The organism is Streptomyces sp. NPDC047841, assembly GCF_040704085.1.
GTDB lineage: Bacteria > Actinomycetota > Actinomycetes > Streptomycetales > Streptomycetaceae > Streptomyces > Streptomyces argyrophylli.
In genome coordinates, this window is sequence record NZ_JBEYRP010000011.1 from 295550 (window position 1) to 339446 (window position 43897).

General features: G+C 73.3%; 44 protein-coding genes and 1 pseudogene (1 of these 45 only partly in view). 21 read left to right on the plus strand and 24 right to left on the minus strand.

Annotated elements, in window-relative coordinates:
• The 3 genes from AB0947_RS20545 to AB0947_RS20555 form a co-directional block, all read left to right on the plus strand.
• Positions 1-190: the 3' end of a helix-turn-helix domain-containing protein gene (locus AB0947_RS20545; protein WP_171158398.1), read on the plus strand. The gene continues 281 nt to the left of window position 1, outside the view; the window shows 190 of its 471 coding nt (coding positions 282-471); the start codon falls outside the window, past its left edge; it ends in the stop codon at positions 188-190.
• Between the two features lie 183 nt (positions 191-373).
• Positions 374-1249 (plus strand): undecaprenyl-diphosphate phosphatase, encoded by an 876-nt coding sequence (locus AB0947_RS20550; protein WP_366751761.1) that lies wholly within the window; start codon positions 374-376, stop codon positions 1247-1249.
• A gap of 196 nt (positions 1250-1445) precedes the next feature.
• Entirely contained in the window at positions 1446-1625 is a 180-nt protein-coding gene (locus AB0947_RS20555; RefSeq protein WP_366751762.1) for a hypothetical protein, read from the plus strand.
• Between the two features lie 53 nt (positions 1626-1678).
• Here AB0947_RS20555 and AB0947_RS20560 read toward each other — a convergent pair whose 3' ends face one another.
• Entirely contained in the window at positions 1679-2299 is a 621-nt protein-coding gene (locus tag AB0947_RS20560) for a DUF4291 domain-containing protein (protein ID WP_366751763.1), read from the minus strand.
• Positions 2300-2394: 95 nt separating this feature from the next.
• Between AB0947_RS20560 and AB0947_RS20565 the strand changes: the two genes are divergently transcribed.
• Positions 2395-2859, plus strand: a complete 465-nt coding sequence (locus AB0947_RS20565; RefSeq protein ID WP_366751764.1) for a nuclear transport factor 2 family protein — start codon at positions 2395-2397, stop codon at positions 2857-2859.
• A gap of 125 nt (positions 2860-2984) precedes the next feature.
• Positions 2985-4559 (plus strand): apolipoprotein N-acyltransferase, encoded by a 1575-nt coding sequence (gene lnt / locus AB0947_RS20570; protein WP_366751765.1) that lies wholly within the window; start codon positions 2985-2987, stop codon positions 4557-4559.
• On the opposite strand, the gene AB0947_RS20575 is transcribed toward lnt, so the two are convergent.
• Positions 4477-5388: a Gfo/Idh/MocA family oxidoreductase gene (locus AB0947_RS20575; RefSeq protein ID WP_366751766.1), complete on the minus strand. Its 912-nt coding sequence runs from the start codon at positions 5386-5388 to the stop codon at positions 4477-4479. The two genes, lnt and AB0947_RS20575, sit on opposite strands and share 83 nt — an antisense overlap.
• Positions 5389-5632: 244 nt before the next feature.
• On the opposite strand from AB0947_RS20575, the gene AB0947_RS20580 reads away from it, so the two are divergent.
• Together AB0947_RS20580 and AB0947_RS20585 are read left to right on the plus strand one after the other, a co-directional pair.
• Positions 5633-6112, plus strand: coding sequence for a hypothetical protein (locus tag AB0947_RS20580; RefSeq protein WP_366751767.1), 480 nt, complete (start codon positions 5633-5635; stop codon positions 6110-6112).
• Between the two features lie 85 nt (positions 6113-6197).
• Positions 6198-7091: an IS982 family transposase gene (locus AB0947_RS20585; protein WP_366751768.1), complete on the plus strand. Its 894-nt coding sequence runs from the start codon at positions 6198-6200 to the stop codon at positions 7089-7091.
• A gap of 19 nt (positions 7092-7110) precedes the next feature.
• On the opposite strand, the gene AB0947_RS20590 is transcribed toward AB0947_RS20585, so the two are convergent.
• From AB0947_RS20590 to AB0947_RS20635, 10 genes and pseudogenes are all read right to left on the minus strand, one after another.
• Positions 7111-7623 carry a hypothetical protein gene (locus AB0947_RS20590; protein WP_366751769.1) on the minus strand — a complete coding sequence of 171 codons (513 nt, stop codon included), beginning with the start codon at positions 7621-7623 and terminating at the stop codon, positions 7111-7113.
• A 141-nt stretch (positions 7624-7764) separates the two neighbouring features.
• On the minus strand, positions 7765-8448 hold the full coding sequence (gene ung, locus AB0947_RS20595) for a uracil-DNA glycosylase (RefSeq protein WP_366751770.1): 684 nt from the start codon (positions 8446-8448) through the stop codon (positions 7765-7767).
• Positions 8449-8567: 119 nt separating this feature from the next.
• A complete protein-coding gene (locus AB0947_RS20600) occupies positions 8568-10145 on the minus strand; it encodes an ABC transporter substrate-binding protein (protein WP_366751771.1) in 1578 nt (525 codons plus the stop codon).
• A gap of 193 nt (positions 10146-10338) precedes the next feature.
• Entirely contained in the window at positions 10339-11100 is a 762-nt protein-coding gene (locus AB0947_RS20605) for an SDR family oxidoreductase (protein WP_366751772.1), read from the minus strand.
• A 21-nt stretch (positions 11101-11121) separates the two neighbouring features.
• The gene (gene fabG, locus AB0947_RS20610) at positions 11122-11883 is read right to left on the minus strand and encodes a 3-oxoacyl-ACP reductase FabG (RefSeq protein ID WP_225810971.1); all 762 of its coding nucleotides are present in this window, start codon (positions 11881-11883) and stop codon (positions 11122-11124) included.
• 148 nt (positions 11884-12031) lie between these two features.
• On the minus strand, positions 12032-12481 hold the full coding sequence (locus AB0947_RS20615) for a DUF3037 domain-containing protein (protein WP_366751773.1): 450 nt from the start codon (positions 12479-12481) through the stop codon (positions 12032-12034).
• A complete protein-coding gene (locus AB0947_RS20620; protein ID WP_366751806.1) occupies positions 12478-13266 on the minus strand; it encodes a HipA family kinase in 789 nt (262 codons plus the stop codon). The genes AB0947_RS20615 and AB0947_RS20620 overlap by 4 nt, the downstream gene beginning before the upstream one ends.
• A 133-nt stretch (positions 13267-13399) precedes the next feature.
• Positions 13400-14374: a CorA family divalent cation transporter gene (locus AB0947_RS20625; protein WP_366751775.1), complete on the minus strand. Its 975-nt coding sequence runs from the start codon at positions 14372-14374 to the stop codon at positions 13400-13402.
• Positions 14375-14418: 44 nt separating this feature from the next.
• Complete coding sequence (locus AB0947_RS20630) at positions 14419-14844, minus strand: hypothetical protein (protein WP_366751776.1); 426 nt, start codon at positions 14842-14844, stop codon at positions 14419-14421.
• A 229-nt stretch (positions 14845-15073) separates the two neighbouring features.
• A pseudogene (locus AB0947_RS20635) lies at positions 15074-16170 on the minus strand (hypothetical protein).
• Between the two features lie 600 nt (positions 16171-16770).
• On the opposite strand from AB0947_RS20635, the gene AB0947_RS20640 reads away from it, so the two are divergent.
• Positions 16771-17268, plus strand: a complete 498-nt coding sequence (locus tag AB0947_RS20640; RefSeq protein WP_366751807.1) for an ion channel — start codon at positions 16771-16773, stop codon at positions 17266-17268.
• Positions 17269-17282: 14 nt separating this feature from the next.
• On the opposite strand, the gene AB0947_RS20645 is transcribed toward AB0947_RS20640, so the two are convergent.
• The 3 genes from AB0947_RS20645 to AB0947_RS20655 all read right to left on the minus strand — a co-directional run bounded on the left by AB0947_RS20645 (position 17283) and on the right by AB0947_RS20655 (position 21018).
• Positions 17283-17480: a hypothetical protein gene (locus AB0947_RS20645; protein ID WP_366751777.1), complete on the minus strand. Its 198-nt coding sequence runs from the start codon at positions 17478-17480 to the stop codon at positions 17283-17285.
• Positions 17481-17640: 160 nt separating this feature from the next.
• Positions 17641-20316 (minus strand): LuxR C-terminal-related transcriptional regulator, encoded by a 2676-nt coding sequence (locus AB0947_RS20650; protein ID WP_366751778.1) that lies wholly within the window; start codon positions 20314-20316, stop codon positions 17641-17643.
• 138 nt (positions 20317-20454) lie between these two features.
• Positions 20455-21018, minus strand: a complete 564-nt coding sequence (locus AB0947_RS20655; protein WP_366751779.1) for a hypothetical protein — start codon at positions 21016-21018, stop codon at positions 20455-20457.
• Between the two features lie 364 nt (positions 21019-21382).
• On the opposite strand from AB0947_RS20655, the gene AB0947_RS20660 reads away from it, so the two are divergent.
• From AB0947_RS20660 to AB0947_RS20670, 3 genes are all read left to right on the plus strand, one after another.
• Positions 21383-21961 carry a fasciclin domain-containing protein gene (locus AB0947_RS20660; protein ID WP_366751780.1) on the plus strand — a complete coding sequence of 193 codons (579 nt, stop codon included), beginning with the start codon at positions 21383-21385 and terminating at the stop codon, positions 21959-21961.
• A 187-nt stretch (positions 21962-22148) separates the two neighbouring features.
• Complete coding sequence (locus tag AB0947_RS20665) at positions 22149-22619, plus strand: Rieske (2Fe-2S) protein (protein ID WP_366751781.1); 471 nt, start codon at positions 22149-22151, stop codon at positions 22617-22619.
• Between the two features lie 170 nt (positions 22620-22789).
• Positions 22790-23260, plus strand: a complete 471-nt coding sequence (locus AB0947_RS20670; protein ID WP_366751782.1) for a pyridoxamine 5'-phosphate oxidase family protein — start codon at positions 22790-22792, stop codon at positions 23258-23260.
• Between the two features lie 15 nt (positions 23261-23275).
• Here AB0947_RS20670 and AB0947_RS20675 read toward each other — a convergent pair whose 3' ends face one another.
• Positions 23276-24178, minus strand: a complete 903-nt coding sequence (locus tag AB0947_RS20675; protein WP_366751783.1) for a LysR family transcriptional regulator — start codon at positions 24176-24178, stop codon at positions 23276-23278.
• Positions 24179-24252: 74 nt separating this feature from the next.
• Here AB0947_RS20675 and AB0947_RS20680 point away from each other — a divergent pair, with 74 nt between their 5' ends.
• Complete coding sequence (locus AB0947_RS20680) at positions 24253-25194, plus strand: DMT family transporter (protein WP_366751784.1); 942 nt, start codon at positions 24253-24255, stop codon at positions 25192-25194.
• A 553-nt stretch (positions 25195-25747) separates the two neighbouring features.
• Here AB0947_RS20680 and AB0947_RS20685 read toward each other — a convergent pair.
• Positions 25748-27079 carry an aminotransferase class I/II-fold pyridoxal phosphate-dependent enzyme gene (locus tag AB0947_RS20685; RefSeq protein ID WP_366751785.1) on the minus strand — a complete coding sequence of 444 codons (1332 nt, stop codon included), beginning with the start codon at positions 27077-27079 and terminating at the stop codon, positions 25748-25750.
• Between the two features lie 49 nt (positions 27080-27128).
• Between AB0947_RS20685 and AB0947_RS20690 the strand changes: the two genes are divergently transcribed.
• Positions 27129-27809 (plus strand): pyridoxamine 5'-phosphate oxidase family protein, encoded by a 681-nt coding sequence (locus tag AB0947_RS20690; protein WP_366751786.1) that lies wholly within the window; start codon positions 27129-27131, stop codon positions 27807-27809.
• A 25-nt stretch (positions 27810-27834) separates the two neighbouring features.
• Here AB0947_RS20690 and AB0947_RS20695 read toward each other — a convergent pair whose 3' ends face one another.
• The 4 genes from AB0947_RS20695 to AB0947_RS20710 form a co-directional block, all read right to left on the minus strand.
• A complete protein-coding gene (locus AB0947_RS20695) occupies positions 27835-28782 on the minus strand; it encodes an EamA family transporter (protein ID WP_366751808.1) in 948 nt (315 codons plus the stop codon).
• Positions 28783-28982: 200 nt separating this feature from the next.
• On the minus strand, positions 28983-29987 hold the full coding sequence (locus AB0947_RS20700; RefSeq protein WP_366751787.1) for an EamA family transporter: 1005 nt from the start codon (positions 29985-29987) through the stop codon (positions 28983-28985).
• An 83-nt stretch (positions 29988-30070) separates the two neighbouring features.
• Positions 30071-30688: a Clp protease N-terminal domain-containing protein gene (locus tag AB0947_RS20705; protein ID WP_366751788.1), complete on the minus strand. Its 618-nt coding sequence runs from the start codon at positions 30686-30688 to the stop codon at positions 30071-30073.
• Positions 30689-31091: 403 nt separating this feature from the next.
• On the minus strand, positions 31092-31718 hold the full coding sequence (locus tag AB0947_RS20710) for a PadR family transcriptional regulator (protein ID WP_366751789.1): 627 nt from the start codon (positions 31716-31718) through the stop codon (positions 31092-31094).
• 199 nt (positions 31719-31917) lie between these two features.
• Between AB0947_RS20710 and AB0947_RS20715 the strand changes: the two genes are divergently transcribed.
• Positions 31918-32730: a PhzF family phenazine biosynthesis protein gene (locus AB0947_RS20715; RefSeq protein WP_366751790.1), complete on the plus strand. Its 813-nt coding sequence runs from the start codon at positions 31918-31920 to the stop codon at positions 32728-32730.
• An 8-nt stretch (positions 32731-32738) separates the two neighbouring features.
• On the opposite strand, the gene AB0947_RS20720 is transcribed toward AB0947_RS20715, so the two are convergent.
• Together AB0947_RS20720 and AB0947_RS20725 are read right to left on the minus strand one after the other, a co-directional pair.
• The gene (locus AB0947_RS20720; RefSeq protein ID WP_366751809.1) at positions 32739-33539 is read right to left on the minus strand and encodes a type II CAAX endopeptidase family protein; all 801 of its coding nucleotides are present in this window, start codon (positions 33537-33539) and stop codon (positions 32739-32741) included.
• A gap of 243 nt (positions 33540-33782) precedes the next feature.
• Positions 33783-35300, minus strand: coding sequence for a glutamate--cysteine ligase (locus AB0947_RS20725; protein WP_366751791.1), 1518 nt, complete (start codon positions 35298-35300; stop codon positions 33783-33785).
• Between the two features lie 569 nt (positions 35301-35869).
• Here AB0947_RS20725 and AB0947_RS20730 point away from each other — a divergent pair.
• Both AB0947_RS20730 and AB0947_RS20735 read left to right on the plus strand, forming a co-directional pair.
• Complete coding sequence (locus tag AB0947_RS20730; RefSeq protein ID WP_366751792.1) at positions 35870-36454, plus strand: hypothetical protein; 585 nt, start codon at positions 35870-35872, stop codon at positions 36452-36454.
• A gap of 286 nt (positions 36455-36740) precedes the next feature.
• On the plus strand, positions 36741-36947 hold the full coding sequence (locus AB0947_RS20735; protein WP_041665012.1) for a DUF5999 family protein: 207 nt from the start codon (positions 36741-36743) through the stop codon (positions 36945-36947).
• 63 nt (positions 36948-37010) lie between these two features.
• On the opposite strand, the gene AB0947_RS20740 is transcribed toward AB0947_RS20735, so the two are convergent.
• Positions 37011-38486: a glycoside hydrolase family 43 protein gene (locus tag AB0947_RS20740; protein WP_366751793.1), complete on the minus strand. Its 1476-nt coding sequence runs from the start codon at positions 38484-38486 to the stop codon at positions 37011-37013.
• A gap of 222 nt (positions 38487-38708) precedes the next feature.
• On the opposite strand from AB0947_RS20740, the gene AB0947_RS20745 reads away from it, so the two are divergent.
• From AB0947_RS20745 to modA, 5 genes are all read left to right on the plus strand, one after another.
• Positions 38709-39239, plus strand: a complete 531-nt coding sequence (locus AB0947_RS20745; protein ID WP_366751794.1) for a universal stress protein — start codon at positions 38709-38711, stop codon at positions 39237-39239.
• A 139-nt stretch (positions 39240-39378) separates the two neighbouring features.
• Positions 39379-39936, plus strand: a complete 558-nt coding sequence (locus tag AB0947_RS20750; RefSeq protein ID WP_366751795.1) for a hypothetical protein — start codon at positions 39379-39381, stop codon at positions 39934-39936.
• Positions 39937-40174: 238 nt separating this feature from the next.
• Positions 40175-42133: an amino acid transporter gene (locus AB0947_RS20755; RefSeq protein ID WP_366751796.1), complete on the plus strand. Its 1959-nt coding sequence runs from the start codon at positions 40175-40177 to the stop codon at positions 42131-42133.
• A gap of 191 nt (positions 42134-42324) precedes the next feature.
• A complete protein-coding gene (locus AB0947_RS20760) occupies positions 42325-42720 on the plus strand; it encodes a molybdopterin-binding protein (protein ID WP_171158339.1) in 396 nt (131 codons plus the stop codon).
• 192 nt (positions 42721-42912) lie between these two features.
• Positions 42913-43743 (plus strand): molybdate ABC transporter substrate-binding protein, encoded by an 831-nt coding sequence (modA, locus tag AB0947_RS20765; RefSeq protein WP_366751797.1) that lies wholly within the window; start codon positions 42913-42915, stop codon positions 43741-43743.
• Positions 43744-43897 lie beyond the last annotated feature (154 nt).

The window sequence follows — 43897 nt, forward strand, 5'->3', positions numbered from 1 at the left end:
CCTCAAGGAGTGGGGCGACCGGCACCTGCGCAAGGGCGTCGACCTGCCCATGGTCGTCGAGCACAGCTGCGGCGAGGAACTGGTGCCGGTGGTCACCTGCCGGGCCTGCGGCGACCCCGTGCGACACGAGGACCTGACGGCCCGTCCGCAGACCCCCGGCTGGACCGTCACCGGGCCGTCGGCCGCCTAGGGCCTGTCTGACAATTCGCGTCGTCGCCCGGAGGGCGGACGACGGGAGTTTGACGACAGGCCCTAGCGCCCGCCCGGCAGCCTCCAGGAGGGACCTCGCCGTCGCGCTGCCGGCGGGGCCCGCTACGCTTCCTCCGTCACATGATCACCTCTTCACCCCTCAGCGCTTGGACGCCATACCTTCATGTCTTGGTTTGAATCCCTCGTCCTCGGACTCGTCCAGGGGCTGACCGAGTTCCTGCCCGTCTCCTCCAGCGCGCACCTGCGGCTGACCGCGGCGTTCTCGGGCTGGAAGGACCCGGGGGCGGCCTTCACGGCCATCACGCAGATCGGCACGGAGGCCGCGGTCCTCATCTACTTCCGCAAGGACATCGGCCGGATCGTCTCGTCCTGGTTCCGTTCGCTGTTCGACAAGGCGATGCGGCGCGACCACGACGCGCAGATGGGCTGGCTGGTGATCGTCGGCTCCATCCCGATCGGGCTGCTGGGCGTGACGCTGAAGGACCAGATCGAGGGGCCGTTCCGTGATCTGCGGATCACCGCCACCATGCTCATCGTCGTCGGCGTGGTCATCGGCATCGCCGACCGGCTGGCGGCCCGCGACGAGACCGGCGGCCGGCACCGGGCGCCCAAGCAGCGCAAGACGCTGGAGAACCTCGGCGTCAAGGACGGCCTGATCTTCGGCCTCTGCCAGGCCTGCGCCCTCATCCCCGGCGTCTCCCGCTCCGGCGCGACCATCAGCGGCGGCCTGTTCATGGGCTACCGGCGCGAGGCCGCGGCCCGCTACTCCTTCCTGCTCGCCATCCCGGCCGTCCTCGCCTCCGGCGCCTTCGAGGTGAAGGACTCGCTGGGCGAGGGCCATGTGGACTGGCCGCCCACCCTGTTCGCGACGGTGATCGCGTTTGCCTCGGGCTACGCCGTCATCGCATGGTTCATGAAGTGGATCTCCAACAAGAGCTTCATGCCGTTCGTCTGGTATCGCATCGCCCTCGGCGTGGTGATCATCGCCCTGGTCGGCGTCGGCGCGCTGAGCCCGCACGCGGCGGAGTCGGCCGACTGACCCGACCGCCCCACCCTCTCTGTTTCGGACATCTTCGCGCCCGCGGCGGCCCGCCCACGACCTGGGCAACGCCCCGCGGGCGCCGCCCTGTTCGCCGCCACGGACGGATGACCGGCCGCGACCGGTGACCAAGCCCATACCTTCTCCGTAGCCACCCGGTAGCGCACGGTCAGCCCTTGCCCCTAGGCTGGTCGCCATGTCCCCCGAATCCCCGTCCCCTGGTTCCGTGCGCTCCGCTGCCGAGGTGAACGAGCAGATCCGGGCGCTGTGGCTGCGTGCGGCCGGCACCCTGTCGGCCCAGGAGCGCGCGGAGTACGAGCTGCTGGTGATCGAGTGGGCCGAGGCGATCCGCGCCGAGGTCTTCGAGGCGGCCTGACCCGGCCCCGCGCGCCCTGGCCGGCACCCGCGTCCCCGCGGGCCTCCCGCCCCCTACGCCCGCAGATGGGCCAGTACCTCGTCGGCCACCGGATACGGCCGCTCCTGCGGCAGCAGCTCCTTCGCCCGCTCCAGCTCCCCCGCCCGCACCAGCCCGTGGATCTCCGTGGCCAGCGGCGTGACGTCCTCGATGCCGACGATCCACTCGTCGGCGTACCGGGCCGCCGCCTCCCCGGCGAGGCCGAGCTGCAACGACCGGTGCGGCAGCGGGTTCAAGTGCAGATCCCGCTCCGGGTCCCACTGCACCCGGGCGGGGCAGCGCGCCAGCTCCGCCTTCCAGGCATCCTGGTCCGCGTGGAGCGCCGGCACGTAGTGGGACAGGCAGGCGTGGCGCAGGGCCCACTCGAAGCCGTCCCGGCCGATCTCGACGGCCAGGACGGTCTCCTGGTTCTCCTTGGTGCCCCAGCCGCAGCGGTACATCATCCACAGGAACGACGGCTTGATCCAGGTCATCCGGTCCCGCTTCCAGGCGGACGGGAAGCGTCCGGCGCGGGCCGCGGCCCGGCCGATCTCCGGGCGGTACGCCTGGTAGACGGTGACCGTGGTCTCGGTGTGCCGGGCGCGGACACGGAACCGGGGCTCCGCGCCGACGAGTTGCTCGTTCTGTCCGTTCACCGGGACAGGTTCGGCCGTGCGACCCGCCCGGCACCACCGAATATTCACCCCGCACACCTCTTGGCTGCGCGCCCGCCGTGCCCAACACTGTGCCGATGACCCAGCGTGCGGAGTTCGCGACCGTGAGGGACCGCCTGGCCGTGGACGACCTGGTCACCGCGTACGCGGTGGCGGTGGACGACGGCGACTGGACGGCGTACCGAGGGCTGTTCACGGCGGACGGACGCGCCGACTACCGCTCGGCGGGCGGTGTGGAGGGCGACGCCGGCCGGGTCGCCGCGTGGCTCGCCGAGAGCCTGGCCCCGCTCGCCGTGCGCCAGCACCTGATCGTCAACCGCCGGGTCCGCTTCGGCGTCCTGGACCAGGACACCGGCGACACCGCCCGCGTGCGCGCCGACTACCTCAACCCCATGGGCTTCACCGACCCCGGCGGTTCCGCCGCCCCGGACCTGGTGTGCGGCGGCCGCTACGACTTCGGGCTCCTGCGCACCGCCGAGGGCTGGCGCCTGAGCGAGGTCGTCGCACACGAGAAGTGGCGCCGCGGTCCGGGCGCCCCGTAACGGCGCGAGCCCGCGAGGGGCGCGGGGCGGCAGCACGCCGTACGGCCGCCGGACCCCGGCCGGAAGGCGCTCGGCCTCCCGCTCACCGCGCACACTGGACCCATCGCTGGGTAGGGAGGCTCCCTATGAGAACGATCAATCGCTGGCTGACCTCCCCCTGGCGCCGCTCGGCCGCCGCCGCCCTCGCCGGCGCCCTGCCGGTGCTGTCGTTCCCGGCCCCCTCGCTGTGGTGGTTCGCGTACATCGCGCTGGTGCCGTGGATCCTGCTCGCCCGCTCCGCGCCGACCGGGCGACGGGCCGCGTACGACGGCTGGTGGGGCGGCGCCGGCTTCCTGACGGCCGTCCACCACTGGCTGCTGCCGAGCCTGCACGTGTTCATCTTCCTGATCGCCGCCCTGCTGGGCCTGCTCTGGGCGCCCTGGGGCCTGCTGGTGCGCCGGTTCCTGGGCGGGGCGCCGTCGGCGGGCCGGTGCGCCGCCGCGCTGGTGGTGCTGCCCTCGGCCTGGCTGGCGGTGGAACTGGTCCGGTCCTGGCAGGGGCTCGGCGGGCCGTGGGGCATGCTCGGCGCCAGCCAGTGGCAGGTGGGGCCGGCGCTGCGGCTGGCCTCGGTCGGCGGTGTCTGGCTGCTCAGCTTCCTGGTGGTGGCCGTCAACGTGGCCGTGGCCGTGCTGGTCGCCGTCCGCGCGTCGCGGGTGCCGGCGGTGGCCTCGCTGGTCGCCACGGCCGCCGCGACCACGGCCGCGTGGGCCTGGGCGCCGCGCCCGGACGTCGACGGGCGGGTGCGGATCGCCGTCGTCCAGCCGGGGATAGTGGCCGGACAGGAGAGCGGTGACAAGCGGTTCGACCAGGAGGAGCGGCTGACCCGGCGGCTCACCGGGCAGGGGGCCGACCTGGTGGTGTGGGGCGAGTCCAGCGTCGGCTTCGACCTGGACGACCGCCCCGACCTGGCCCGGCGGCTCGCCGCGCTGTCCCGCCAGACCGGTGCCGACATACTGGTCAACGTGGACGCCCGCCGCTCCGACCGGCCCGGCATCTACAAGAGTTCGGTGCTGGTCGGCCCGGACGGCCCGACCGGCGACCGGTACGACAAGATGCGGCTGGTCCCGTTCGGCGAGTACATACCGGCCCGTTCGCTGCTCGGCTGGGCCACCTCGGTGGGCCGGGCCGCCGGCGAGGACCGGCACCGCGGCGCGGAACAGACCGTGATGAACGTCGGGCACGGGCTGCGGATCGGCCCGCTGATCTGCTTCGAGACCGCGTTCCCCGACATGAGCCGGCACCTCGCCGAGGACGGTGCGGACGTCCTCCTCGGCCAGTCGTCCACCTCGTCCTTCCAGCACAGCTGGGCGCCGGAGCAGCACGCCTCGCTGGCCGCGCTGCGCGCCGCGGAGACCGGCCGCCCGATGGCGCACGCCACCCTCACGGGCGTCTCGGCGGTGTACGGCCCGGACGGGCAGCGCCTCGGCCCCTGGCTCGGCACCGGCGCGAGCACCGCGCGCGTGTACGAGGTCCCGCTCGCGCACGGCGTCACGCCGTACGTCCGCTACGGCGACTGGCCGGTGGACGCGGCACTGCTGGTGCTGGCCACGCTGTGCGTGACCGAGGGGGCGCGGGCGCTCAGGCTGCGCCGCAGCGGTCCTGAACCGCTCGGACCACCCGCTCGCACAGTTCATGGGTCGCCAGCGCGTCCCTGGCGCTGAGCGGCTTCCCGGCCCGCACGGCGTCGAGGAACGTGAGGGCCGCCTGCTCGATGCCGCGCTGGCGGGCCACCGGAACCCAGTCGCCGCGCCGGCGCACGGTCGGCTGCCCCTTGTGGTCGATCACCTCGGCGAGGTTGACCACCTGGCGCTTGGTGTCCTGTCCGGACACCTCCAGGATCTCCTCGGTGGAGCCGCTGAGCCGGTTCATCACGCCGAGCGCGGTGAAGCCGTCGCCGCCGAGCTGGAGCACGACGTGGTGCAGCAGCCCGCCCTCGGCGCGGGCGCGCACGGTGACGTCGTCGACCGGGCCCGGCACCAGGAAGCGCAGGGTGTCGACGACGTGGATGAAGTCGTCCAGGATCATCGAGCGCGGTTCCTCGGGCAGGCCGACCCGGTTCTTCTGCATGAGGATCAGCTCGCGCGGGTGGTCCAGGCACTGGGCGTACCCGGGGGCGTACCGGCGGTTGAAGCCGACGGACAGCGGCACGCCCCGCCGCTCGGCGAGTCCCACGAGCCGTTCGGAGTCGGCGAGTTCGTAGGCGAGGGGCTTGTCCACGTACGTCGGCACACCGGCCTCCAGCAGCCGGGTGACGATCTCGGGGTGGACGGCGGTGGGGGCGTGCACGAAGGCCGCGTCGAGACCGGCGGCGAGCAGCGAGTCCAGGGTGGTGTGCCGCTGCTCCCGGGGCAGGTGCAGGCTGTCGCCGACCCGCTCCAGGGTGGCGGGCGTACGGGTCTGCAGGTGCAGGTCGACCCCTGGCTGCGCGCCGAGCACCGGCAGATACGCCTTCTGCGCGATGTCCCCGAGTCCGATGCAGCCGACCTTCACGTGCTCTCCCCTACGGCTTGCCAGCGTGTTTCCTGCCGGAAGCATACGGGGGCCGTCGTCCGGCGATGCCGCCGAAGCCGACGGGAGGAAAGGGGCCCTCCAGTCCCGCACGGGCCGCCGGCGGCGGCTGGACGTCAGCTTCGGTACGGCGCGTCCCCCGGCGGAGGGTACGCGGCCACCCGTACGGGGATCGGATCCGGTGTCCCCGGTGCCAACGCGGCCGCCGGCCAGCAGAGTTGCGCGGGTGCATCGAACGACGACCACCGCAGCGCTTCTGGTCACCGTGGCCGTCTCGGCCCTCACCGGCTGTGTGACGGTGCGGCACGCGGGGCCGGCGGCGCCGCCGCCGGACAGCGCGCCCTCGCAGCCGGAGGCGCCCCGGCCGGACGGCAGCGCGGAGCCCCGGGTGGTGCAGGCACCGGTCCGCGAGGCGCTGGAGAGGACCGGCCCGTCCCGGGGTCCGGAGCGCTCCGGGCCGCCCGGCCGGCACCGGGCCCCGGCCGCGCCCGAGGTCACCCGCCGTCCGCCGGCCCCGCCCGGGCCCCCGCTCCCGGCCCCCTCCCGCCGGCCGCACACCCCCGTGCCCCTCCCACGCCCGGCGGTGACCGGTCCTGCTGATGTCTGCGCCCTGGGCACGACGTACGGCGGCTGGCAGCGGGACAGTCCGCAAGCGCGGATCTGCGCACAGGCCTACGGCAGCCGGCCGGCGACCCGGACGCGGTGAACTCCCACCCCGGCCCGCCTAGACGAGTCATTCCGAATGCTGACGGTGCGTCTGGGAACGTAGGCAGGGCGTCCAAGATCGATCTGTGACGAATGACCTGGACGCCCTGCTGACCGCACTGTACGTGAAGATCGACGACGAGATCGGAGATTGCCGATGGCTGGGCCGCCCGCCGCGGTTGACCGACTCCGAGCTCGTCTGCCTCGCCGTCGCCCAGGCGATGCTGGGCTTCGCCTCGGAGTCCCGGTGGCTGCGGTTCGTCCACTCCCGCCTGGGCGCATTGTTCCCGTACGTGCCGAAGCAGCCGGGCTGGAACAAGCGGCTGCGGGCCGCGCTGCCGTTGGTCAAGCGGGCGATACGGCTTCTCGCGACGGACACCGACTTCTGGTTCGACAACCACTGGATCATCGACTCCACCCCGGTGGAATGCGGCCGCTCGCGGCCCACGGTGAAACGGTCGGACCTGGCCGGCTGGGCCGGATACGGATACTGCGCCTCCCACTCCCGGTTCTTCTGGGGCCTGCGGTTGTACCTGGTGTGCACCCCGACCGGGATGCCGATCCTGTGGGCCCTGGCGAACCCGAAGCTGGACGAGCGCGAGGTGCTCACCGCGATGCTGGACCGCGAGCCGGGCACGGTCACCGACCGGCCCGGCCTGCTGCTGATCGCGGACAAGGGCTTCGCCTCCAAGGAGTTCGAGGCCGATCTGGCCTTGCGCGGGGCCGAGCTGCTGCGGCCGTCGTTCAAGCGGGAGAAACGCCGCAAGGGCGAGTCCCTGCTGAAATCGGTGCGGCAGCTGATCGAGTCGGTGAACGACACCCTCAAGGGCCAGTTCGACCTGGAACAGCACGGCGGTCGGACCTTCGAGGGCGTCGCAGTCCGCGTGGCCCAGCGTGTCCTCGCGCTGTCCGCGGCGATCTGGCACAACCACAAGACCGGGCAGCCGGTCATGCGATCCCTGATCGCCTACGACCACTGATCACATCGGAATGACTCGTCTAGCCCTGACGCTGCGGTCTCCAGCCCTCGTCGCCCGGGGTGCCGTCCTCCCCGAGCCGCAGTGCCAGACGGCTGATCTCGGACCGGACACCCGCGCCGTATCCGTCGTCCGCGAGGCACCGCGCGGTGCGGCGGGCCTCGCGCAGATGGCTGCGGGCGGCCTCGGCGCGGCCCAGCTTGGCGTAGTCGGCGGCCAGGTTGAGGTGCAGGGAGGGAAAGAAGCCGCGCACGCTCGCCGGGTCGGCGCCCACGCGGCCGTCGGCGATCTCCTCCGCCGCCGACAGCGCCCGCAGGTCCCAGGCGAGTTCGTCCGCCGGGTCGTCCTGGGTGTCGGCCAGGTAGTGGGCCAGGGTGCAGCGGTGCAGCGGGTCGCCGTCCTCGCCGACCTCCGCCCACAAGTTCAGGAAGCGGCTGCGGGCCTCTTCGCGGTCGCCTCCGTGGTGCAGCATCACGACCTGCCCGATCCGCGTCAGCACGGCGTCCGGCGCCGCCTGTTCCTGTCGCTCCGCCACGGGGTCCCTCCGGGCCGTCGGCAATGGTCCGCTGCTGACGCTAACCGGCGCGCACCGGATTCCCGGACAGGCGGCGCCGTCGTGCCGACGGCCGGTGGGCGACTACGGGCCCGCGGGCCGTTCCCCCGGCCCCCGCCGCCGTCAGCCCAGGTTCGGGATGCGCCAGTCGACCGGCTCGTGGCCCTGCGCGGCGATCGCGTCGTTGATCTGCGTGAACGGGCGGGAGCCGAAGAACTTCTTCGCGGACAGCGGCGAGGGGTGCGCGCCCTTGACCACCACGTGCCGGGTCTCGTCGATCAGCGGGAGCTTCTTCTGCGCGTAGTTGCCCCACAGGACGAAGACGGCCGGGTCGGGCCGGGAGGCCACCGCGCGGATCACCGCGTCCGTGAACTTCTCCCAGCCCTTGCCCTTGTGCGAGTTGGCCTCGCCGGCCCGGACCGTGAGGACCGCGTTGAGCAGCAGCACGCCCTGCCGGGCCCACGGCATCAGATAGCCGTTGTCCGGGACGGGCAGGCCCAGCTCCTGCTGCATCTCCTTGTAGATGTTCCGCAGGGAGGGCGGGGTCTTCACGCCGGGCCGGACCGAGAAGCACAGGCCGTGGCCCTGGCCCTCGCCGTGGTACGGGTCCTGGCCCAGGATCAGGACCTTCACCCGCTCGTACGGCGTGGCGTCCAGCGCGGCGAAGACCTCCTCGCGCGGCGGGTAGACCGGACCCCTCGCCCGCTCCTCCTCGACGAACTCGGTCAGCTCCTTGAAGTAGGGCTGCTGCAGCTCGTCGCCCAGAACCCCGCGCCAGGACTCGGGCAGCATGGCGATGTCGGTCACGTCAACGTCCTCACGGTGTCGATCAACTACGGCGTGCGGTCACTCCAGGTCTCCGAACCTACAGGCGACCACTGACAACCGGTGCCGCGAGGACCGTCCGCCGGACCCGGCAGCCCGGCTCACCAGCTGGTCTTGCGGTGCAGCGTCCACATCATCATGATCGTCGAGGGGTCCAGGGCCTGCTCGCCGCCGGAGATGTCGACGCTGGCCGCGAGGAACTGCCGGCCCTGCCACAGCGGGATCAGCCGGGCGTCGTTCACCATGATCCGCTGGGCCGCCTCCACGTCCTTGACGGTCCGGGCGCGGTCGCTCTCCGCGCGCGCGTGGGGCAGCAGCCGGCCGGTGATCTCCTTGGCCGGGTAGGGCGTACCGAGCGCGTTGTGCTCGCCGACGAACGGGGCGATGAAGTTGTCGGCGTCGGGGAAGTCGGGGAACCAGCCGCGCCCGAACACCGGGTACTCGCCGTTCTGGTAGCCCACCACATAGCTCTTCCAGGGCCGGCTTCTCAGGGTGATGCTGAACAGGCCGGAGCCGTCCAGCTGCCGCTTCAGCTCGCGGAACATCAGGGCCGTCTCGGAGCCGTAGCGGTCGGTGGTGTACCAGAGGGTGAGGGGCACGGGCCGGGTGATGCCGGCGTCGGAGAGGATCGTGCGGGCCTTGGCGGCGCTCGGTTCGCCGTAGTCGTCGAAGAACGGGGTGGCGTGGCCGGTCAGCCCCTTGGGGACCATCGAGTACAGCGGGTCGACGGTGTCCTTGTAGACCTTGTGCGCGATGGCGCCCCGGTCCACGATCTGGGCGATGGCCTTGCGCACGGCGGGCTGCCTGGCCCAGGGGTCCTTGGGGTTGAACACCAGGTAGCTGATGTCGGTGCCGGCTCCGTCGACCAGTTGCAGGTCCTCGCTGCCGTGCTCCTGCAGGGCGAGGATGTCGTCGGCGGCCAGGCCGCGGTAGGTGACGTCGATCCGCTTGTTCCGCAGCGCCTCGACCATGCCGGCGGAGTCCTTGAAGTACCGGATGGTCACCGCGTCGTTCCGCCGCTGGGCGAAGCCCTGGTACTTGTCGTTGCGCACCAGGACGGCCTTGCCGCCCTCCTCGTAGGACTGGAGCCGGTACGGGCCGGAGCCGTGGACCGTGGCGTCCTTGCGCAGGGAGTTGGCGGGGTAGTCGTCCGGGTCGACGATCGACATGGCGGGCGTGGCCAGCACGAACGGGAAGGTCGCGTCGGGCTGGTTGAGGTGGAAGACGATCTCGCGGTCGCCGTGGGTCCGGACGCGGTCCAGGCTGCCGAGCAGTCCGGCGGGGCCGCCGGGGGCGTCGATGGTGCGGATGCGGTCGATGGAGTGGCGTACGGCCTCGGCGGTCAGCGGGTCGCCGTCGGCGAACTTCAGGCCGGGGCGCAGCTCGCAGCGGTAGGTGCGGCTCGTGGAGTCGGTGAAGGAGCAGCTCTCGGCGGCGTCGGGCTGGGGGGTGGTGGCGCCGTTCGGGTAGGCGAGGAGCGTCTGGAAGATGTTCCGGTACAGCTCCCAGGAGCCGTCCCAGGCACCGGCCGGGTCCAGGGTGCTGGGGGCGCTGGTGGTACCCACGACGATCGGACCCTGGCTGTCGGGGTCGCCGTCGGACAGCAAAGTGCATCCGGCCACCAGCGATATGGACGCGATCGCCGCGACTCTCCGCAGGAATCGGTTCCGGTTGAACACGCGCACGCTCCTCGATCCGCCGTGCCAAGGGTCGGCAGACCATACCGCAGCGTTCGAGGCCCTGAACCTGCCCGAATTCAGGCCGTGTTGATCGACTGAGCGGTGACGACGTTGTCATTCCGCTGTGCGGACGCTGTATCCCCTCCCGGGCGCCGATCCGTCCGAAAATCGACGCCCGGAAGAGATGCGCGGCTCAGCCCACGCCGGCGTTGAGGAAGATGCCGCCGTCCACGACGAGGGTCTGACCGGTGATCCAGTCGGACTGCTCGGAGGTGAGGAACGCGGCGGCCCCGCCGATGTCGGAGGGCACACCGAGCCGGCCGAGCGGGTAGGCGGCGGCCGCCTCCTCCTCGCGGTTCTCGTACAGGGCCTGGGCGAACTTGGTCTTGACGACGGCCGGGGCGATCGCGTTGACCCGCACCCCGGGCGCGAACTCGTGCGCGAGCTGCTGTGTCAGGTTGATCATCGCGGCCTTGCTGACGCCGTAGGCGCCGATGAAGGGCGAGGGCGCGAGGCCCGCGATGGAGGCGATGTTGACGATCGCGCCGCCGTTGTCCTTCTGCCAGGCGTGCCAGGTCTTCTGGGCGAAGCCGAGCGCGGAGATCACGTTGGTCTCGAAGACCTTGCGGGCGACGTTCAGGTCGAGGTCCGCGATCGGGCCGAACACCGGGTTGGTGCCCGCGTTGTTGACGAGGAAGTCGACCCGGCCGAAGGCCTCCATGGTGCGTTCGACGACCTCGGTCTGGTGGTCGAGGTCGTGGGCCTTGCCGGCGACGCCGATGACCCGCTCGGCGCCGAGCTTCTCGACGGCCTCCTTCAGGGCGTCCTCGCCCCGGCCGGTGATGCACACGCGGTCGCCGCGCGCGATCAGCGCTTCGGCGACGCCGTAGCCGATGCCTCGGCTGGCGCCGGTGACGATCGCGACCCTGCCGGACGGCTCCGGGAGTTCAGTCATGTCCGTGTTACCCCTGGGTCCTTAGTTGAGCGGTCCGCCGGCGACGTACAGCACCTGGCCCGAGACGAAGCCGGCCGCCTCGCCGGTGAAGAACGCGATGGCGTTGGCGATGTCCTCGGGCTCACCGACGCGCTGCACCGGGATCTGGGTGGCGGCGGCCTTCTTGAAGTCGTCGAAGCCCATGCCGACCCGGTCGGCGGTGGCCTTGGTCATCTCGGTGGCGATGAAGCCGGGGGCGACGGCGTTGGCGGTGATGCCGAACTTGCCCAGCTCGATGGCGAGGGTCTTGGTGAAGCCCTGCAGACCCGCCTTGGCGGCCGAGTAGTTGACCTGGCCGCGGTTGCCGAGCGCCGAGGAGGAGGAGAGGTTGACGACGCGGCCCCAGCCGGCGTCGACCATGTGCTTCTGGACTGCCTTGGTCATCAGGAACGAACCGCGCAGGTGCACGTTCATGACCGTGTCCCAGTCGGAGGCGCTCATCTTGAACAGCAGGTTGTCGCGCAGCACGCCCGCGTTGTTGACCAGGATCGTGGGGGCGCCCAGCTCCTCCACGATCCGGGCGACGGCCGCCTCGACCTGCGCCTCGTCGGAGACGTCCGCGCCGACCGCGACGGCCTTGCCGCCGGCCGCGGTGATCTTCTCGACGGTGTCCTTGCAGGCGGCCTCGTCCAGGTCGATCACGGCGACCGCGCGGCCCTCGGCCGCCAGTCGTACGGCGGTTGCGGCGCCGATGCCGCGCGCCGCGCCGGTGACGACCGCGACCCGCTGTTCAGTGGTGGACATTGCTGTGTCTCCTCGCCCTTGAGAGAACCTGTCGGGTCCTCGGAGAGGACCCCCTGGTGCGGTGAGCGACCGCTTAGTACCTTCAGCACCCGTGACGCTAGAAGCCCTGGCACCCGGTGTCAACGGCACGTCGGCCCGGTGTGATCCATTACCTCACCAGGAGGTCCAGCAACCGCTCCGTCTCGGCCGCCGGGTCGGCCGTCAGGCCGGTGTGCACGGGGCCGGGCTGGACCACGGTGGAACGGGGCGCGATCACCCAGCGGTAGCGGCGCCCCGCGTCGTCGCCCGCGGCCTGTCCGGCCTGGTCGCCGCCCGCGCAGTGCCGCTCGATCGCACGCAGCGCGGCCCGCACCCCGGCGACGTCGGCGGCCGGGTCCAGCGCGAGCAGCCGGGCCTCGTCCAGATGGGTGGCGGCACCGACGTAGCCCCGGGCGCGGCAGTACACGACCACGCCCGCGTTGATGCACTCCCCGCGCTCCACCCGGGGCACGACCCGCAGCAGCGCGTACTCGAACACGTCCCGGTCGCCGCCCTGGCCCGCCCGGGTGATGTGCCGCTCGGTCACATGGCCGGCCATGTGGATGTGGCGCTCGCTCACTTGCCCTCCCCCGTCACGGAGCCGCTGGTGGTGCCGATGCCGGTGATCCGCCCGGCGATGACGGCCGCCCGCGCGAGCAGCGGCCGTGCGTAGGCCCGGCGCAGGTCGTCCGGTGTGCCGAAGCCGGGCTCGCCGTCCAGCCAGGCGTCGGGGATCTCGGCGGTGACCTCGGCCAGCAGGTCCTCGGTGACCCGGGGGGCCAGCTCGGCCGCGGCGGCCGTGACGTCGGGGGCGAAACCGGCGAGGGCGTGGTCCGAGGCGTCGTAGGGACGGGCCGCCGAGGCCTCGGCGCCGGGCCAGTTGTGATGCCAGATCATGGTGGCCCCGTGGTCGATGAGCCACAGTTCGCCCTGGTGCACGAGCAGGTTGGGGTTGCGCCAGGAGCGGTCGACGTTGTTGATCAGCGCGTCGAACCAGACGATCCGGCCGGCCTCCTCGGGGCTCACCGGGAAGGCGAGCGGGTCGTAGCCGAGGGCGCCGGACAGGAAGTCCATGCCGAGGTTGGTGCCGCCACTGCCCCGGAGCAGGTCCTGTACCTGCTGCTCTGGTTCGCCGAGCCCGAGGACCGGATCCAGGTGGACGGTGACCAGGCGGGGCATGCGGAAGCCGAGGCGCCGGGCGAGTTCGCCGCACACCACCTCGGCGACCAGCGTCTTGCGGCCCTGTCCGGCACCGGTGAACTTCATGACGTACGTGCCGAAGTCGTCGGCCTCGACGAGCCCCGGCAGCGAACCCCCCTCACGCAGCGGCGTGATGTAGCGGGTCGCGGTGACCATCTTGAGCACTTCCCGGGCCATCCATCTCTTCAGCCTCCGGCATGAAGAGAGCATAGTAACCGAGAGTGACCGTGGGTGAGGAGTGCCCTGGTCACCGCTTTCGGCGCGGCCCGCGACGCCGGGACGGTCCGCACGGCGGGCCTCAGGTCTCGTCCCGCAGTCTCCGCCAGGCGCGGGTGCGGCGCAGTACGTAGAGGCAGACCAGCAGGACGGCCGCCTGAAGCCCTATGGCCAGCAGCCAGAAGACCGCCCTGCTCTCCAACTCGTTGGTCATGAACGCGAAGTTCATGCCGAAGAAGCCCGTCAGGAACGACAGCGGCAGGAAGATCACCGACACGATGGCCAAGCGGTTGATCACACCGTTCTGCTCGCCCGCGACCAGGGACCCGTAACTGGCGAAGGCCCGGCGGGTGGCCTCCTGCAAGGACCCGATGTCCGCGAGGACCAGGCGGACCGCGCGCTGCAACTCCTGGGCGAGCCGCTGCCGGTCCTCCGGGAAGTCGCGGCTCATCATCCTGCGGCTGATCATCTCCTCGACCACCTGGACGTACGGCAGCAGCGAGTGGTGCAGCAGGGCGGCCCGGCGGCGCAGGTGGGACAGGCGGTAGACCTGCTCGGGGCGCCGCTGCGCGAACATGTCGTCCTCCAGCTCCTCCACCTGGAGCAGGGCGGCCACCGCGGCACGGCGGAACGTCGCCAGCGCCTCCTGGAGCACCAGGAACAGCGTGGCCACGGCATCGTGCGGCTTCTCCCGCCGCAGGTGCGTGGTCAGCTCCTCCGCGAAACGGGCCCGGCCCCGGTGGGAGACGACCAGGTGGCGTTCACCGGCCAGGACGTGGAGATGGGCGACCCGGCCGCCCTGGACCACCGGAACGACGAAACCGGCGAGGTCGCCCAGGAACTCGGCCCGCGCGGACTCCCCCGCGCGGCCGAACCACGCCAGCTCCTCCGCCTCCAGGCCGAGCCGGCGGGCCAGTGGCTCGCCCTCCTCGCCCTCCTCCGCGGGCTGCTCGACGTCGAGCAGCAGGAAGGCGTCGAGGGCGAGCCGCCGGCGCGCCTCCGCCACGGAGAGGCGCGTGGTGGCCGCCTCCGGCATCGACACCGTCCTTATGATCATCGCCCTCACCGCGGTCCTCGCCCGGCCCCCCGCGTGCCCGGCCCTCAGTCGAACGTGCGGGGCGCGCCCTGCCGCCCCACGCACAGGGCCCAGATGACGAACCCGGAGAAGGCCATCAGAACGATCGACCAGACCGGGTAGTACGGCAGCGAGAGGAAGTTGGCGATGATGACCAGCGAGGCGATGGCCACTCCCGAGACGCGGGCCCACAGAGCGCCCCCGAGGAGACCGAAGCCCACCAGCAGCGCGACGGCGCCGAGGATCAGGTGGATCGAGCCCCAGCCCGTGAGGTCGAACCGGAAGACGTAGCTGCGTGTCGCGAGGAACACGTCGTCGTGCGCGATCGCCATGATGCCGCGGAAGACGTCCAGCAAACCGGAGAGCAGGAGCATGACGGCGGCGAAGGCCGTGAGGCCGGTGGCCCATTGTTGTTTGACGGTGGGTGTGGACGCGGTGTGTGCGGCGGGCATCGTGCGACCTCGTTTCTGTGCTGTGCGCCGTGTTCGGCGCGCCGTGGCGGAGACGGTCCGGCGCGTGCGCGCCGCGGGCGGTCCCGCGACCTCGCCCAAGGGGTGTCCTCCCGGGCGGTGCGGCGGATGCTCTCTGCCTCCGTCCGGGTCCGCGTCCGGTGGCCGTCCCGTGCGCCCAGCGTGCGCGGGGCGGGCCGCGGCCGCCTCACCCGGTACGGGTGAACGTCCGTCACGGGACCGGCCGCTCCACGCGGTCGGCCGCCGGCCCCGTCGCCGCGGACAGCACCGCCGTGACGACGAGCACGACCACGACCAGGACCAGGACGAGCGCCACCGCGCCCGCCGTGGGGTGGTTCCACAGCACGAGGGCCAGGACACCGGCCCCGATGGTCACCCCGGTGGTCCATGACCGGTGAGCGGCCAGCCACTGTCCGAAGTGGCCGGTGCGCACCCCGGCGCCGCTCAGCTCCCGCCCCGCCGCCGAGGCGCCCTTCAGCGCCGCGGACCGCGCGGCGCGTGCCGCCCGGTTCGGCCCGTACAGCCAGGCCGCCACTGCCGTGATCAACGAGACGACGAGCAGGGTGCGGGCACTGTCGCGAAGGAAACGGACGAAGGTGTCGAAGATCGCCGCCGCCGCGTCGGGGGGCAGCGTGGCCGGCGGGACGGAGTCGGGGTAGACCCGCCGTACGACGGCCGGCGCCACGAGCAGGACGGCCATCATGGCGCCGACGCCGAGCGCGGTGACCAGCAGCATCACCCGGTGTCCCGGAGCGGTCCACACGGCCGCGACGGCCGCGGCCAGGGCCAGTACGGGGACCCGCGGGATCGCGGAGGCGTGCTTGAACCCTTCGTCCACGAGGCGCTTCTGCACCTGGCCGATCACCACACGGATGTCGAGCTGGACGGTGTCGCCGTTCGCCCGGAGCGCTCCCTGTCCTTTCCCGGTGAGCATGCCCACCACCGCCGACTGTGCCCGCCGGTTGCCCGCACGGCCTGGACGTCGACCTGGCTCACCACGCGATCGGTCAGCCGGTTGACGAGGGCGTTCTGCACGGCCGGTTCCGAGGCGAGCGGCGCCACGGTCCGCACGTACCGGTCGGTGTCGGCGACCGTGTCGTGCACCCAGACGGCGACGACGGCCGGCGGGGCGAGCACGAGCGTCAGCACCAGCAGGACCGATGCGCCCGGGCGTCGCAGGCGCCGGTGGCGCAGGCGCGCGGCGCGCCTCAGCCGCAGGTACTCCGCGTGTTCACCGGCGGTCAGTGCCTGATCGGCCGGTACGGACGGGTCCGGGCCGGAGGGTCCGGAGGCGGTGCCGGAATCCATGGTCCTCCTGCGCGGGGAGTGTGGCCGGCGCCGTCAGGGCCCCGGGCCGTGGAAGGCGCACCTCCTCCGGGGGGCCGCGGACTGCCGGGACCGGCGTACGGGGATCCGGCGTACGGGGGTCCGCAGTCCGCCCGGGCCGCACCGGCGCGGGAGGTGCGCCGGGGCCCGCGTGAGCGCCGGCGATCACCGCGGCCGGACGAACGCGGTTCACGCGGGAACAGGGGGCCCGTCGCCGGTCCGACCACCCGGTGTGCCGGGTCGGCGGCCTAGCTGGAGGGGCCCGCCGGGCGGGTACGGGGCGTGACCGCGGGAGTCGGTCATGGCTCCTCCTCACGCGGTCGGCGGATCCCCTCCGGCCGGCCGACGGGCCGTGTACGGGCACCTCACCGGGCCAGAGTGCCGCCGACCGGGCGCCGTGGGGTCACCCACGGCGGGTGATCCGTGCGGCCGACCGCGACGATGGGGTAGGTGCGGTGGGCCGCCGGGCGGCCCGTGGCGGAGCGGACGAAGAGGCACCAGATGACCGATCCAGTGGCTCCCGGCAGGCAGGAGGTCCCGCCGGAGGGAACGGCACGCTCCCGCCTGCCGGGCCGCTGGGCCCTGGCCGGCTCGGTCGCCCGCTCGGCCGGTGTCGCGGCCGGCCTCGTCACCGCGTACTACCTGTTGCCGCTGGACCGGCACGGAGAGGACCTCACCGCCGTGGCCCTCGTCGGTGGTCTGCTGGCGACCGGCCTGTTCTTCGGCTGGGAGGTGTGGCTCATCAAGCGCTCGCCCTGGCCGCGGCTGAAGGCCGCCGAGGCCGTGGCCGCCACCGTGGCGCTGTACCTGGTCCTCTTCGCGAGCGGCTACTACCTGCTGGAACTCGCCGTGCCCGGATCCTTCAGCGAGCCCCTGAGCAGAACCGACGCGTTGTACTTCACGCTCACCACGTTCACCACCGTCGGCTTCGGCGACATCGTCGCGCGCTCCCAGACGGGGCGGGTGCTGGTGATGTGCCAGATGGCGTGCACCCTGCTCATCGTGGGGCTTGCCGTACGGGTGCTCGGGGCCGCGGTCCGCGCCGGTCTCCGGCGCCGGGGGCGGGACACGCCGGAGTGAGGGCGGCGCCCGGGTCAGGCCGGCGTCTGGCGCATCTCCAGCACTCTCAGCCCCAGTGACTGGCAGCGGGCCAGCAGCCCGTACAGCTGTGCCTCGTCGACGACCGCTCCGAAGAGGACGGTCTGACCGGCCATCAACACGTGGTCCAGCTCGGGGAACGCCTTGACCAGCGTCTCGGTCATCCGTCCGTCGACGCGAATCTCGTAGCGCATGAGCTGCTCTCCCCACGTCTGCCCGAGGGGGCTGCCGGACCCCGTCCGTGCGATCCTCCGGCTCCGTGCGCCGCACCGCTTCGCCCGTGGGAGGTGATATCGCCCGCCGCTCGGGCGGTACGGCCGGACCGGTCCGGTGCGCCCGCTCACGAGCGTGCCGTCACAGGAGTCCGCGTTCCCGCGCGCGGCGCACCGCGTCGTGACGCCGGTTCACGGCCAGCTTCCGGTAGGCGCTCTTGAGGTGGGTCTTGACCGTGTTCACCGACACGTACAGGTCGGCGGCGATCTCCTCCGTGGACATCATCTGCGCCAGCCGGCGGACGACGTCGCGTTCCCGTCCGCTCAGCTCCTCGACCACCGGCGGCGCCGCTCGCTGCCCGCCGCACGCCGGGGCGTCGCGGCGCGGGGATCCGGTGGGGAGCCGGGCCCCGGCCGGCGCGTCCGGCGGCAGTGTGCGCAGCCACGGCCCGGCGTCCACGAAGGGGCGGCGCAGCCGCTCGCGGCGGGCTTCCCGCAGCGCCCGCGAGACGAGTCCGCGCTGGGCGGCGTGGTCTCCGTGCTCGCCTGCCAGCCGGGCTCCGAGCAGTGCGGCCCGTACGGTGACGGCGGGGCCGATGCCGGCCCGTGTCCGTAGCCTGCCGAGCAGTTCGGCCGCGGCCTCGGGTCTGCCCGCTGCCAGTTCCGCCTCCGCGGCGCCCACGAGGCACACCGGCTCGTCACCGGGCATGTCGTGCAGCAGCTTGACGGCCGTCTCCGGACGGTTCTCGGCGAGGTGGGCGGCGGCGGCCACGCACGCCGTGTGCGCTGCGGCCCACGGGGACGCCACGTCGGCCACGACGGCCCGGTCCGCCGCTTCGAGCGCGGCCTGCGCGTCGCCGCGGGCCAGCAGGATCCGCCCGGTGACGAGGGCCCGCGCCGCTTGCGTCACCGGGTCCGGCGGCGGGTGCCGCGCGTCCACCGCCGCGTCGAGGAGCGCCTCGGCCCGGTCCAGCTCGTCGCGTTCGACGGCCACCGCGGCCAGGACCAGCGATGCCAGCCCCGGCCCGGGGGCGGGGGGCGGCCCGCCGCGGCCCGCCGGGGTGACCGTGGCCGACGCCGTGCGCTCGGCTCTGCCCGGCCAGCCCTCCAAGTAGTCGATCAGGGCCAGGTGGCCCAGGCAGTCCCGGCGCGCCTGCGCCGTCGCTCCCGTCCCGTCGGCGTCGACCACCGCGGTCAGGGCCGCTCGGGCGGCCCGGACGCGGCCCGCCCACAGACGTGCCGAGCCGAGGTGGGTGAGCAGGAGTGCCGTCAGTTCGGGGTGCGCCTCGAGCAGCGTGCCCGGCACTTCGCGCCGCACCTGCTCGGCGAGGCGTGCCGCCCTCTCCGCCCGTCCGGGCGCCCCCGTCAGGCGGGCCACCAGGGCTTCCAGCAAGGCGCAGCTCAGCCGGGTCACGGCCAGGTCGGCCGGATCGCCCTCCGCCGGTCCGTCCTGCGACGCCAGTTCCTGCACCGCCCGGCGCAGGCGGGAGGAGCCCCGCGCGACCTCGCAGCGGGACAGTGCGCAGGCCGCGCGGACGAGGTCCGTGGCCGGACCGGCGGGCTCGGGCCCCATCCGGGAGAACAGCCGGGCCAGATCACCGGAGTGCAGGCCGGTGAAGAGCTCCCCCAGGGCGAGGTCGCCGATGAGGGCGCCGGCGGCGCTCTCCCAGTCCTCCGCCGCGGCCGCGTGGCCGAGCGCTTCGCCGAGGGACCCCGAGCGCCGCAGCCAGTGTGCCGCCCGGCGATGCAGCTCGGCTTCCAGCTCCGGGGAGCGCACCCGCAGGTGGGCGCGGAGGATCTCACCGAACAGCGGGTGGAGACGGAACCAGGCGTGCCCGAGGTACTCGACGAAGGCGTTCTGGCCGTGCAGGTCGGTCAGGACGCGTTCGGCGTCGGTGCGTCCGGTGAGGGCGTTGGCGAGGCCGGGGCAGAAGCGGTCGAGGACGCTGACCCGCAGCAGCAGGTCCTGCGTCCCGGGCGGCTGCCGTTTGAGCACCTCGGCGAGCAGGAAGTCGGCGATCGTGGTGCGGTCGGCCTCGAACTCCTTGAGGAACCTCCGCGGGTCCGTCTCCCCCCGCGCGGCCAGGGCGCACAGCCGCAGCCCGGCCGCCCAGCCACGGGTGCGTTCCACCAGGGCGCCCACGTCGTCGGCCGGCAGGCGCAGGCCGTGCAGCGCCAGCAGAGCGGCGGCCTCGTCGGGGGTGAGGGCCAGCTCGGCGTTCCTGATCTCCGTGATGGTGCCGGCCGCCCGGTGGCGGTGCAGCGGCAGGAGGGGCTCGGTGCGGGTGACGAGGACCAGGCGCATGCCGTGGCCCGCCTGGTGGAGGACGAATTCCAGCTGGTCCGCGATCTCCGGGTCGGTCACCCGGTCGTACTCGTCGATGACGAGGATCACCGGGGTGTCCCGGGTGCCCAGTCCGGCGGCGAGCCGCGTGAGCAGCCTGTCGTCCGCGCGGCCCGCCGAGGCGGGGAGGCCGACGTCGGCCTCCGGCACGCCGGCGAGGCGCAGGGCCTCCAGCAGGTACGCCCAGAAGGTGCCGCCTCCCCTGTCGGCCACCTGGGCGGTGAGCCAGGCGACGGGCTCGTGCCGGGTGGAGGCCCAGTCGGCGGCCAGCAGGGTCTTGCCCGCTCCGGCGGCTCCGTGGACCACCGTCAGCGGGGTCAGCAGGGCCTCGTCGAGGTGCACGGTCAGCCGGTCACGCCGCAGGTACGTCACGGGACGCGCCGGTACGGCGAACTGCGTCCGCAGGAACGGGTCCCCCCGGGGATCGGCGTGTGATGCGTCCGGCGCCCGTCCGGTCCCGCCCGGTACGGCCATGCTCCTCACCACCTCGGTCGTCGCCCGGTGGACGACGCGGGAAGGGGAGAACTGCCCTGGGTACAGCGGGGACCGGGAGGCTCGCCGGCGCCGGCTGTGACGAGCGCCGGCGGAGAGTGCGGACGGCGCCCTTCCGCTTCAGCTTACCCTCCCGGACCGCCGGGGCTCGTGGTGGCCGCCGGCCTCGCCGCCCCTTCGAAAGCGCGTCAGTTGGTGGGAGCGTTCGCCGAGACGGGTGGTCAGCCGGTGCTTCGCGGCGGCCGCCAGTTCGTCGAGACGCTGCTGAAGCCCGCTCAGGTCCGGCGAGGAGTCGCCCTTCGCCACCCGGCCCAGGACGGCCGCGACTTCCCGGTCGAGGGCGGCCATGGCCGCGCGGACCTCGCCGCTGTCGATGTCCGCCTGGGCGGTGTCCCAGACGGCGTGGCACTCCTCGCCGTGCCGGACCGCTTCCGCCTCGGTCTGGTGCCGGTGCTCGGGTGAGTCCGCCGCGCCGGCCGGCTCGGGCAGCCCGGCCACCCAGTCCCGCGCCGCGCACACCTGCCTGAACTGCCGGTGGACGGCCTGCCGCTGGGCCCGCAGCCCCGACTGCTCGTCCCTGTGGCGCTGTCCCAGGGTTCTGACCACGTAGTGGGCTGTCGCCCCGAGGAAGCCTCCGCCGAGGGCTCCGCCGATGCCTGCGAGCGCCGTACCAAGCCTGATCACACCTCTCAGTCAACGGCTCGCGGGGGCGGGTACGGCGGTCCACGCCGGACGCGTCACCCGTTGTGCCCGCAGACGGGCACGCGGGCGGTCGAGTGGGGGGAAGTCCCCGACGGCCCGGCGCGGGAGCGCAGTTCGTCCGGCACGGTGCACGGCCGCGACCGGCGTGTTCCCGCGAGCGGGGGCCGTCGCGGGGCCCGTGCTTCGAGATGCGGTCATCAGCGCCCGCTGGTTACGCTCGCTGAGTGGCCGGGCGGAACGGCCCACGGCCTGGCGCGGCACGCGCCCCGCCCCGCCCGGGCGGAACCGGGCAGTTCCGCGGTCCGCACCGTCGCAGTGCTCACGCCTCCACGGGAGGAAGGTCGCGATGAGGTTCACCCGCATGCGTACAGCAAGGGCCACCGGAGCGGCTCTGGTCGCCGTTCCGCTCGCGCTCGGAGGGCTGGCGTCGCAGAGCCACGCCCAGGAGGCTTCTCCCAGCCCGTCGGGGACGTTCGGTCCCGGCTGCTCGTCGCTCTCCCAGAAGGCCGACACGGCCAGGGACAAGGTGGTGGAGGCGGCGGCCGCCTACCCCGAGCTCAGCCAGCTGGTGGCGGCGACGGTCCGGGCGAGGCTGGGCAGTGCCCTCGACGGGAAATCCGGCATCACCGTCTTCGCCCCCGACAACCAGGCCTTCAAGAAGGTGTCCGCGTCGCAGCTCGCCGCGCTGCTGAAGAACGAGGGGCAGCTGAGGAAGGTGCTGGGCTACCACGTCGTCGGCCAGCGGATCACCCCCGGCCAGCTGTCCAAGGGTTCCTTCACGACGGTGGAGGGCGGCAAGCTGACGACGTCGGGCTCGGGTACCCGCTTCAAGGTCAACGGCAAGGCGAACATCGTCTGCGGCAACATCAAGACCGCCAACGCCACCATCTACGTCGTCGACGCGGTTCTCCGGCCCCCGTCCTGACCCGACGCTCCCGCTGCCGGCCCTCGGGGTGCCCCCCCGGGGGCCCGGTAACGGGAAGCCCACAGCCGTGCCTGACGGTCCCTTCATCACCGGGCTGCAAGGATCCGGGTACCCGTCTGAACGGCCGCCGTCCGCGGGCCGTACCCCATGACGGACCAGGAGAAGCTCCGCCGAAGGGAACCCCCAGATGACCAGCCCATCCCTGCACCCCGCTGTGGGACCGGCCCGCCGTACCGTCATGGCGGCGGCCGGAGCGGCGGGGCTCGCCGCCGCGCTGACCGCCTGCGGTTCGGACGACGACTCGTCCGGCACCGCCGACACCGGCTCGGGGTCGGGCGGTTCCGCGCAGGACGGCGCCGACACCACCGGTGGCTCCGCGCTGGCCAGGACCGCCGACATCCCGGAGGGCGGCGGCAAGATCTTCAAGGACCAGGGCGTCGTGGTCACGCAGCCGTCGGCCGGCACCTACAAGGCCTTTTCGTCCAAGTGCACCCATCAGGGCTGCGCGGTGGGCAGCGTGGCGAACGGCGTGATCGTCTGCCCGTGCCACAACAGCGAGTTCTCCGTGACGGACGGCAGCGTGAAGAAGGGGCCCGCGACGCAGCCGCTGCCCGCGGCGAAGATCACTGTGTCCGGCGACGAGATCACGCTGGCCTGAGCGGGCGCAACGCCGTCCGCGTGTCCTCTTGAAGGAGCCGGGCAGCGCGGGGGTGTGGTCGACGGGCACCCCCGCGCCGGCGTCGGCCGGGACGACGGCTTCTCTTCTCTGACGCGATGTCAGAGGATCGCCTTTGTTCGCTGACACGACGTGGGAGAAGAGGGGGCCGCATGACCGTCACACAGCAGCGCCGGGGCCGGAAGATCATGATGACGCCCGGTGAGCTGGACGAGTTCCTCACCGCGCAGCGCACCTGCCGGGTGGCGACCGTCTCGGCCGACGGCGCACCGCACGTCAGCGCGCTGTGGTTCGCCTGGGACGGCACGTCGCTGTGGCTGTACTCGGTGGTGCGCAGCCGGCGCTGGGCGCAGTTGCGCCGCGACCCCCGGGTGGCGGTCGTCGTGGACTCCGGCGAGGAGTACGACCAGTTGCGCGGGGTCGAGCTGTCCGGCCGGGTCGAGTTCGTCGGCGAGGTGCCGCGCCGGGGTGAGCTGTGCGCCGAACTGGACACGGCCGAGACGCTGTTCGCGCGCAAGAACTTCGGTCTGGACGAGATGCCGCACGACGGTCGGCACGCCTGGGCCCGGCTGACCCCGGACACGATGGTGTCCTGGGACTTCCGGAAGCTCGGCGGGGCGTAGCCGGGACCGCTGCGCTCAGCCCAGTTTCCGGGCCGCCGTCCGCAGTGCCTCGACGGCCGCGCGGATGGAGGGGCGGCGGTCGGCGTCCGCCCGCCAGACCACGTACACGTGGCGGCGCACGCGCTGCCTGAGCGGCACCAGGACCACGCCCTCGGGCACCGGGTGCCGGCCCAGCAGCGGCGCGATGCACACGCCCAGCCCGGCCGCGACGAGTCCGAGCTGGGTGTGGGTCTCGCCCGCGCGGTGGCCGACGATCGGCTCGACGCCCTTGGACCGCAGGGTGAACATCAGCCACTCGTGGCAGAACTCGCCCTCGCCCCAGGTGATCCACTCGTCCTCGGCGAACTCGGTGAGGTCCACCTCGTCGCGGTCCGCGAGCCGGTGCGTCGCGGGCATGGCGACCTCGGCCGGGTCGTCCAGCAGGGGCGCCTTGACCAGGCCGTCGGGCACGGGCATCGGCTTGTTGTACCAGTCCAGGACCACCGCGAGGTCGAGATCGCCGCGCACGACCCCGGCGATGCCCGCTTCCGGCTCCAACTCGCTGGAGCGCACGCGCAGTCCGGGGTGCTCAACGCGCAGGGCGCCGAGCGCGGCGGGGAACAGGCCCCGGGCGGCGGTCGGGAACGCCGACAGCCTGAGTTCGCCGACGACCTGGCCGCGGTGCGCCTCCAGGTCGGACTGGGCCAGCTCCACCTGCGACAGGATGCGCGCCGCGTGCTCCGACAGCAGCCGGCCGGCGTCCGTGAGCCGTACGCCCCGGCCGTTCTTGGCGAGGAGCTGCTGGCCGACCTCCCGCTCCAGCTTGCCGAGCTGCTGCGAGACCGCGGACGTGGTGACGTGCAGCGCGTCGGCGGCGGCGCTGACCGAGCCGTGCCGGGACAGGGCGTCGAGGGTGCGCAGGCGCTCCAGGTTCAACATGTAAGCGATTCTAAGAGGTACCAGGTGGGAAATCTCGATTGTGCTACGAGGTCGTCTCCAGCATCGTGGAGGCCATGAGCACGGTCACCGCATCGACCCCCACCAGGTCCCAGTCCCCCTCCCCCTCCCGACCGCGCGCCCGCCTCGACTGGCGGCTCCGCTTCGGCGCCCTGTCCCTGATCTGGGGCTTCAGCTTCCTGTTGATCAAGGTCGGGACCGGCGGGTACGCGCCCTTCCAGGTCACCCTCGGACGGCTGGTGTTCGGTACGGCGGTACTGGTGGCGGCGATGGCGGTGAAGCGGGAGCGGCTGCCGCGCGGGGCCCGCCTGTGGGGGCACATGGCGGTCGCCGCGTTCCTGCTGAACGCCCTGCCGTTCTCCTTGTTCGCCTACTCCGAGCTGACGATCCCGTCCACCCTGGCCGGCATCTGCAACGCCACGTCCCCCCTGTGGGGCATGGCCCTGTCCGTGGTCGCCCTGTCCGAGGACCGGCCGACCCGGGTGCGCGTCGCCGGGCTCGGCCTGGGCTTCCTGGGCGTCCTCACCGTGCTCGGCGCCTGGCAGGGCTTCCACGGGCTGGACGCCACGGGTACCGCGATGGCCCTGCTGGCCTCGCTGAGTTACCCGGTCGGCTGGATCTACGTGCGGCGGACGCTGGCCGGCACGGGGAACTCCCATCTGTCGATGACCGGGGGCCAGTTGCTGCTGGCGACCGTGCAACTGGCCGTGGTGACGCCGTTGTTCACCAGCGCCCCCGAGCACTTCGCCGTCGTTCCGCTGCTGGCCGTAGCCGCCCTGGGCGCGCTGGGGACCGGGCTGGCGGTGCTGATCCAGTACGGGCTCGTCGCCGAGGTCGGGCCCACCACCGCCCAGATGGTGACCTACTTCATCCCCGTCATCGCCACGGCCGCGGGGGTGGCGATCCTCGGGGAGTCCCTCCGGTGGACCACGCCGGTGGGGGCGGTGATCGTACTGGCGGGCGCCGCGCTCACCCAGATACGGGGCAAGGGCGCGTGACGCGGCGGGGCGAGATGGCGCGGGCCTGTCGAGACGCGGCGGGGTGCGGGGGCGCGGGCCGGCCGTGACGCGGCGGAGCGCGGGGGCTGTTGTTGTGACGCGGCGGGGGCGCGGGGGCTGTTGTTGTGACGCGACAGGGCGCGGGGCGCGGACCCGCCGGGACGCGACAGGGCACAAAAGCTCGGCCCCTCCGTGACGCGGCCGAGTGCGGGGTACCGGGCCGCCGTGCCCCGACGAGACGCGGGGGCGCGAACCCGCCGGGACGCGGCAGTGTGCGGAGGCACGAACCCGCCGTGACACGACAGGACGCAAGGGCGCAGGCCCGCCCTGACCCAGCGGGACGCAAGGGCGCAGGGCCGCCCTGACCCTGCGGGACGCAAGGGCACAGACCCACCCCGACCCAGCAGCACACAAGAACGCAGACCCACCCCGACCCAGCAGGGCGCGGGGGCGCAGAGCCGCCGTGGCCTGCCAAGCGCCTCGCGGCCACTCCTCCCCCTTCGCCGCCCTCCTTCGCCGTCCCCCCTTCGCCGCGCCCCCTTCTCCGGCGCCGTCAGCCGTAGACGCGGGCCGGGGACGGGCGTACCGCCGCTGCCACCGCGTCGGCCAGCGGGGCGATGTCGTCCTCGGTGAGCGGTGAGATCGTGATGCGGACCGCCTGTGGCGAGGCCAGCCGGAAGCGGGCGCCCGGGGCGACCGCCCAGCCCCGGTGGAGCAGGCGGGCGATGGCTCCCGTCTCGTCGGGTACCGGGACCCAGACGTTCATGCCGCTGCGGCCGTGCGCGACGATCCCCCGCTCCGCCAGCGCGTCGACCAGGCCGGCCCTGCGGGCCCGGTACGCCTCCGCCACCGCCGCCCGGTCGACGGCGCCCTGGGTCCACAGGTGGGCCACGGCCCGTTGCAGGAGGAGGCTGACCCAGCCGGGGCCCAGGCGCTGGCGGCCGCGCACCCGGTCCACGGTGACGGGGTCCCCGGTGAGGACGGCGAGGCGCAGGTCGGGGCCGTAGGCCTTGGCGGCGGATCGGACGAGGGCCCAGTGACGGGTGCCGCCCGCGAGGGGGTGCAGCGGCAGATCGACGATGCCGTGGCCGTGGTCGTCCTCGACGAGCAGGGTCTCCGGGTGCTCCCGCAGCACCGCGCGCAGGGCACGCGCGCGCGGGGCGGTGACCGAGGCTCCGGTCGGGTTCTGGGCCCGGTCGGTGACGATCAGCGCGCGGGCGCCGGACTCCAGGGCGCGGCGCAGGTCGTCGGCGCGTGGTCCGTCGTCGTCCACGCCGACCGGCGCCGTGTGCAGGCCCAGGGCGGGGACGAGGTCGAGGAGGCTGCCCCAGCCCGGGTCCTCGACGGCGACCGTGTCACCGGGCCTGAGGTGCGCGGTGAGGACGCGTTCGATGGCGTCGAGGGAGCCGGAGGTCACGGTCAGCGGACCCGCCGGGACGCCGTCGGCGTCGAGTTCGGCGCGGGCGAGGCGGGCGAGGTCCGCGTCCACGGGGTCGTCGCCGTAGCGGACGGGCCGGCGGTCACCCTGTTCCGCCGCGGCGGCCAGGGCCGGGGCCAGGCGGGGCAGCAGGGCCGGGTCGGGATTGCCCGTGGAGAGGTCACGGCCTCCGGGGGGCACCTCCACGCGCAACTGCTCGCGGCCGGTGGTGGCCGGCTTGGGGCGGACCCGGCTTCCCCGGCGGCCGGCCGTCTCGATCACCCCGCGTTCGCGCAGGATGCGGTAGGCGGCGGCCACCGTGTTCGCGTTCACTCCCAGCCGGCCCGCCAACTCCCGCATGGGGGGCAGGGCCTGGCCCGGCCGCAGCTCGCCGGTGCCGACCGCCTGCTCGACGCCGGCCGCGATCTCGGCTGCGCCGCGCCCGGTGATCCGATATTCTCCTAGCACAAACACCATTATGCACTAGTGCAAAACCGCCGCCACTGGAGGGGACGCCATGCAGGGCACGACCGAGGACACGCGGGCCGCCGCCTACACACCGACCGACCGGACCGTGCCCACGCGCTCCGCCGAGCGGGCGTCCTACGACAAGGAGCTGGTCCACGCGATCCTGGACGAGGGGTACGTCTGCCACCTCGGCTTCGTCCGGGACGGCGCCCCGGTGGTGCTGCCCACGCTGTACGGCAGGGTCGGCGAGCGGCTCTACGTGCACGGCTCGACCGGCTCCCGGCCGCTGCGGATGACCGGCCAGAGGGACCCGGGCCTGCCGGTGTGCCTGACGGTCACCCACGTCGACGGGCTGGTGCTGGCCCGCTCCGCCTTCCACCACTCGATCAACTACCGCTCGGTCGTGGTGCACGGCACCGCGTACGAGGTCACCGACCCCGAGGAGCGGCGGCTGGCCCTGGACGCGCTGGTCGACCACGTCGTGCCGGGCCGGGCCGCCGACTCCCGGCCCGCGAACAAGAAGGAGCTGGCCGCCACCGCGGTCATCCGCCTGGACCTGGAGGAGGTCTCGGCCAAGGTCCGCAGCGGCGGCGCCGACGACGAGCCCGAGGACATGGACCTGCCGCACTGGGCCGGGGTCGTCCCGCTCCGCAAGGGGTACGAGTCTCCGGTCCGCAACGCCGACCTGGCGCCCGGCGTCGAGCTGCCGGACTACCTGGCGGCGCTGTAGCCGCGGCGGGACACACCGCGGCGGCTCACACCGGCGCGGGCTCCCGCCGGCCGGCCCCGCGGGCCTCGCCCACCGCCAGGCCCGCGACCGCGCCGAGCATCAGCAGCGTGCCCGCCGCCGTGGTCGCCGTGAGCCGCTCGCCGAGCAGGACGACGGCGAGCACGGCCGCGGTCACCGGCTCCAACAGCATGATCACGGAGACGGTCGCGGACCGGACGACGGCGGCTCCGGCGAAGTAGAACGCGTACGCGAGGGCCGTGGGCACGGCGGCGATGTACAGCAGCAGCCACAGCAGCCGGGCCGGGTGGGCGGTGTGCGGGAGCAGCCCTTCCCCCGCCGCGAACGGCAGCAGGAACAGGCTGGTCACGGCGAAGGCGCCCACCGTGGTGCCGGCGGCGTCGGCGCCGCCGCCCCTCCCCCACCAGCGGGTGAGCAGGGTCATCACGGCGTAGCCCGCCGCCGAGGCCAGGGCCAGCAGCACACCCGCCGGGCGTACGGTCGTGGCCGAGCCGCCGAAGGTGAGCACGGCCAGCCCGGCGAGCGCGCCGGCGACCGCCGCGGCACCCCCTGCCCCCAGCCGTTCGCCGAGCAGCAGCCGGGCGCCGAGCGCGATGAGCACGGGGCCCGCGCCGAGGGTGACGACGGTGGCCACGGCCAGCCCGGTCAACGCCACGGCCGCGAAGTACGCGGTCTGGAAGACGGCCAGGCCGAGCCCGGTGGCCAGCGCCCTGGTGAGGGTGCGGCGCACGGAGCGGGCCGGGGCCGTACGGCGGGCGCGCGGCCGCAGCAGCCGGCCGGCCAGCAGCAGGGCGAGCCCCAGCGCGCAGCGCCAGAACGAGAGGGCGAAGGCGCCCATGTCGCTGGTCCGGTAGACCAGCGAGGCGGCGGCGCCCGCGGTGCCCCAGGCGGCACCGGTGACGATCAGGTAGAGCAGGCCACGCCCGACGGGCAGGCCTGAAGCGGGGTGCGACAAGGTCGACAAGGCAATCTCTCCGCAGAAGCGCACGTGGAGGTGCGGAAGTTCGGGAGCGTCCCCGCTCGGGCGGGGCGCACGGACTTCGTCTGCGGGCAGCACCGTCCGGCCCGGCGCGCACGCGCCGGGCGGGACCCGCGGGCCCGCCTCAGGCGGCCGGGGGTGAGAGGACGAGTGCGGTGTGCGCCATGGTCCGGACTCTAGGCGGCCGTACCGCGGGCGGACAACTCCCTTTCCGCGCCACCCGAGGCGACCGGCCCCGACGGGTCCCCGGCCGGGGTGGCGGACTGCGCGATGAAGGCGCCGACCAGGACGACCGCGCCCCCGGCGACCTGCGGCGCGGACAGGTGCTCGCCGAGCAGCACCCAGGCCAGCACGGTCGCGATGACCGCCTCCAGACAGGCGACGACCCCGGCGACCTGCGGCGACAGCCGGCGCACGGACAGCACGCCGGTGACGTACGCGATCACCGTGGCGACCAGCACGATCCAGGCGAGCAGGGCGGCCGCGGGTACGGCGGTGCCGTTCAGGCGCGCGGAGCCGCCCAGCACCGACCAGTCCATGTCCCAGGGGCGGGCCACCACGGTCAGCACGGCGGCGCCGGTCAGCAGCCCGTAGGCGATGACACCGAGCGGGTCAGGCGCCGCGTCACCCGCGTCGCTGCCCTGGTCGGACAGGACGAAGTAGCCGACCTGGCAGCAGGCGGCGCCGAGCGCGAACACCAGGCCCAGCGCGTCGAAGCTCAGGCCGGACCAGACCTCGACCACGCACGCGAGGCCGCCGGCGGCGAGGACCACGCCGAGCGCGGCCGCGCGGCTGACGGGCCGCCGCTGCACGAACCGCACCCAGCCGAGCACCAGGGCGGGAGCGAGGTACTCGATGAGCAGGGCCACGCCGACCGGGATGCGGGAGAGCGCGGCGAAGTAACAGGCCTGGACACCGGCGACGGCGAGCAGCCCGAACCCGGCGAGCAGCGCGGGCCGGCGGCGCGGCAGCGCCCGGTGCCGGACCGCGACCGGCAGCATCACCAGGGCGGCGCCCGCCACCCGCAGCCACACCACGTGGAGCGGGTCGAGTCCCGCCTCGATCAGCGGCTTGGCGGCCACCCCGGACCCGCCGAAGGCCAGCGCCGACCCGAGCGCGAGACCGAGCCCGGCTCCCCTGCCGGGACTGCCCTGACTGCTCACAGACGTATGCACCGGCACATGATGACAGGCGACGACAGGAGCGTCACTCCTGATGACACCTGTCTCAGCTGGTGGACGGCGACTGGAGGGGTGGCCGAGGGTCAGCGGGCGGCCCCGTCCTCGTCGGTGCGCACGTCCGCTCCCGCCTCGATCCGCGCGGACAGTTCGCGGGCGGGGATGCCGGCGCGTTCGAGGACCTCGACCGCCCGGGACCGGGGGTCCGCGGCGAGCGCCGCGAGCAGGTCCGTGCCGCCGGCCCGGGCGGCGCCCCGCCGCCGGGCACGCGCGCGGGCGTCCGCGAGCGCGGCCGACGCGGCCGGGGACCAGCCCTCGGCCTCCTTGCCGGGACCGCTCGCGCCCGCGGGTCCGGCGGGACCCGCGGCGTCGGCGTGACCGGCCGGGGCGGGGACGCGGGGCAGCGCGCCGGAGTCCTCCACGCTGCCCTGCCAGCGCAGCCCGTAACCGATGCTGCGCTGCACCAGGTAGCCGAGGACCCGGGCGAGCCGCTGCGGGCCCCCGACGGCGGCGCGGGGCTCGGGGTCGTGTTCCAGCAGGGCGTGCAGCAGATGGGCGGTGTCGGTGTGCCGGTCCCTGTCCCGCACGGCCCTGCGGCGGGCAGCGGCCAGCACCGCCGCGAGCTCGGCACCGAGCCCGGCGGCGCCGTCCGGATGCGGAACCGCTTCGTCGTCGGCGGTCCGGTGGGCTGTACGGCTTTGCACATCCCCACCCCATCAGCCGCGACGGGACGGGGCATCCACGAGGGGAACCATTTTCGCGTCCCACGCCGAGAGGACATCGCCGACCCGGATCTCATCCTCGCGGAGGAGATCTGACCGCTCCCGCGCACGAACGGCACTCTCTCGCGCGGATTCCGACGGTTCACGCCACCCGCTGCCCGCCGGCCCCGGACGGGGACGCCAGGACGCTCCGGATCGACGGGAGTTCACCGGGGCCGCGGTGTCGCTGACGGCGGGCAGGCCCAGGGACTCGGCGACGGCCGCCCTGAACGAATCGCCGCGCGAGCCGCACGGCCTGGTGGGCTGGGCCGGGACGGGCGAAGGCGGAGGCGCCCCGCGCTGTCCGCGCGGGGCGCCTTCGGCCGGCGGCTCTCGCCCAGGGGGTTCAGTGCTCGTCGGCGAGGATGAGGTACAGCTTCTTGCGGGCGTCGTTGACGACGGCGAGCGCCTTCTCGCGCTGCTCCTTGCTGCCGGTCTTCCACACCTGGCCGAAGGCCTCCATCAGCCCGAAGCCGGCCTGGCGGATCTCGGTGAGGGCCTCCCAGTCGACTCCGCGCGAGGCCTCCTCCCAGGGGGCGTCCGGCCCCTCGTCGGCGGCGGCCCGTCCGCTGTCGGTCAGGGAGAACAGCTTCTTGCCGCCCTCGCTCTCACTGACGATCAGACCCTCGTCCTCCAGCAGTTGGAGGGTGGGGTAGACCGAACCGGGGCTGGGCTTCCAGGCGCCGCCGCTGCGTTCGGCGATCTCCTGGATCATCTCGTAGCCGTGCATGGGCCGGTCCTTGAGCAGGGCCAGGATCGACGCGCGTACGTCACCGCGCCGCGCCCGCCCGCGCGGGCCGCCCCGCCCGCGCGGCCCCCAGGGGCCCGGACCGAAACCGGGCCCACCGGGACCGAAGCCCGGACCGCCCGGGCCGAAGGGCCCGAAGGCGGCCCGCCGCCCGTCGAACCCGCCCATGCCCCGCCGTCCGGAGCCCTCGTGCCGGTGTCCACGCTCGAAACCGTGGGTGCGCATCGTGCTCACTCCATTCCATCGTTGATCCCTCACGTATGCATCGCGTAGCGTTCGCGATGCTTCAACGATATATCGGAACAGATCGCAGGACAATCCCCTTGCCGAACGAGCGGGGACGGGGCGGGCGGGGCGGGAATCAGTCCGGGGCCGCCGGATTGGCCTTGGTACGAGGGCCGTCGCAACCGCTAGCGTCAGCGCCATGCGCATCCGAATCGTCGACGCCTTCACCGACCGCCCCTTCGCCGGCAACCCGGCGGGAGTCCTGCTCCTGGACGACGTCTTCCCGGACGACGACTGGCTCCAGAACGTCGCCATGGAGGTCAACCACGCCGAGACCGCGTTCACGCACCGGCTGCCCGAGGGCGGCGAGGCGGACTGGGCGCTGCGCTGGTTCACCCCGGTCACCGAGGTCGCGATGTGCGGTCACGCCACCCTCGCCACGGCCCACGTCCTGCACACCACCGGCGCCCACGAGGGCCCGGTGCGGTTCGCCACCCGCAGCGGCGTACTGATCGCCACGCCCGGTGCGGACGGCTCGGTCACCCTCGACTTCCCGACCGCCCCGCTCACCCCGGTCGAGATCCCGGCCGGGGTCGCCGAGGCCCTCGGGGCGAGGCCGGTCGCCGTGTTCGACACCGGCCCGAACGTCGGCGACCTGCTGGTGGAACTCGCCGACGAGAAGACCGTGCTGGCCCTCTCCCCCGACCACCGGGCCCTCGGCGCCTACTCCGCGCGCGGCATCATCGCCACCGCCCGCGCCGACGACCCGTCCCGGGGCTACGACTTCGTCTCCCGCTGCTTCTTCCCGAACGTCGGCATCGACGAGGACCCGGTGACCGGCAGCGCCCACACCGCGCTCGCCCCGCACTGGTCCGCCCGCCTCGGCCGCGACGACCTCGCCGGACTCCAGGCGTCCCGCCGCACCGGGCTGGTCCGCACCGGGCTGCGGGGCGAGCGCACCCTGCTCACCGGCTTCGCCGTGACGGTCGTCGACGGCGAACTGCGCGCCTGAGAACCGGCTCAGGCGGTCGGCAGCCAGCCCACCTTGCCCGCGAGGAGGGCGTAGCCGACGAACGCGCCGATGTCGAGCAGGAAGTGGGCGACCACCAGCGGGCCGACCCGGCCCCAGCGGCGGTACAAGAAGACGAACACCACGCCCATCACCATGTTGCCGACGAAGCCGCCGATGCCCTGGTAGAGGTGGTACGAACCGCGCAGGACCGCGCTGGCCACCAGCGCGGTCCCCGGGGTCCAGCCCAGCTGCCCCAGCCTGCGCAGCAGATAGCCGACGACGATGACCTCCTCCAGGACCGCGTTCTGCAACGCGGAGAGGATCAGCACCGGGTACTTCCACCACACGTCCGGCAGTGCCTCGGGTACGACGGTGAGGTTGAAGCCGAGGCCGCGGGCGGCGAGGTAGAAGGCGATGCCGGTGCTGCCGATCACGGCCGCGATGCCGGCACCACGGGCGAGGTCGGGCCAGGGGCGGGTGCGGTCGAAGCCGAGGGTGCGCAGACCCGCGCCCTCGCGCAGCAGCAGGTGGGCGACGAGTGCCACGGGCACCAGCGCGGTGGCGATGCCGAAGAGCTGCCAGGCCAGGTCCAGCCAGGGGCGGCCCGGTGCGGCGGAGGCGTTGAGGGTGGCCGCCTGGTCCTTGAGCCCGCCCGGCTTGGTGACCGAGCCGATGAAGCTGATCAGCGCGGACACCCCGCTCGCTCCGAGCGAGAGCGCGAGCACGAGCAGCGTCTCGTCCCGCAGTATCCGCCGCGGATCGCGCCCCCGCGCCGCGGAATCGGCCACCGAGTCAGCCTCCACCTGCACCCCTGCCTCCAGCCGGCTCACGGGCCCCTGGCCCACCTTTCGCCTGGCAAGGATCGCAGAAGCGGCTGTGCGGGGCGCGGGATGCCCCGCGAGGCCGGCTCCGCACGCGGCCTCACGACGGCCCGCGGGCCGGCTTCACGACAGCCCCACCGGCCGGCTGCACGACGGGCGGAGCCTCGCGCTCAGCCAACGCGGCGCACCGGCCCAGCCGCGCCCACCGCGCGGCCCGGTGGAGCCCCGCGCTCAGCCCAGCGGTACCGGTTCCGGCAGGCCCACCGGCCATGTGTGCACCGGCTCCCCCACGTGCATCAGCTCGGCGTACCGCCGTGTCGTCGCCGCCAGGGCCGCCTGCCGTGACATCCCCTGCTCCAGCGCCCGGTGGAAGGTGGCCGCCTGCCAGGACGCCCCGTTGACCCGGCGCCGGCAGCGCTCCTCGATCACGCCCAGGTAGAGGTCCCGGTCGGCGGCCTCCACACCCCACGCGTCCAGCCCGGCCGCGGCGAGCGGCAGCAGCTCGTCGCGGACCAGCGTGACCGCGTCGACCTCGCCCGTGCCGCCGTACCGCCCCCGCCGGGGCCAGACGAAGCGCGCGTCGATGCCGTACCGGCACGCCGCGTCGAAGTTCGCCTCGGCCGCGGCGAACGGCAGCCGCGTCCACACCGGCCGGGACTCCTCGGCGAGGGCGCGGACGAGGCCGTAGTAGAAGGCCGCGTTGGCGATCACGTCGGTGATGGTGGGCCCGGCCGGCAGCACCCGGTTCTCCACCCTGAGGTGCGGGACGCCGTCGGCGATGCCGTACACCGGCCGGTTCCAGCGGTAGATCGTGCCGTTGTGCAGCACGAGTTCGGAGAGTGCGGGCACTCCGCCGGCCTCGACGACCTCCAACGGCTCCTCGTCGTCGCAGATCGGCAGCAGGGCCGGGAAGTAGCGCAGGTTCTCCTCGAACAGGTCCTGCGCGGAGGTGATCCACCGCTCGCCGAACCAGGTGCGCGGCCGTACGCCCTGTGCCTGGAGCTCGGGCGGCCGGGTGTCGGTGGACTGCAGGAACAGCGGGGGCCTGGACTCGCGCCACAGCTCGTGTCCGAAGAGGAACGGTGAGTTGGCGCCGACGGCGATCTGCGCGGCGGAGGCCGCCTGGGCCGCGTTCCACACGTCGGCGAACCGCCCCGGGGTGACCTGCAGGTGCAGTTGCAGGGAGGTGCACGCGGCCTCGGGCACGATCGACTTCGAGGTGCAGACGAGGTGCTCCACGCCCTCGATGTCGAGCCGGAAGTCCTCTCCGCGCGCGGCGACGATCTGGTCGTTGAGGAGCGTGTAGCGGTCGACATCGGAGAGGTTGGAGGAGACCAGGTCGTCCCGGTCGAGGGTGGGCAGGATGCCGATCATCACGATGCCCGCGTCCACCTCGCCGGCCTTGCGGTCGGCATAGGCGAGCGACGTGCGCAGTTCTTCGGCGAGCCGGTCGAATACCCGGCCGCCCAGACGGTGTGGGGCTATGTTGACCTCCAGGTTGAACATGGCGAGTTCTGTTTGGAAGTCACGGCTCGCGATGCGCTCCAGCACCTGCCCGTTCAACATTCTCGGCATACCGTCCGACCCGGCGAGATTCAACTCGATCTCGACTCCCATGAGATTCTTGGGCCGGTCGAATCGCTTCTCGCGCAGCAGCCGCTCCAGTCCCGTCAGGCACTGCTGGAGCTTTTCACGGTAGCGCTGGCGATCGGACAGGTCGAACTGCCCTGCCACGACCTTCTCCCCCATCGAAGTGTCCCTCCTCGGATGGGCGGGCCGACGATCCGGCCGCCTGGCTCCCGGGTCACGTGGGATGATGCCCAGCCGAAGCGATCGATAACGTCCCATGCGGGCCCGCCGCCCGCTAGTCTGTCGTAATGTTCCCGGCGGCACATTCACGGGGCATGCCGCGCTCGCACCTTCGGGTGCCCCGGACGCCTCGTGAAAAACGCCGACGACATTCGGCCGACCGTTACCGGTGCGTAAGACGAGGTCAGCGACGGGTGCCCGGTGCGGAAATCGGGATGATTTCCGCAAATCCACGGCCTAATTCCGCCTTGCCGGGTCGGCCGGAATCGGATAGCCGAAACACCGGCCGAACACACGTCGTATAAACTTCGTCCCCGAGGCAGAAGGTTGGCGCCCTCGGTCCTGGTTTCCGCGGTGTTCCTGCCGTCCCCGTTGACGGGCGGCAGACCGAGCCGCACTCTCTTCCACACCGACCTGGGCCCCCACCTCTCCGGCCTTCCGTGAGCTGACAGCGCCGTCCGCCCCACCCTCCTCGCGCCGCCGCGCCTGTCGAATGAGAGGCGACCCACATGCCGCTGCACGTGCCCCCTGCCCCCGCGCCTGCCCTGCGCTCCGTCCTCACCGCCCTCGGTTCCCCCACCGCGGTCCGTGAGGCGCGCACTCCCTCCCTGCGCGCCGCGCAGGGCCCCGCGACACCGGAACTCCCGTTGCCCGTCCACGTGCTGGACCGGATCACCGCGCAAGGCCTGTCCGCGACCCGGCTGGCCGGCTGGCGCTTCCTGATCCGGTGCGGTGATCGCGCGGTGGCCGCGGCCGAGACCATGCTGACTCCCGACGGCTGGGCCTTCTCGCACTTCTTCGAGGGCCCGTACGTCGCCTCCACCGAACGTGCCCTGCACCAGGCCGAGGCCCTGCAACAGCCGTACCAGGCAAGACTGTTGTCCGTGCCCGGGCTGTACATGCTCACCCTGTGGCTGCACGGCGACTGCTCCGGCGACGGCAGCGAGGGCCATCCCGCCGCCACCGATCTGCTGGTACCGCTGGCGCCCGCACCGCCCGGCATCCCGACGCACCGTCCCTTCCCGGTCGCCGAACTGCTTCCGGTGCTGACCCATCGGGCGACTCCTCTCCCGCTGCTCGGCTCGCCCGCCTGACCGGAGCCCGCGTACCCCGCCGACCGCGAGCGAAGCGGGGTACGACTGTCTTTCGAGCACTCCGCCGCCCGGAGCCATCCGGACTAGTCCCATCCGGCCACTGCGAACCACCCGAAGGGACAGTGCAGTTGGACTGAACCGTCCGCGCGGGTGACGCGTCCTGAACCTGTGAGAAGCGGTGCTGTGAAATCCCTGCGGAACGACGCCCAGAGGACAACACTGGTTTCCGACCGATTCATCATCACGGGGGACGGACATGATCACGACAGAGCGAAAGATCCCGCCCATGTGCCAGCACCAGCCGCCGTGCCCGCCAGCCGAATCCGCCGACCGGGAGTCCGCCCGCCTCGTGGCGCACCACCCGGAGCAGGGGTGGAGCCTGCTGTGCAACGGCGTCCTGCTCTTCGAGGACACGGGTGAGCTGCTGCCCGACGGCCGCGTCATCGCCCCGCACCGCCCGCTGGGAGCGGAGCAGGTGATGACCGCCGCCTGAGGGCGGCACGGTGACCTGACCCGGCACGGCACACCGGCCTGATCCGACCAGACCTGACCCTGCCTACGGCGTGGCGGGCGCGTACTCGAACCAGTCGAAGGCCGCGCGGCCCTCGGTGACGTACATGCCGATGACCCGGCCGGTGAAACCGGCGGCCACCTCCGTGGACAGGTAGCGGCCGTCGAGTTCGGCGAGCCGCACGGTCGCCTCGCCGGTGCCGACGGAGAAGACGAGCGTGTCGGGGCCGTGCTGCGTCCCGGGGTCACGGGTGGCACGGATCTCGACGGCCAGCGTGACCCGCCCCGCCGGCACCGGGTGTTCGGCGACGCGCTGCCGCAGCGGGCCGATCCGCGCGATCACGGCCGCGACACCCCCGCTCACCTCCAGGTCGCAGTGGTGGGCCTCGTCCAGGCGCACCGACAGCCCCGCCCGCGCGGAGCCGGGCTCCAGCGAGGCCGCCGCCCGGCAGTCGTGATGCTGCTGGCGGCGGCCGACGAAGGTGTGCCCGGGCCGGTCGAGGCTGTCACCGGTGGCGGTCAGGGTGAGCCGGCCCGGCCGCTCGGTCAGCGACCAGCAGCCCTCGGGGCGGCGCCGCGGGGATATCCAGTGCGGTGCGAGCGCCGGGCCCGCGAAGTCGTCCCGCGCCGGCGGAAGCTCCACGGGCGCCCAGGCGGCTGGCGCCGGGTGCCGCTCCTGGACCGGGCCCGTCCGCGGCCAGCCGTCGGCCCACTCCACCGGGACCAGGAACGTCTCCCGGCCGAGGACGTGGAACTCCGGGAACCAGCCCCGGGGCCGGGTGCCGAGCAGCACCATCCACCACGTGCCGTCGGCCGCCTGCACCAGGTCGCCGTGGCCGGTGCACTGGATGGGCAGGCCGGTGCCGCGGTGGGACACCAGCGGGTTGCCGGGAGCCGGTTCCCAGGGGCCGCGCGGCGAGCGGGCGCGCGCCACCGAGACACCGTGCCCCAGGGCGGTGCCGCCCTCGGCGAGCAGCAGGTACCACCAGTCGCCGATCCGGTACAGGTGCGGGGCCTCCGGGTCGCGCAGGCCGGTGCCGGACCACATCGGCAGCGGACCCTCCAGCACCCGTCCCGTGCGCGGGTCGATCCTGGCGACGCTGACCCCGGCCATCGCGACCCAGCAGGAACCGTCCTCGTCCCACGCCAGGTCCGGGTCGATGCCGGGCAGATCGATCCACACCGGGTCGGACCAGGGGCCCTCGGGGCGTTCCGCGGTGACGAGGAAGGTGCCGCCGGCGCCCGCGCTGGTGGTGATGACGTGGAAGAGTCCGTCGTGGTGCCGGATCGTCGGCGCGTAGATGCCGGCGGACGCCGGGACGTCGTCGGGCAGGTCCAACTGGCCCGGCCGGTCGAGCACGTTGCCGATCTGGCGCCAGTGCACCAGGTCCCGGCTGTGGAACAGCGGGACGCCGGGGAAGTACTCGAAGCTGGAGCACACCAGGTAGTAGTCGTCGCCGACCCGGCACACACTGGGGTCGGGGTGGAAACCCGGGATGACGGGATTGTCGTACGTTCGCATGCTCGCCTCCTGGAGGCGCTCGAAAGTTTCGTGGTGAGCGCCGAATGAGCGCCGAATCCTAATGCCGGCGAGGCGTTCGCGGGGGAGCTCCCGCCGCCCGGCTGGTCGAATCACCGGCACGGGAGTGGGATGGAGGGAAGCGAGGACCTCGCAGCGGGCACGCCCGCGGGTGTCATGGCCGTCACCCCTCAGGTGCCCGTCCGCAACGGTGGAGTCTGAGTCATGTCCGGTTACGACGCCTCGGCGGCCACGCGGGTGGTGGTCGGCGTGAGCGGCTCCCTGAACAGCGTCACGGCCCTGCGGCGGGCCGCCGCGCTGGCCCGCCGGCTGAGGGCTCAGCTCTGGCCCGTGCTGGCCTGGGAACCGCCGGGCGGTGACTCCGCCGCCCGGCGCTCCCCCGCCGGCGGACTGCTGGTGGAGGAGTGGCAGCGGCTCGCCAAGCAGCGGCTGGCCTCGGTGCTCGAGGAGATCTTCGACCCGGAGGGTCCCGGTGTGCCGATGCAGCCCGTCGTCGTGCGCGGTGCCCCCGGCCCGGCGCTGGTGGCGACCGCGAACCGGGAGGACGACGTCCTGGTCGTGGGCGCCGGGCGGCGCGGGCTGCAACGGGCCTTCTCCGGCCGGGTCTCCCGGCACTGCCTGGCCCACGCGGTCTGCCCGGTCCTGGCGGTGCCCCCGTCCCCGCTGGAATCGGAGCTGCTGTCCGTCCACCGCCGCAACACCTGGCACCTGCGCATCGACACCCGGGGGCTGTGACGGAAGGACCGGTCACGCACCGGCGCGGGACGGGAGGCCACGCCGGGGCCGCTGCCGTCCCGTCAAGAACCGGCCCGCGGTCGTCAGAGCACCGTCAAGGGCAGGCCCGGACCGCCCGCCACGGACTACCGTTTCCCGCATGGAGCACGGCCACGACACCCGCCCCCAGCCGACCGGCGCCCGCCCGGCCGACGCCGGCACCGTGGTGCGCGACCGCGGCTGGACCGCGGACGCGCGCACGGCGGCCCGCTGTGCCGGCGCGCTGTTCGGCCTGCTGCTGTGCGTCGACTGGACGGCCGGCTCGCTGACCTGGTGGCGCGGTGCCCTGTGGCTCCTGCTGGCCCTGCTCCTGCTCCTCGTGCTGCTCCCGGTGCGCGTGTCCGCCGGCTCGGACTGGCTGGCCACCCGCCGCCTGTACCGCACCCGCCGCGTCCGCACCGATCTGCTGAGCGCGGTGCGCCCGCTGGACGGCGTCACCCGGCGCCTGGTGCTGCGCGACGCCCTCGGCAACAGGGTCGAGATCGACCCGGAGGTCCTGATCCGCAACCCGGAGCTGTGGTACCGGCTGGACGAGGGTGCCCGCGCCGCGCAGGCCGCCGGCATTCTGCTGTGCGGCACGGCGGAGCTGCGCCACCTGGCCCGCCGCGTGGACCGCGAGACGGCCCTCGGTGTGTTCCGGGCGTCGGGTCTGGAGTGACGCTCGGTGGCCGCCGCCCGCTGACTCCCCCGTGCTCATCCGCTGCTCTCCCTCCTGCCCGAACCGGCCCCGGCCTCCCCTTCTTGGTGCGGCTCCACCCCGCGCGGGCCATTCTTAACGCAAGCTTGACGCCGCCGGAGCCGTGATCCATAGGCCCAGGCGTCACTCTCTGCTTACGCTGGTGCCGCCGTCCGCGTGATGGCCGCAAAGAGCTGAGCCGCACATCAGGAGCACGCCGATGGTCACGACCGAGCGCCCTCCCAGTACCAGCCGCCTGCGCGCGTGGATGCTGGAGGGCCTGTCCGACATGGGCAAGAACGGTGGCCACACCGGGCCCCACGCCGCACCGGAGCCCCCGCACCGGGGACAGCGCTGGTGGCGGGTGATGTGCCTGACCGGTGTCGACTACTTCTCCACCCTCGGCTACCAGCCCGGCATCGCGGCGCTGGCCGCCGGTCTGCTCTCGCCGGTCGCGACCATCGTGCTCGTCATCGTGACGCTGGCCGGCGCGCTGCCGGTCTACCGCCGGGTCGCGCAGGAGAGCCCGCACGGCGAGGGCTCGATCGCGATGCTGGAGCGGCTGCTGTCCTTCTGGCAGGGCAAGCTGTTCGTGCTGACGCTGCTGGGCTTCGCGGCGACGGACTTCCTCATCACCATCACGCTGTCCGCCGCGGACGCCTCCACCCACCTGGTGGAGAACCCCCATCTGACGCAGGCCCTCCAGGGCAAGCAGATGATCATCACCCTCCTCCTGGTGGCCCTGCTCGGCGCGGTCTTCCTCAAGGGCTTCCTGGAGGCGATCGGGGTCGCGGTCGTCCTGGTGGGCGTGTACCTCGGGCTCAACCTCGTCGTCGTCATCACCGGCCTGTGGCACGTCGTGACCGCCGAACACGTGATCACGGACTGGAGCAGCGCGCTGACCGCGCAGCACGGGAACGTCTTCGTGATGATCGGCGTCGCGCTGATCGTCTTCCCCAAGCTCGCCCTGGGCCTGTCCGGCTTCGAGACCGGTGTCGCCGTCATGCCGCACGTGAAGGGCGACGCCGGCGACACCGAGGAGCGGCCCGCCGGCCGCATCCGGGACACCAGGAAGCTGCTGACCACCGCCGCGCTGATCATGAGCTGCTTCCTGATCGCCACCAGCTTCATCACCACGCTGCTGATCCCGGCGAAGGAGTTCAAGCCGGGCGGCCAGGCCAACGGCCGCGCGCTCGCCTACCTAGCGCACGAGTACCTCGGCAGCGCCTTCGGCACGGTCTACGACGTCTCGACGATCGCCATCCTGTGGTTCGCGGGCGCCTCCGCCATGGCGGGCCTGCTCAACCTGATGCCGCGTTACCTGCCCCGCTACGGCATGGCCCCGCACTGGGCGCGCGCGGTACGGCCGATGGTCATCGTCTTCACCCTGATCGCCTTCCTGGTGACCTGGATCTTCGACGCCGACGTCGACAAGCAGGGCGGCGCCTACGCCACCGGGGTGCTGGTGCTGATCAGCTCCGCCGCGATCGCCGTGACCATCGCCGCGCACAAGGCGGGACAACGTGGCTGGACCCTCACCTTCGCGGTGATCGCGGTGGTGTTCCTCTACACGACCGTCGTGAACGTCATCGAGCGCCCGGACGGCGTGAAGATCGGCGTCTGCTTCATCGCGGGCATCGTGCTGGTCTCCCTGCTGTCCCGGCTGGCCCGTGCCTTCGAGCTGCGGGTGACCAGTGTGTCGCTCGACCCCATGGCGGAACGGTTCATCCGGGACATGGCCAGCCGCAAGATGCGGTTCATCGCCAACGAGCCGGACCGCCGGGACAAGGCCGAGTACCGCGACAAGATCGAGCAGATCCGCACCGACAACGACATGCCCGAGCAGGAGGACTTCGTCTTCGTCGAGGTCACGGTCACCGATCCGTCCGAGTTCGAGGCCGGCCTCACCGTGCGCGGCGAGGTGCTGCACGGCCGCTACCGGGTGCTGACGCTGGAGTCGGCCTCGATCCCGAACGCCCTCGCCGCCCTGCTGCTGCACGTCCGTGACGTCACCGGCTGCACCCCGCACATCTACTTCGAGTGGACCGAGGGCGGTCCGTTCGCCAACTTCCTCCGCTTCTTCCTCTTCGGCCAGGGCGAGGTCGCCCCCGTCACCCGCGAGGTGCTGCGCGAGGCGGAACCGGACCGCGAACGCCGGCCGCGGGTGCACACCGGCTGAGCCGGGCAGGCGTGGCGGCAGCCCCGGACCGCTCGGCGCTCCGGTCGTCCGGCACCGCGACGGCGGGCGCCCGGCCCGCACCCACCCAACGCGTCCCCCGGCAACAGCTGCGTGGTCCGGCGAAACCTCGGTGCCTCCGACGGCCGACCCGCGTCCCTGGCTCCCGGGCGCGTGGCCCTATGGTGACCGGCATGCAGTCCTACACGATCGGTCAGGCCGCGCGGCTGCTCGGCGTCAGCCCGGACACCGCCCGCCGCTGGGCCGACGCCGGCCGGGTGGCCACGCACCGCGACGAGTCCGGGCGGCGGCTCATCGACGGCAGAGACCTCGCCGCCTTCTCGGTCGAACTGGCCAAGGCGGGCGCCGCCGAGGAGGACGCCTCGTACACCTCGGCCCGCAACGCCTTCCCCGGCATCGTCACCGCGATCAAGCTCGGCGATGTCGCCGCCCAGGTGGAGATCCAGGCCGGCCCGCACCGGCTCGTCTCGCTGCTGACCCGGGAGGCGGTGGAGGAACTGGGCCTGGAAGTCGGCATGGAGGCCACCGCGCGCGTGAAGTCCACCAACGTGCACATCGACCGCGTCTGACCGGGCGCCCACCCTCCGGCCGACCAGCGCCGTACAAACGCACATGCGAGCCTGAAGCCGAGAGTCTCCGGCTCATGCGATACAACAGCAGACTCCTTCCTGGCAGATGCGGCAGTATGATCGCCGCACGGCTCTGACCGAGCCGTGCCCGGGCGCGACAGTCGTTCGACAGAACCGAGGAGTAGATCCGTGATGACCCGTTCCGTGCGCCGGACCCGGCGGATACCTGGGCTGGCCGGCGTGGCAGCCGCCGCCATGCTGGCCCTCGGCGCCTGCTCCTCCTCGTCGGACTCCACCGACGCGTCCAAGTCCCCCGCCCCCTCGGGCACATCGGCGTCCCCGAAGCTCTCCGGCACGGTCACCGTGTTCGCGGCGGCCTCCCTGAAGGAGAGCTTCACGACCCTCGGCAAGGAGTTCGAGAAGGAGCACCAGGGCACGAAGGTCAGCTTCAACTTCGGCGGCAGCGACACCCTCGCCGCCAACATCACCAGCGGTGCCCCGGCGGACGTGTTCGCCGCGGCCAGCCCCAAGACCATGGCCGTCGTGACGGACGCGAAGGACACGGCCGGCAACCCGGTCACCTTCGTCCGCAACCAGCTGGAGATCGCCACCGTACCGGGCAACCCGCACAAGGTGGCCTCCCTGAAGGACCTCACCACGTCCGGTCTGAAGGTCGTCCTGTGCGACAGGACCGTCCCGTGCGGCGCCGCCGCCCAGAACGCCCTCGACGCCGGCGGGCTCAAGCTCACGCCGGTCTCCTACGAGCAGGACGTCAAGGGCGCCCTGACCAAGGTGGAGCTGAAGGAGGCCGACGCGGCGGTGGTGTACAAGACCGATGTGCGGGCCGCGGGTGACAAGGTGGAGGGCGTGGAGTTCCCCGAGTCGGCCGGCGCCGTCAACGACTACCCGATCGCGCTGCTGAAGAACGCGCCGAACGCCGAGGCCGCCAAGGCGTTCATCGCCCTCGTACGCTCCGCGGAGGGCCAGAAGGTGCTGACCGAGGCCGGGTTCCTCAAGCCGTGACCTCGCTCGACGAGCCCGGTGCCGCGACCGGTCCCCGCACGGGCCGGCCGCGGGGGCGGGGGGGCCGGCCGGGGGGGGGGGGGGGGGGGGCGCCCGCCCGGGCGGGGGGGGGGGGCGGGGGGCGGCGGGGGGGGCGGGGGGCGCGGGGGGCCCC

Bases quoted from the DNA above. Each gene is read 5' to 3' on its own strand.
- AB0947_RS20550 (WP_366751761.1), top strand. From the start codon at position 374: ATGTCTTGGTTTGAATCCCTCGTCCTCGGACTCGTCCAGGGGCTGACC.
- fabG (WP_225810971.1), bottom strand. From the start codon at position 11,883: ATGTCCACCACTGAACAGCGGGTCGCGGTCGTCACCGGCGCGGCGCGC.
- AB0947_RS20755 (WP_366751796.1), top strand. From the start codon at position 40,175: ATGGTCACGACCGAGCGCCCTCCCAGTACCAGCCGCCTGCGCGCGTGG.
- AB0947_RS20760 (WP_171158339.1), top strand. From the start codon at position 42,325: ATGCAGTCCTACACGATCGGTCAGGCCGCGCGGCTGCTCGGCGTCAGC.
- AB0947_RS20680 (WP_366751784.1), top strand. From the start codon at position 24,253: ATGAGCACGGTCACCGCATCGACCCCCACCAGGTCCCAGTCCCCCTCC.
- AB0947_RS20625 (WP_366751775.1), bottom strand. From the start codon at position 14,374: ATGATCATAAGGACGGTGTCGATGCCGGAGGCGGCCACCACGCGCCTC.
- AB0947_RS20630 (WP_366751776.1), bottom strand. From the start codon at position 14,844: ATGCCCGCCGCACACACCGCGTCCACACCCACCGTCAAACAACAATGG.
- AB0947_RS20665 (WP_366751781.1), top strand. From the start codon at position 22,149: ATGACCAGCCCATCCCTGCACCCCGCTGTGGGACCGGCCCGCCGTACC.
- lnt (WP_366751765.1), top strand. From the start codon at position 2,985: ATGAGAACGATCAATCGCTGGCTGACCTCCCCCTGGCGCCGCTCGGCC.
- AB0947_RS20660 (WP_366751780.1), top strand. From the start codon at position 21,383: ATGAGGTTCACCCGCATGCGTACAGCAAGGGCCACCGGAGCGGCTCTG.
- AB0947_RS20735 (WP_041665012.1), top strand. From the start codon at position 36,741: ATGTGCCAGCACCAGCCGCCGTGCCCGCCAGCCGAATCCGCCGACCGG.
- AB0947_RS20565 (WP_366751764.1), top strand. From the start codon at position 2,395: ATGACCCAGCGTGCGGAGTTCGCGACCGTGAGGGACCGCCTGGCCGTG.
- AB0947_RS20605 (WP_366751772.1), bottom strand. From the start codon at position 11,100: ATGACTGAACTCCCGGAGCCGTCCGGCAGGGTCGCGATCGTCACCGGC.
- AB0947_RS20675 (WP_366751783.1), bottom strand. From the start codon at position 24,178: ATGTTGAACCTGGAGCGCCTGCGCACCCTCGACGCCCTGTCCCGGCAC.
- AB0947_RS20645 (WP_366751777.1), bottom strand. From the start codon at position 17,480: ATGCGCTACGAGATTCGCGTCGACGGACGGATGACCGAGACGCTGGTC.
- AB0947_RS20740 (WP_366751793.1), bottom strand. From the start codon at position 38,486: ATGCGAACGTACGACAATCCCGTCATCCCGGGTTTCCACCCCGACCCC.
- AB0947_RS20730 (WP_366751792.1), top strand. From the start codon at position 35,870: ATGCCGCTGCACGTGCCCCCTGCCCCCGCGCCTGCCCTGCGCTCCGTC.
- modA (WP_366751797.1), top strand. From the start codon at position 42,913: ATGACCCGTTCCGTGCGCCGGACCCGGCGGATACCTGGGCTGGCCGGC.
- AB0947_RS20715 (WP_366751790.1), top strand. From the start codon at position 31,918: ATGCGCATCCGAATCGTCGACGCCTTCACCGACCGCCCCTTCGCCGGC.
- AB0947_RS20725 (WP_366751791.1), bottom strand. From the start codon at position 35,300: ATGGGGGAGAAGGTCGTGGCAGGGCAGTTCGACCTGTCCGATCGCCAG.
- AB0947_RS20750 (WP_366751795.1), top strand. From the start codon at position 39,379: ATGGAGCACGGCCACGACACCCGCCCCCAGCCGACCGGCGCCCGCCCG.
- AB0947_RS20745 (WP_366751794.1), top strand. From the start codon at position 38,709: ATGTCCGGTTACGACGCCTCGGCGGCCACGCGGGTGGTGGTCGGCGTG.
- AB0947_RS20555 (WP_366751762.1), top strand. From the start codon at position 1,446: ATGTCCCCCGAATCCCCGTCCCCTGGTTCCGTGCGCTCCGCTGCCGAG.
- AB0947_RS20650 (WP_366751778.1), bottom strand. From the start codon at position 20,316: ATGGCCGTACCGGGCGGGACCGGACGGGCGCCGGACGCATCACACGCC.
- AB0947_RS20690 (WP_366751786.1), top strand. From the start codon at position 27,129: ATGCAGGGCACGACCGAGGACACGCGGGCCGCCGCCTACACACCGACC.
- AB0947_RS20710 (WP_366751789.1), bottom strand. From the start codon at position 31,718: ATGCGCACCCACGGTTTCGAGCGTGGACACCGGCACGAGGGCTCCGGA.
- AB0947_RS20670 (WP_366751782.1), top strand. From the start codon at position 22,790: ATGACCGTCACACAGCAGCGCCGGGGCCGGAAGATCATGATGACGCCC.